Origin of the sequence: Streptomyces canus (genome assembly GCF_001514145.1) — a bacterium.
In the GTDB taxonomy this organism is placed as follows: domain Bacteria; phylum Actinomycetota; class Actinomycetes; order Streptomycetales; family Streptomycetaceae; genus Streptomyces; species Streptomyces canus.
Window position 1 is genome coordinate 230,687 of the sequence record NZ_KQ948665.1, and the last position, 55,329, is coordinate 286,015.

Consider the following 55,329-nt stretch of genomic DNA (forward strand, 5'->3'; position numbering starts at 1 on the left):
GTCGACTTCCTGGAGCACCCCGACGTCTACCGCAGGATGGGCGCGAAGATGCCCCGCGGTGTGCTGCTCGCCGGTTCGCCCGGCACCGGCAAGACCCTGCTGGCGCGCGCCGTGGCGGGCGAGGCGGGCGTGCCGTTCTTCTCCGCCTCGGCCTCCGAGTTCATCGAGATGATCGTCGGTGTCGGCGCGTCCCGGGTCCGTGAGCTGTTCGCCGAGGCCCGCAAGGTGGCGCCGTCGATCATCTTCATCGACGAGATCGACACCATCGGGCGGGTCCGCAGCGGCGGCGCCTCGGTGGGCGGTCACGACGAGCGCGAACAGACGCTGAACCAGATCCTCACCGAGATGGACGGCTTCTCGGGGTCCGAGGGCGTCGTCGTCATCGCGGCGACCAACCGCGCCGACATCCTGGACCCGGCGCTGACCAGGCCCGGCCGCTTCGACCGGGTCGTCAACGTCTCCCCGCCGGACCGCGCCGGACGCGAGGCGATCCTCGCCATCCACACCCGCGAGATCCCGCTCGCGCCCGAGGTGGACCTGGCCCGGGTGGCCCGCACGACCCCGGGCATGACAGGAGCGGATCTGGCCAATCTCGCCAACGAGGCCGCGCTGCTCGCCGTGAAGCGCAAGCAGGAGCAGGTGACGCAGTCCGACCTGTCGGAGGCCCTGGAGAAGGTGCAGCTCGGTGCCGAGCGCACGCTGGTGATGCCGGAGGAGGACCGGCGCCGCACCGCGTACCACGAGAGCGGGCACGCCCTCCTCGGCATGCTGCAGCCCGGCGCCGACCCGGTCCGCAAGGTGACCATCGTGCCGCGCGGCCGGGCGCTCGGGGTGACCATGTCGACGCCCGAGGTGGAGCGGTACGCGCTCTCCGAGGAGTACCTGCGCGGACGGATCATCGGCGCGCTCGGCGGCATGGCCGCGGAACAGGTCGTCTACGGCGTCGTCACGACCGGCGCCGAGAACGACCTCGAACAGGTCACGAACATCGCGCGCGGGATGGTCGCGCGGTGGGGGATGAGCGAGCGGGTGGGACGCCTGTCCGCCCTCCCCAGCGACGCCCAGCAGGCGTACGGCCTCGCCGCCGCGCCCCAGACCCTCGATGTGATCGACAGCGAGATGCGGCGGATCGTCGACGACTGCTACGCGGAAGCCCTCCGCAAGCTCACCGAGCACCGGGGGCAACTGGACGCGCTCGCCGAGGCCCTGCTGGCGAGCGAGACGCTGGAGGAGACGGACGCGTACCGGATCGCCGGGATCATGAGGCTGAAGAAGGACGCGGAGGTCTAGGGGACCCTCGCGATCAGGTACCGGAAGACGTTCGGCATCCACACCGTGCCGTCCCGGCGCTGATACGGATGCAGGGCTTCCGTCACTTCCTTGTCCACCTGTGCCTGGTCGGTCGCCGCGATGGCCGCGTCGAAGAGCCCGGTCGACAGCAGCCCCCTGAGCGCGCTGTCGAGGTCGGCGTACCCGAAGGGGCAGGCCACCCGCCCCGAGCCGTCGGGCCTCAGGCCCGCCCGCTGGGCGACCTCCTCCAGGTCGTCGCGCAGGGCCGGGCGCCAACTGCCCGTGCTGCGCAGCGGATCCGCCAGCTTGGTGGCCACCCGCAGCACGGACGACGTGGCGCACCGCTCCGGCGGACCCCAGCCGACGAGCGCCACGGGCGCTCCCCGCTCGGCGAGCGGCGTCGCCGAGGCGAGAAGTTCACCGAGCCCCTCCGAGTCGCCCGCGAGGCACCCGATCGGCTCGAAGGCGGTCACGAGGGTGTACGGGGGAGCGTCGGCGGTGTCCCCGGGGGCTCCCTCGAGGAGCCGGGTGCCGGCACGCGCGCGTGTGCCCCAGGTCTCCGGCAGCAGCCGCTGCCGCGCGAGCGCCAGCCGTTCGGGGCAGGAGGGCTCGACACCCGCGACCGCGGCCCCTCTGGAGGCCGCCATCAGCAGGGCGAGCCCGCTGCCGCAGCCGAGGCCCAACACCCGCGCCGTGGGGCCCACTTCCAGTCGCTCGTAGACGGCCTCGTACAGCGGAACCAGCATCCGCTCCTGGATCTCGGACCAGTCACGCGCGCGTGCACCGAGGTCCGTACGGGATCCCTCTCCCGTATGAGACAGGTGCTGCCGCACGAGCGTAGGTGTCATGGATAAGCGCCCCAATCCGCCGAGAGTTGACTCTGTGCCCGATTCCGTAGCCCCGTGACGTGCGCTCGCACTTCCCCCGTATGCCAGGTAACTCCGCACTCGACCGCTCGTCCAGAGGGTGAAGGGCCCTGCTTGCGGGTTGGCATGTGCCGGGGAAAAGAATTCACATCCCGGCAATCTGCGCCCGTAACATCGCGCCATGGCAAAGGCACCTGTTCTCACACCCCGGGCGGACGACTTCCCGCGCTGGTACCAGGATCTGATCACCAAGGCCGAACTGGCCGACAACGGTCCGGTGCGCGGCACCATGGTCATCCGACCGTACGGGTACGGACTGTGGGAGCGGATGCAGGCCGAGATGGACGCCCGCATCAAGGAGACGGGCACCCAGAACGCGTACTTCCCGCTGCTGATCCCGCAGTCGTACCTCACCCGCGAGGCCGACCATGTCGAGGGGTTCGCGCCCGAACTCGCGGTGGTCACCCACGGCGGCGGCAAGGAACTCGAGGAACCCGCGGTCGTCCGCCCCACCTCCGAGATGATCATCAACGACTACTTCTCGAAGTGGGTGCAGAGCTACCGCGACCTGCCGCTGCTGATCAACCAGTGGGCGAACGTGGTGCGTTGGGAACTCAGGCCCCGGCTCTTCCTGCGGACGACGGAGTTCCTGTGGCAGGAGGGCCACACCGCGCACGCGACCGAGGAGGACGCGCGCGCGTTCGCCTCGCACATCCACCGGCAGGTCTACGAGGACTTCATGACCAACGTCCTCGCCATGGACGTCGTCCCCGGCCGCAAGACCGTCAAGGAGCGTTTCGCCGGAGCCATCAACACCCTCACGCTCGAAGGCATGATGGGCGACGGCAAGGCTCTCCAGATGGCCACCAGTCACGAGTTGGGCCAGAACTTCGCCAAGGCCTTCAACACCTCGTACCTGTCCAAGGACGGCACCCAGGAACTCGTCTGGCAGACCTCCTGGGGCTCGACCACCCGCATGATCGGCGCCCTGGTGATGATGCACGGTGACGACAACGGCCTCCGCGTGCCGCCGCGGCTCGCGCAGACCCAGGTCGTCGTCCTCGCGATCAAGGGCGACGAGCCGGTTCTGGCCAAGGTCCGCGAGATCGGCGACCGATTGAAGGCGGCGGGCATCCGCGTCCACGTCGACGACCGCACCGACACCCCCTTCGGCCGCCGCGCGGTCGACTGGGAGCTCAAGGGCGTACCGGTCCGCGTCGAGATCGGGCCCCGTGACCTGGAGAACGGCACCGCGATGGTGGCGCGGCGGATCCGGGGCGGCAAGGAGGCGATCGCCGTCGAGGATCTCGTACGACTGCTCCCGGCCGTCCTCGAGGAGGACCAGGCGCTGCTGCTGACCCAGTCCCGCGAGCGACGCGAGTCCCGTACGACCGAGGTGTCGACGTTCGGCGAAGCCGTCGAGGCCGCTGTCGCCGGCGGCTGGGCGCGGATCCCGTGGGCCACCCTCGGCGAAGAAGGCGAGGCCAGGCTGGCCGAGCACGCGGTGACCGTACGGTGTCTGGTCGCGGAGGACGGGTCGGTGCCGAGTGCCGACGACGCGCCCGGTAACGTCGCGGTCGTCGCGCGCGCTTACTGAGGCAGTGCCCTTCCGGTGCGAGAGCGGCCGAAACGCCTCTTGCGCACCTGCGGATCACAACCGCACCGGCGCGTGGACGCGATCTACGCGCCGGGGCGTACCTCACACTACGCACCAGCTTGGTACGAGCTGCGAGGCTTCTCCGCAGATCAGCGCACCCGCCCTCGTCTCCACGCATCAGCGGCAACTGACGGGTACGTGCAAATTATTTGGGATGCCCCGGAATAGGAACACAGGGGCACTCCGGCTCGTTGTCATTACGTGAGCACGACACAGACACCACCTGTTCTCGCCGCAGAGCTGGCAGAGGCGTGGGCCGACATTCAGCGGTACCACCCCGAGCTGCCCGACCTTGCCGCGCCAGAGTCCCTGATCGGGGAGTCGTCGTCCGCGTGCGGTCACGAGCTCTCCTTCGAGCGACTGCTTCACGAGGCAGTCCACGGCATCGCCGCCGCGCGAGGCATTCGCGACACCTCCCGCGCCGGCCGCTACCACAACCGCAGATTCCTCGCGATCGCCGAGGAGATGGGCCTGGACCACCCCGAGGAGCCGCACCCGAGCAGCGGCTTCTCACTGGTCACGCTCACCCCCGAGGCAAAGCGTCGGTATCGCCCGACCATCGATCAGCTCCAGCGCGCCCTCAAGGCCCACACGGCGGCGACCTCCGCCGACACCGCCCGCTCCTTCCGGGGGCCGGCGGCCCGTCACGGCTCCTCCGGAGGCGGGGTCCGGGTCAAGGCGGTCTGCGACTGCGGCCGCAATGTGAGGGTCGTCCCCTCCGTCCTGGCCCAGGCACCGATCGTCTGCGGGGGCTGCGGCAAGCCGTTCCGCATCCCCGAGATCGTGGGCGCGGCGGCAGGCTGAGATCGCGGCTGCTCGTGGCAGTCGCGGTCGGCCCGAGGGCACCTGGAACGCCGGGTGCCCCTCGGGCATGCACGTGCGCGGCCTCGGTCCGACGTGAGCCGCGGGGTGTGGCACAATGACTAGCTGTACTCGACAGCCGCACAGGAACCCTCTCGCCTCCGGCTGACGCGTCCATCGGGCACTCGGGTACCGCAACCCCACGCGGCAATCTCGCCGTGCCCAACCACGTCAAATCCAGGAGAACCCACTCCCGTGGCAGTCAAGATCAAGCTGAAGCGTCTGGGCAAGATCCGTTCGCCTCACTACCGCATCGTCGTCGCCGACTCCCGCACCCGCCGTGACGGCCGTGCGATCGAGGAGATCGGCCTGTACCACCCGGTGCAGAACCCCTCGCGCATCGAGGTCGACGCCGACCGTGTGGCGTACTGGCTCGGTGTCGGCGCGCAGCCGACCGAGCCCGTCCTCGCCATCCTGAAGAAGACCGGCGACTGGCAGAAGTTCAAGGGCGAGCCCGCCCCGGCTCCGCTGCTCCAGCCGGCCGAGAAGGCCGCGCGTCCCTCGTTCGAGGCCCTTGGCGGCGACGACGAGGGCAAGGGTGAGGCCATCACCCAGAAGAAGAAGGCTGAGAAGAAGGACGAGGCCGCGGCCGAGTCCGGGTCGACCGAGGCCTGAGCATGCTCGAGGAGGCTCTCGAGCACCTCGTGAAGGGCATCGTCGACAACCCTGACGATGTGCAGGTCGCCTCGCGCAACCTGCGCCGCGGGCGCGTTCTCGAGGTCCGGGTCCACCCCGACGACCTCGGCAAGGTGATCGGCCGCAACGGCCGCACCGCGCGTGCCCTGCGCACCGTCGTGGGCGCCATCGGCGGCCGCGGTGTCCGCGTCGACCTCGTCGACGTCGACCACGTCCGCTGACGTCAAACGCAGCACCGGCTCGGGCCGGGGAGGGCCATCGGGCCGTCCCCGGCCCGTAGTCGTATGACAGGAGAGCAAGCACAGTGCAGCTGGTAGTCGCACGGATCGGCCGCGCCCACGGCATCAAGGGCGACGTCACCGTCGAGGTACGAACCGACGAGCCCGAACTCAGGCTCGCCCCCGGTGCCGTCCTGGCCACCGACCCGCCCTCCACGGGGCCGCTCACCATCGAGTCCGGCCGCGTCCACAGCGGCCGCCTCCTCCTGCGCTTCGAGGGCGTGAAGGACCGCACCGCCGCCGAGGCCCTCCGCAACACCCTCCTGATCGCTGACGTCGATCCGGAGGAGCTGCCGGAGGAGGAGGACGAGTACTACGACCACCAGCTGATGGACCTCGACGTGGTCACCGCGGACGGCGTCGAGGTCGGGCGGATCACCGAGATCTCGCACCTGCCCTCCCAGGACCTCTTCATCGTCGAGCGACCCGACGGCAGCGAGGTGATGATCCCGTTCGTCGAGGAGATCGTCGCCGAGATCGACCTGGCGGAGCAGAAGGCGGTCATCACACCACCGCCCGGGCTGATCGACGACCGCGCCGAGATCGCGTCCTCCCGGGACTCCGAGGACTCTCAGGACTCCGAGGACGAGTCCTGATGCGGCTCGACGTCGTCACGATCTTCCCCGCGTACCTCGAACCCCTCAACGTCTCCCTGGTCGGCAAGGCACGCGCGCGTGGGCAGCTGGACGTGCACGTCCATGATCTGCGCGAGTGGACGCACGACCGGCACAACACCGTCGACGACACCCCGTACGGCGGCGGCCCGGGCATGGTCATGAAGACCGACCCCTGGGGGGACGCGCTGGACTGCGTGCTCGCGGACGGCTACGAGACGGGCTCCCACGCGCCCGCGCTCATCGTCCCCACCCCGAGCGGCCGCCCCTTCACCCAGGAACTCGCCGTGGAGCTCTCCGAGCGCCCCTGGCTGATCTTCACGCCGGCGCGCTACGAGGGCATCGACCGCCGGGTGATCGACGAGTACGCCACCCGGATGCCCGTCCACGAGGTGTCCATCGGCGACTACGTCCTCGCCGGCGGCGAAGCGGCCGTACTGGTGGTCACCGAGGCGGTGGCCCGGCTGCTGCCCGGTGTGCTGGGCAACGCCGAGTCGCACCGGGACGACTCCTTCGCGCCCGGAGCCATGGCGAACCTGCTCGAAGGCCCCGTCTACACCAAGCCGCCCGAGTGGCGCGGCCGCGGCATCCCGGACGTGCTGCTCAGCGGGCACCACGGCAAGATCGCGCGCTGGCGCCGCGACGAGGCACTCCGGCGTACGGCGGCCAACCGGCCCGACCTCATCGAGCGCTGTGACCCGGGGGCCTTCGACAAGAAGGACCGCGAGATGCTCTCCATCCTGGGCTGGGCGCCGGACCCGGCGGGGGAGCCGTACGGCCGATTTTGGCGCAGGCCACAAGCCGTGGAACAATAGGCCGCTGTTGTGCGTCGTCCGGCGTGCGCCCCTGCCACAGGGGGACACGACGCCCGCCCCGGCACGGACAGCCTCCTCACGAAACACTAGCTACCGCCGATGACCTGTGGCATGGGCGAAGAAAGCAGACGAAATGTCTCACCTGCTCGACTCCGTCGACTCCGCGTCGCTGCGCAGCGACATCCCGGCCTTCCGCCCGGGTGACACCGTCAACGTCCACGTCCGCGTCATCGAGGGCAACCGCTCCCGTGTGCAGCAGTTCAAGGGCGTGGTGATCCGTCGCCAGGGCGCCGGTGTCCGCGAGACCTTCACGGTCCGCAAGGTCTCGTTCTCCGTCGGCGTCGAGCGCACCTTCCCGGTGCACACCCCGATCGTCGAGAAGATCGAGCTCGTCACCCGCGGTGACGTGCGTCGCGCGAAGCTGTACTACCTGCGCGAGCTCCGCGGCAAGGCCGCGAAGATCAAGGAGAAGCGCGACAACTGAGCGCTTCGCGGACGTCACAGCGCGGCCGGATAGCATCTGGCCCCGATGGACACCGAAGCACAGCCGACGGAGCGCGACCGCTCCTCCCGCCCCGCACCAGGGGCCGCGGAGGGACGGTCGCGTTTCGCGTTGGTGTCGAGAATCACCCAGTGGCTGCCCGGCGGCCGGATCTCACTGACCCTGCTGGTCTGCCTGGTCTTTCTTTTGCTGATCAGTACGTTCGTGGTCAGACCTTTCCAGATTCCCAGCGGATCCATGGAAAACGGATTGAGGATCGGGGACCGCGTTCTCGTAAATAGGTTGGCGTACCGTTTCGGTGCCGTGCCCCAGCGGGGAGATGTGGTCGTGTTCGACGGAACCGGGTATTTCGGGGACGGGGACTACATCAAGCGCGTTGTGGGTGTGGGGGGAGACCACGTGGTCTGCTGCGACAAGGTGGGGAGGATCGAGGTGAACGGCCGGTCGGTCGACGAGTCGGGCTTCCTGTACCCGGGCGACAGCCCGTCCTCGGTGTCCTTCGACGTCGAGGTGCCCGACGGCGCGCTGTTCGTCCTCGGTGACCACCGCAGCGTCTCCAGCGACTCCCGGGACCACCTGGGCTCACCGGGCGGCGGCATGATCCCCGTCGACGATGTTCTCGGACGGGCCGACTGGATCATCTGGCCCGCCGGGCACGCTACCCGTCTGCACCGTTCCGCCGCCTACGCGCGCGTGCCCGCAGCGGAGGGCGCGCATGGGTAACCGCGGCAAACCGCGCGGTGTGTCGAGTTCCGCCGCCGACAATCTGCTGCCCACCGGCGTCCGGCGTTCCTCCGGCCCCACGGGAGGCCGTTCGCGCGCGGAGCGGCGCAAGCTCCAGCGCAAGGTCAAGCGGCGCAGAAGGCGCGGCGCGGTCAAGGAGATACCCCTCCTTGTCGGCGTGGCCGTCCTCATAGCCCTGGTCCTGAAGACCTTCCTCGTCCAGGCGTTCGTGATCCCGTCCGGCTCGATGGAACAGACGATCCGGATCGGCGACCGCGTCCTGGTCGACAAGTTCACCCCGTGGTTCGGCTCCGAGCCGCAGCGCGGGGACGTCGTCGTCTTCAAGGACCCCGGCGGCTGGCTCCAGGACGAGCAGACCACGACGAAGAAGGACGACCCCATCGTCGTCAAGCAGGTCAAAGAGGGCCTGACCTTCATCGGCCTGCTGCCGTCCGACAACGAGAAGGACCTCATCAAGCGGGTCGTCGGGGTCGGTGGCGACCGTGTCAAGTGCTGCGACGCCCAGGGGCGGGTCACCGTCAACGGCGTCCCCCTGAGCGAGACCGACTATCTCTATCCCGGGAACGCCCCCTCCGCCCAGCAGTTCGACATCACCGTCCCGCAGGGCCGGCTGTGGGTGATGGGGGACCACCGCGCCAACTCCGCGGACTCCCGCTCGCACCAGGACACCGACTACGGCGGCACCGTCTCCCTGGACTCGGTGGTCGGGCGGGCCATGGTCATCGCCTGGCCATTTGGGCACTGGACGACACTGAAAGAACCGAAAACTTACTCTTCCGTGGCCGACTCGGCACCAGGGACGACCTCAGGCTCCCAGGCGTCGCTTAGGGTTGCTCCCGAGGATCCGAATCAAGCGATCCAACTCCCGAGCCCTGCGGAACTCCCGCTCGTTATGGGAGTGGTGGGCCTGCGCCGAACCTGGGGCAGGCGGCGGCACAGAGTAAGGAGTTGGCGTGGGGGATGTGGCGGTTGGCGCACGATCCGGGCACGACGGCGAGGAGCACCGCGGACGCCCCGTGGAAGCAGCCGACCCGGCCGCGGACAGCGCCGTGACCTCCGGGAATGACTCCGGGGCGACCGAGGACGGCATGGCGACGGAGGTAACGGGAGGGGGACCCGGCGACTCGGCCCCCAAGGCGAAGAAGCCGCGCTCCTTCTGGAAGGAACTGCCCATCCTGATCGGCATCGCGCTCGTGCTGGCGCTGCTGATCAAGACGTTTCTGGTGCAGGCCTTCTCGATCCCGTCCGACTCGATGCAGAACACCCTCCAGGAGGGCGACCGCGTCCTGGTCGACAAGCTCACCCCGTGGTTCGGCTCCGAGCCCGAGCGCGGCGAGGTCGTCGTCTTCCACGACCCCGACAACTGGCTGGCGGGCGAGCCGACGGCGGATCCGAACGCCGTACAGACGTTCCTCTCCTGGATCGGCCTGATGCCCTCCGCCGAGGAGAAGGACCTCATCAAGCGCGTCGTCGGCGTGGGTGGCGACACCGTCTCCTGCGAGGGCACCGGCCCGCTGAAGGTCAACGGCAAGGCGCTGAGCGAGGCGTCGTACGTCTACCCCGGCAACACCCCGTGCAGCCAGGACGACCAGGGCGGCCAGTTCACGGTGAAGGTCCCCAAGGGCTACATCTGGGTGATGGGCGACCACCGGCAGAACTCCCGTGACTCGCGCTATAACCAGTCGGACAAGCACCACGGCATGGTCCCGGTCGACGATGTCGTCGGGCGCGCCGTCGTGAAGGCCTGGCCGCTCAACCGCTGGGGCACGCTGCCCAAGCCCGACACCTTCGACCAGGCCGGCATCAACAACGCTTCGTCGGCCTCCGCCGTCCTGACGGTCGCGCCGCAGGGGATCGCCCTCGTCGGTGTGGTGCCGGTGGCGCTGTGGCGGCGCAGGAAGATCACCGCAGAGCGGACCCGCTGATCACACCCTGGTCACCGGGGGTACCGCGCGACCTGGCGAAAGCTTTGCGGAGCGGGTGATCCCGGCGGGGGAGGAGGGGCTGCCCCGGCCCGGTACCGCCGGGTAGGGTGCGGGTCCATGGGTGGCGAGAGCACTACACGTACGGCCCCGCAGCGCGGCGGCACCAGCACGGGCCCGGTGGGCGGCCGGACCGGACAGCGACTGTCCGGACTGGCCGTCGCACTGGGCCTGGTGCTGTTTCTCGGGGGATTCGCCTGGGGAGCGGTGCTGTACCGGCCGTACACCGTGCCCACCGGCTCGATGACGCCCACGATCGACGCGGGCGACCGGGTGCTGGCGCAGCGCGTCGACGGCGACGAGATACGCCGGGGCGATGTCGTCGTCTTCACCGACAAGAGCTGGGTGACCGGCGCCTCGGTGGTCAAGCGGGTCGTCGCGGTCGGCGGGGACACCGTCTCCTGCTGCACCGACGGGAAGCTGACCGTCAACGGTAAGAAGATCGACGAGATCTATCTCAAGGGCGGCGTGGTCGAGGACAAGTCCATCCCGACGGTGAAGGTGCCCGAAGACCGCCTGTTCCTGCTCGGCGACGAGCGCCAGGGCTCGCTGGACTCCTCCGCCCACCTCACCGACGCCGCCCAGGGCACCGTCGCACGCTCGGCCGTGACCGCTCGGGTGGATGCCGTCGTCTGGCCCATGAAGGGCATGCTGGAGCGCCCCACCGGCTTCGAGCCGCTCGGCGCGCTCTCCTCGCCCGGACCGCTGCGTACGATCTTCATCCTGATCGTCGCCGGTGCGGTGCTCGTTCTGGGCGGTGGGGCGTACGGGCCCGTCGCCAAGCTCTTCGGCGGGCGCTCCCGCGTCCGGACGGAGCCCGCCGGTGCCCGCTGAGGTGTCGGCCGGGCACGACGACTCGCCCGAAGGCGGACTGCGCAAGGTGGCCCGGGTGGTCCTGCTCGATCCCGAGGACCGCATCCTGCTGCTGCACGGACACGAGCCGGACGATCCGGCCGACGACTGGTGGTTCACGCCCGGCGGCGGACTGGAGGGCGAGGAGACCCGTGAAGAGGCCGCACTGAGGGAACTCGCCGAGGAGACCGGCATCACCGAGGTGGACCTCGGGCCGGTGCTCTGGCGGCGGACATGCTCGTTCCCGTTCGCGGGCCGTCGCTGGGATCAGGACGAGTGGTACTACCTGGCCCGTACGACGGTGACGGCCACCCGGGCCACGGCCCTGACCGAGCTCGAGCGGCGCAGTGTCGCCGGAGCGCGCTGGTGGACGTGTCAGGAACTGAGCCAGGCACATGAGACGGTGTATCCGACCAGACTCGCCGAGCTGCTGCGCAGCCTGCTCGACGAAGGTCCCCCGGCCGGGCCCGTGACCCTGGACACCGAAATCGTCTAGGGGCTGACGGGACTGGCGCACAATGGTGGGATCGCACGGCTGAAGGGGAACATGCCATGAGCGCCGAGGACCTCGAGAAGTACGAGACCGAGATGGAGCTCAAGCTCTACCGGGAGTACCGCGATGTCGTCGGTCTGTTCAAATACGTGATCGAGACCGAGCGGCGCTTCTACCTGACCAACGACTACGAGATGCAGGTGCACTCGGTCCAGGGCGAAGTGTTCTTCGAGGTGTCCATGGCGGATGCGTGGGTGTGGGACATGTATCGGCCGGCTCGCTTCGTGAAACAGGTCCGGGTGTTGACGTTCAAGGACGTGAACATCGAGGAGCTGAACAAGAGCGACCTGGAGTTGCCGGGCGGGTGACGCTTGTGGGTGACTCGGTTTTCCACAACCGGTGAGTAGTCCACCAAGATCAACTCGGTGGAGGGGGCTGCGTGATCGTTGGCGCCGGAGGTGGTGCCGACATGAACGCACGCAGTGCACTCGGCAAGTACGGCGAGAGTCTGGCCGCGAGGCGGCTGACCGAGGCCGGGATGACGGTCCTGGAGCGCAACTGGCGCTGTGGCAGGACGGGCGAGATCGACATCGTGGCGCGGGACGGCGAGGTCCTGGTCGTCTGCGAGGTCAAGACACGGCGGGCGGGCGCCTTCGAGCACCCCATGGCCGCGGTGACCCCCGAGAAGGCGGAGCGCCTGCGGGGCCTCGCCGCCTGCTGGATCCACGCCCACGGAGGCGCGCCACCGGGAGGCGTCCGCATCGACCTGGTGGGTGTGGTCCTGCCGCAGCGCGGCGCGCCCGTGGTCGAGCATGCGCGGGGGGTGGCCTGAGATGGGTTTCGCTCGTACGTGCTCGGTGGCGCTGGTGGGCGTCGAGGGAGTCGTGGTCGAGGTCCAGGCGGACCTGGAGCCCGGGGTGGCGGCGTTCACTCTGGTGGGGTTGCCGGACAAGAGTTTGACGGAGAGCCGGGACCGGGTTCGGGCGGCCGTCGTCAACTCGGGCGGTGACTGGCCCCAGAAGAAGCTCACGGTGGGGCTCAGTCCGGCATCGGTGCCGAAGGGGGGTTCGGGATTCGACCTTGCCGTCGCGTGTGCCGTGCTGGGTGCCTCCGAGCGGATCGACCCGCGCGTGCTCGCCGACATCGTGATGATCGGAGAGCTGGGGCTGGACGGTCGGGTGCGGCCCGTCCGGGGCATCCTGCCCGCGGTACTGGCCGCCGCGGACGCCGGCTATGAGCAGGTCGTGGTGCCGGAGTGCGCCGCCGCCGAGGCGTCGCTGGTGCCCGGGGTCTCCGTGCTCGGCGTGCGCACCCTGCGGCAGCTGATCGCGGTCCTCACGGACGAGCCGGTGCCCGACGAGGAACCCGACGAGCCGGGCCGCCCCGATCCGCTGCTGGCCGGCCTGCGCGTGCCGGGCAGGGGGGCCGCCACCGGCATGCACACCTCCGGAGCCGCGCAGCAGGACCACGGTCACGACCTGGCCGACGTCGTCGGTCAGATCTCGGCGCGGACCGCGGTGGAGGTGGCGGCGGCCGGCGGCCACCACCTGTTCCTGGAGGGCCCGCCCGGCGCGGGCAAGACGATGCTCGCGGAGCGGCTGCCCGCGATCCTGCCCCGGCTGGCCCGGGAGGAGTCGCTCGAGGTCACGGCGGTGCACTCGGTGGCGGGTCTGCTGCCGCCGGGCAAGCCCCTGATCGACGCCGCCCCCTACTGCGCTCCGCACCACTCGGCCACCATGCAGGCCATCGTCGGCGGCGGACCCGGTATCGCCCGTCCCGGGGCGGTGTCGCTGTCTCATCGAGGCGTCCTCTTTCTGGACGAGACACCCGAGTTCAACACCCAGGCCCTCGACGCGCTGCGGCAGCCGCTGGAGGCGGGGCACGTGGTGATCGCGCGCAGCGCGGGCGTGGTGCGGTTTCCGGCGAGGTTCCTGATGGTGCTCGCGGCGAATCCGTGCCCCTGCGGTCGCTTCTCGCAGACCGACGACTTCTGCGAGTGTCCGCCCTCGGCGATCCGGCGCTACCAGGCCCGGCTCTCCGGTCCGCTGCTCGACCGGGTCGACCTGCGGGTGCAGGTGGACCGGGTCACGCGTGACCAGCTTGCCGGGCGCGGTGCCCGGGGCGAGTCGACCGCCGTGGTCGCCGACCGGGTGCGGGCTGCCAGGGAACGGGCGGCGACGCGCTTCGCCGGCTCCCCGTGGCGGACCAACAGCGACGTGCCCGGGCGCGAGCTGCGAAGCCGCTGGCACGCCGTGTCCGGGGCGATGGACGAGGCCGAGCGCAATCTGGAGCGGGGCGTCCTGACCGCCCGGGGGCTCGACCGTGTGCTGCGTGTCGCCTGGACGGTCGCGGACCTCGCCGGACACGACCGCCCGGACGCGACGGACGTCGCCCTGGCGCTGCAACTGCGCACCGGAGTGCCCCGGGGAGTGCCCATGGCCATCGGGGCGCCGGCATGACCGGCGACGAACCCGACGGTGAGCTGCTCGACCGCGTCTTCCTCGCTCGGGTCGTCGAGCCCGGGGACGAGGTCGGCGGGCGGTGGATCCGGGAGTGGGGTGTGGGGGAGGTCGCCTCGCGGTTGCGGGGGTCCGGGGAGCCGTTGCCCGGGGTGAGCGAGAAGCGGTGGAGTGGGTTGCGGGCGCGGGCTCGGGTGGCCGAGCCCCGCCGGGATCTGGCCGTCGCCCACGACGCGGGGGCGCGCTTCGTCGTGCCCGGGAGCGCCGAGTGGCCGGGGCAGCTCGACGATCTGGCGGACGCGCGGCCGATCGGACTGTGGGTGCGGGGGCTGCCCAGCCTGCGGATGTGGGCCTTGAGGTCCGTCGCCCTGGTGGGAGCCCGTGCCTGTACCGAGTACGGGGCTCACATGGCGGCCACCCTCGGCACCGGGCTCGCCGAGCGCGGCTGGGTCGTCGTGTCCGGCGGGGCGTACGGGGTCGACGGCGCCGCCCACCGCGGTGCTCTCGGTGCAGGCGGCGCCACCGTGGCCGTCCTGGCCTGCGGGGTCGACCGGCCCTACCCACGCGGACACACCCAGTTGATCACCAGGATCGCGGAACAGGGTCTGGTGATCGGGGAGTTGCCGCCCGGCGATCATCCGACGCCCAGCAGATTCGTGCTGCGCAACAGGGTGATCGCCGCCCTCACCCGGGGCACCGTGGTCGTCGAGGCCGCCCATCGCAGCGGCTCGCTGGTCACCGCCCGTGCGGCACAGCGGCTGGGCCGTCACACGATAGGAGTGCCCGGGCCGGCCACCAGCAGCCTGTCTGCCGGAGTGCACGAGCTGCTGCGCGGGCACGCCACGCTGGTCACGGACGCCGCGGAAGTCGTGGAGCTGGTCGGCGACATGGGGGAGCTGGCCCCGGACCGGCGCGGGCCCGTGCTGCCGCGCGATCTGCTGGCCCCTGCGGCACGGAGGGTGCTGTCCGCGCTGCCCGGACGACGGGAGGCCGGAGTGGAGGAGATCGCGCGCGGTGCGCAGACGACGCCGGACGACGCCATCGCGAGACTGTACGAACTCCGTGCACTTGGTTACGTCGAACGACACGGCGACAGCTGGAAGTTGACACGCCAGGCGATGATCTCCGTCCAGGGCGGTCGCGGCCCGTGTTGACCGAGCGTGTTCGGCCGTCCGGGCGAAGCCCGAAGTCCTTGCGGTTTCCCGCAGTTGGAGTGTTCCGGTGATCACACAGGGTGACTCCCGTGCCCCGGGGGAGCGGCCGGCGGAACGCATCCGCGCGTGCACTCGGCCACGTTGTTTGCGCACTGCGACTCTTCAGTCACGCTACGCTCACGGGGATTCCGACGCACTTCACGTACATCGCGTACTTCACGGCAGAACGGCACAAGGCGACGAATGCCCCAGCACACTTCCGGGTCCGACCGGGCGGCGATCCCCCCAGCCGCCCGTGACGGTGGCAGCGTGCGGCCGCCCGCTCCCTCGACGCTCGACGAGCTGTGGCGGTCGTACAAGGCGACGGGAGACGAGCGGCTGCGTGAGCAGCTGATCCTGCACTACTCGCCGCTCGTGAAGTACGTGGCCGGGCGGGTGAGCGTCGGGCTGCCGCCCAACGTCGAGCAGGCGGACTTCGTGTCCTCGGGAGTCTTCGGGCTGATCGACGCGATCGAGAAGTTCGACATCGACCGGGAGATCAAGTTCGAGACGTACGCGATCACCCGGATCCGGGGCGCGATGATCGACGAATTGCGGGCGCTGGACTGGATCCCCCGGTCCGTGCGCCAGAAGGCGCGCAACGTCGAGCGGGCGTACGCGACGCTGGAGGCGCGGCTCAGGCGGACGCCCACGGAGGGGGAGGTCGCCGGCGAGCTGGGGATCGCGGTGGACGATCTCCACGCGGTCTTCAGCCAGTTGTCGCTGGCCAACGTGGTGGCGCTGGAGGAGCTGCTGCACGTAGGGGGCGAGGGCGGCGACCGGCTGAGCCTCATGGACACCCTGGAGGACACCGCCGCGGACAACCCCGTGGAGGTCGCCGAGGACCGGGAGCTCAGACGGTTCCTGGCGCGGGCCATCAACACGCTGCCCGAGCGCGAGAAGACCGTCGTCACCCTGTACTACTACGAGGGGCTCACCCTCGCGGAGATCGGGAACGTGCTGGGCGTGACCGAGAGCCGGGTCAGCCAGATCCACACCAAGTCCGTGCTGCAACTGCGGGCGAAGCTGGCCAGTTTCGGTCGCTGACCTGGCCGTACGGCCTCTCGGTCACGGCTGGTCGGATGGAGTGACTCCCGTCCGCAGTGGTGCGTCCGTACAGTGGTTGACGTGCCAAGGATTCGAGCGGCCTCCGTGGCCGAGCACCGGTCGATGCAGCGAGCCGCCCTGCTGGACGCGGCTCGGTCTTTGTTGTCCGAGGGCGGGACGGAGGCGCTGACCTTCCCGGCTCTCGCCGAGCGGACGGGCCTCGCGCGATCGTCCGTGTACGAGTACTTCCGGTCGCGGGCCGCCGTGGTCGAGGAGCTGTGCGCGGTCGACTTCCCCGTCTGGGCCGCGGAGGTCTCGGCGGCGATGGCCGCGGCGGAGGACCCCGAGGCCAGGGTCGAGGCGTATGTGCGCCGGCAGCTGGCGTTGGTGGGGGACCGGCGGCACCGGGCTGTCGTGGCCATCTCCGCGAGTGAGCTGGACGCGGGGGCCCGGGAGAAGATCCGGGCGGCGCACGGAGGGCTGGTGGCGATGATCGTCGAGGCGCTCGGCGAGATGGGGCATGCACAGCCTCGGCTGGCGGCGATGCTGGTGCAGGGCGTGGTGGACGCGGCGGTGCGCAGGATCGAGCTGGGGGCCGCGGAGGAGCCGTCCGTGATCACCGAGGCCGCGGTTTCCATGGCGCTGCGGGGTGTGCGGGGCTGAGGCCGGCTGGGCGTGGGTTTCACTTGCCCGCGCTTGCGGACTGCCGCCTCTGTGAGCCGGGAGCCGCCCCGAGCGGCTGCTGCCCGCGGTCAGGGCAGCGGGACGTCCAGTACCGGGAGCAGTCTCGACGGACCCCTGCGCAACAGCCATGGCGGGAGCAGGGACAGCGGATCCAGGTAGGTCTCGCCCCTCCGTAAGCCCCAGTGCACGCAGGTGGTCGTGCAGTGGGAGCCCGTCGGTTCGACCGTGCCCACCACCTCGCCCGCCGCCACCTCGGCGCCCTTCTCCACCGACGCCGTCACCGGTTCGTAGGTCGTTCGAAGGTCCGTTCCCGTCAGTTCCACCGAGACCACTCCCTTCCCCGCCACCCGCCCCGCGAAGGACACCCGGCCCGGCGCCACCGCTCGTACCGGGCTGCCCGGAGGTGCCGCCAGGTCCACGCCCCGGTGGCCGCGGCCGTACGCCGTCGCCGGCGGTTCCCAGCCGCGCAGAACCGTCGGACGGGCGCCCACGGGCCAGGCGCGGCCGATCGCCGGGACCGAGGTGTCCGTGGCCGTCGGGGTGAGAAAGGGCGGCCGGGGTGTGGGCGTCGGCGCCGTCAACAGCAGCAGGAACCCCAGCACCAGCCACGTACCGCATCGTCCGTACCGCTTCGCTCGCATGCGGAAACCGTCCCGCACCCGCCCCGGTCGTGGCCGGGACCTGTGGACTACTCCCGGGTTGTGGACAACGGCGTCACCCGGTACCTCGCGGGTCCCGTACACTTCTTCTGGCGATCCGGGTCACCGGGTCGACTTCGCACGCCCCGACATCAGGCCCTCACACAGCCGGTGTCAGCGCCTCTCGGTCCCTAGTGGCAAGGCGCATCGCGGGCGTCAGGCGCGAGTGCCATCCGGCGCGCGCGGCACAACCGAGAACACCAAGGAGAACGGCCATGGCCGTCGTCACGATGCGGGAGCTGCTGGAAAGCGGCGTCCACTTCGGTCACCAGACCCGTCGTTGGAACCCGAAGATGAAGCGGTTCATCTTCACGGAGCGCAACGGCATCTACATCATCGACCTGCTCCAGTCGCTGTCGTACATCGACCGCGCCTACGAGTTCGTCAAGGAGACCGTCGCCCACGGCGGCACGGTCATGTTCGTCGGCACGAAGAAGCAGGCGCAGGAGGCCATCGCCGAGCAGGCCACCCGCGTCGGCATGCCCTACGTCAACCAGCGCTGGCTGGGCGGCATGCTCACCAACTTCTCGACCGTCTACAAGCGTCTGCAGCGCCTCAAGGAGCTCGAGCAGATCGACTTCGAGGACGTCGCCGCGTCGGGTCTGACCAAGAAGGAGCTTCTCGTGCTCTCGCGCGAGAAGGCCAAGCTGGAGAAGACCCTCGGTGGTATCCGCGAGATGCAGAAGGTGCCCAGCGCCGTCTGGATCGTGGACACCAAGAAGGAGCACATCGCGGTCGGCGAGGCCCGGAAGCTCAACATCCCGGTCGTCGCCATCCTCGACACCAACTGCGACCCCGACGAGGTCGACTACAAGATCCCGGGCAACGACGACGCGATCCGCTCCGTCACCCTGCTCACCCGTGTGATCGCCGACGCCGTCGCCGAGGGGCTCATCTCCCGCTCGCGCGTCGCCACCGGTGACAAGGGCGAGAAGGCCGCGGGCGAGCCGCTCGCCGAGTGGGAGCGCGACCTGCTCGAGGGCGGCGAGAAGAAGGCCGAGGAGGCGCCCGCCGCCGAGGCCGCTCCGGCCGCGGAGGCCACCGAGGCTCCTGCTGCCGAGGCCCCCGCTGCCGAGGCCCCGGCCGAGGCGCCCGCTGCCGAGGCTCCCGCCGCCGAGGCCGCTCCGGCCGCGGACGCCGAGCAGGCCTGATCCGTCAGCGTCAGGGGTGACGGCGGGAGCGGGGGCATGAACTCCGCTCCCGCCGTTCACCCGTAGGTCAGCGGAGAGTCGGCGGCCCCGGCTACATAGGGGCCGTAGACCCCGTAGATCTTCGATCTTCCAGACTTCGAGAAAGATTCACAGACTCATGGCGAACTACACCGCCGCCGACGTCAAGAAGCTCCGTGAGCTCACGGGCGCCGGCATGATGGACTGCAAGAAGGCGCTGGACGAGGCCGCGGGCGACGTCGAGAAGGCCGTCGAGGCGCTCCGGATCAAGGGCCAGAAGGGCGTCGCCAAGCGCGAGGGCCGCTCCGCCGAGAACGGCGCCGTGGTCTCGATCATCGCCGACGACAACTCCTCCGGCGTCCTCGTCGAGCTCAAGTGCGAGACGGACTTCGTCGCCAAGGGCGAGAAGTTCCAGTCCGTCGCCAACCAGATCGCGCAGCACGTCGCCGCGACCTCCCCGGCCGACCTGGAGGCCCTGCTCGCCTCCGAGATCGAGGCCGGCAAGACCGTCCAGGCGTTCGTGGACGAGGCCAACGCCAACCTCGGCGAGAAGATCGTCCTGGACCGCTTCGCGCAGTTCGCCGACGGCTTCGTGACCGCGTACATGCACCGCACGATGCCCGACCTGCCCCCGCAGATCGGTGTCCTCGTCGAGCTGGACAAGCCGAACCCCGAGGTCGCCCGCGGTGTCGCCCAGCACATCGCCGCCTTCGCGCCGAAGTACCTCTCCAAGGAGGACGTGCCGGCCGAGGTCGTCGAGTCCGAGCGCCGCGTCGCCGAGGAGACCACCCGCGCCGAGGGCAAGCCCGAGGCCGCCCTGCCGAAGATCGTCGAGGGTCGCCTCAACGGCTTCTTCAAGGACGCCACACTGCTCGGTCAGCCGTACGCGCTCGACAACAAGAAGTCGGTCCAGAAGGTTCTGGACGAGGCCGGTGTCACCCTGAAGCGCTTCACGCGCATCAAGGTCGGCATCTGAGTCCGTACCGCGAGCGACGCGCGGGCCCTATAGGGTCGTCAGCAGTCGTCCGGTACGCCGCCACGCACGCGCGTGGCGGACGACAGCAGATCTGACGAGGAGGCCATTGCCGCGCATGGGATGCGAACCAGTTCCCACCGGCAGTGGCCTTCTTCGTATGTGCAACAGGTGAAAGAGGCGGGATCCCCATGACCACCAAGGCCCAGAAGAGCGACGACGGCAATGTGCGCGGCCGGTTTCTGCTGAAGCTGTCCGGAGAGGCGTTCGCCGGTGGCGGGGGCCTGGGTGTGGACCCCGACGTGGTGCACAAGATCGCCCGTGAGATCGCCGCCGTCGTCCGCGACGGTGCCGAGATCGCCGTCGTCATCGGTGGCGGCAACTTCTTCCGCGGTGCCGAACTCCAGCAGCGCGGCATGGACCGCGCCCGCTCGGACTACATGGGCATGCTCGGCACCGTGATGAACTGCCTCGCCCTCCAGGACTTCCTGGAGAAGGAGGGCATCGACAGCCGGGTGCAGACCGCCATCACCATGGGCCAGGTCGCCGAGCCGTACATCCCGCTGCGTGCCGTGCGCCATCTGGAGAAGGGCCGCGTGGTCATCTTCGGCGCCGGTATGGGCATGCCGTACTTCTCCACCGACACCACCGCCGCCCAGCGGGCCCTGGAGATCGACGCCGAGGCGCTGCTGATGGGCAAGAACGGCGTGGACGGGGTCTACGACTCCGACCCGAAGACGAACCCCGACGCGGTCAAGTTCGACGCCCTCGGATACGGCGAGGTCATCACCCGTGACCTGAAGGTCGCCGACGCCACCGCCGTCACGCTGTGCCGCGACAACAAGCTTCCGATCCTGGTGTTCGAGCTCCTGGCGGAGGGCAATATCGCGCGCGCCGTCAAGGGTGAGAAGATCGGCACGCTTGTGGGTGACCAGGACAGCCGGGACTGACCCGGGATACACCCGGTCCCTGACCGGGGGATGGACAATGTCCTGCCGGTCGGGAACCGTGCAGGAAGAAGACGCGACGCAGCCGGCCGCCGCCCCCACGCATACGGAACAGCAGCCGGGCCTACTCAAGACACGCAGGAGCAAGTGGTGATCGAAGAGACCCTCCTCGAGGCCGAGGAGAAGATGGAGAAGGCCGTCGTGGTCGCCAAGGAGGACTTCGCCGCGATCCGCACCGGGCGTGCGCACCCGGCGATGTTCAACAAGATCGTGGCCGACTACTACGGCGCGCCGACGCCGATCAACCAGCTGGCTTCGTTCTCCGTTCCGGAGCCGCGCATGGCCGTGGTGACCCCGTTCGACAAGACCGCCCTGCGCAACATCGAACAGGCGATCCGCGACTCCGACCTGGGCGTCAACCCGAGCAACGACGGCAACATCATCCGGGTGGTGTTCCCCGAGCTCACCGAGGAGCGCCGCCGCGACTACATCAAGGTCGCCAAGGCCAAGGCCGAGGACTCGCGCGTGTCCATCCGCTCGGTCCGCCGCAAGGCCAAGGACGCGATCGACAAGCTCGTCAAGGACGGCGAGGTCGGCGAGGACGAGGGCCGCCGTGCGGAGAAGGAGCTCGACGACGCGACGCACAAGTACGTCGCCCAGGTGGACGAGCTCCTCAAGCACAAGGAAGCAGAGCTTCTCGAGGTCTGATGAACGACTCTTCCTGGGCGACGCCGCCCCACGCCGGGTACTGGGGGCCGTCCGACCAGGGGCCTGCCCAGGGGGCTGACCCGGCGGGTCCCGCGTACGATGCGCATGACGCGCAGCACACTCGGCCCATGCCCATCGTGCCCGACGGACCCGCTGAACCTCGATACGGCGGCGACCAGGATGACGACCGGGGGGCCGCTCGGCTGAGCGGTCCCTTGTTCCGGGACGACCAGTTCCGGGACGAGGCGTTCCGGAACGAGAGGTTCCGCGACGAGACCACGTCGGCGCAGCCCTATGCGGCGGCGCCGCAGAAGCAGAATCCGGAGCCCATGCCCGACTCCTCGCAGCCGGCGCCCGCGCCGCAGAAGAAGAGCGCGGGGCGGGATCTGGGTGCCGCCATAGGGGTCGGGGTCGGACTCGGTGCGGTGATCATCGCGTCGCTGTTCTTCGTCAAGGCCGCGTTCGTCGGCGTGATAGCCGTCGCCGTCGTCGTGGGTCTGTGGGAGCTGACCAGCAGGCTTCAGGAGCGCAAGGGCATCAAGGCGCCGCTCGTGCCGCTGGCGCTCGGCGGGGCCGCGATGGTCGTCACGGGATACGTCAGAGGCGCCGAGGGGGCCTGGGTCGCCATGGCGCTCACGGCGCTCGCCGTCCTCGTCTGGCGGATGACGGAACCGCCGGAGGGCTACCTCAAGGACGTCACGGCGGGCGTCTTCGCCGCGTTCTACGTCCCGTTCCTGGCCACGTTCGTCGCGATGATGCTGACGGCCGAGGACGGGGCGGCCCGGGTGCTGATGTTCCTGCTCCTGACCGTCGTCAGCGACACCGGCGCGTACGCCGTCGGCTGGCGCTTCGGCACCCACAAGCTCGCGCCGCGCATCAGCCCCGGCAAGACCCGTGAGGGCCTGGTCGGAGCGGTGCTCTTCGCGATGGTGGCGGGCGCGCTGTGCATGCAGTTCCTGATCGACGACGGCACCTGGTGGCAGGGCCTGCTCATCGGTCTCGCGGTCGCGGCCAGCGCGACGCTGGGTGACCTGGGCGAGTCGATGATCAAGCGGGACCTCGGCATCAAGGACATGGGCACACTGCTGCCGGGCCACGGCGGCATCATGGACCGCCTGGACTCCCTCCTGCCGACGGCTCCGGTGGTGTGGCTGCTGCTGGTGCTGTTCGTGGGCTCCGGCTGACTTACTTCGCTTGTACGGCTTTCCCGGCCCCCGTCCTGTTCAGGGCGGGGGCCGCGTCGTCAGGGTCTCGAAGCCGCCTAGCGGCGGGTGAGGCGGGTGAGGGTGACGCCGTTGGGGAAGGCGGTGCGCTCGGCCACGTCGAAGACGGTGGGGTCGAAGGGACCGTCGACTACCGGGATTCCGGTACCGGCAATGACCGGATACGTCTTGATCAGCAGCTCGTCCATCTCGGGCAGCAGGGTGCCCGCGAGCCGGCCGCCCCCGCAGAGCCAGATGTCCAGGCCGGCGCCCACCTCGCCCTTGAGCTCACGGACGAGGGAGAGCGGGTCGCTCGGCACGACGGTGACGGCTGGGTCGGTGTCCGGCTTGAGGGTGCTGGACACGACGTACTGGCGCAGGTGTGCGTACGGGCTGGTGATCCCGTTGTCGAAGGCGGGACGGTAGGTACCGAGGCCCATGACGACGGTGTCGAAACGCCGGTTGGGCGCGTCGGCGACGCCGACGGCCGCGCGGTAGGCGGTCGGGATGGTCTCCGGGTACAGCGCGTTCATCCAGCTCGAGTAGGCGGCGGTCTGCTGCTCATCGCCCTGCGGGAAGAAGTCGAACTCGCCACCGGGGCCGGCGATGCGGCCGTCGAGCGAGACGCCGATGTAGTACACGAGCTTTCGCATGGAAATCCCCCACGCGTAGTACTCTACTTGAAGTGGTTTGAACGTAGTACTACATGTGGAGTGGTGTCAATGGTGAGACGGAATGACCAGCGGCGCGCGGCCCTCGTGGACTCGGCGATCGAGGTGTTGGCCAGGGAAGGCGCCCGCGGCCTGACTTTCCGGGCTGTGGATGCCGAGGCAGCCGTTCCCGCCGGCACGGCGTCCAACTACTTCTCCAGTCGCGACGACCTGCTCACGCACGCCGGCGCCCGGGTCTACGAGCGGCTCCAGCCTGACGAGGCCACGATCGCCCGCCAACAGGCGGCCGGCCGCGACCGGGAAACCTATGCGGAGCTGATGCGTGAACTCGTCGGCCGCATCGCCTCCTTCCGTACCGGTTATCTCGCGCTGCTGGAACTCCGCCTTGAAGCCACCCGCCGCCCCGAACTACGCAAGGTCCTCACTCAGCGAGTGCGGGCCGACGTCGACGCCAACGTCGCCTATCACGAGGCTTCCGGCCTCCCTGGCGACGCCATGGCGGTCAAGCTGCTCATCCTGACGCTGAACTGGCTGATCGTTGAGCAGCTCACGCTGCCGGACGTGTTCACGGAGGCAGAGCGTGAACAACTGGTGACGGCCGCCGTGGAGCGCATCGTGGCAGCGGAATAGGTGGCTCGGCCCTGGAATGGCCCAGCGGGCTGCGGAGGAAGCGGGCTGGATCGGGCCTGCTCCGGAGGCAGTGAGGGGATCCGCCGCAGGCCGAGGAACTCAAGAGCGTCACATTCGTGGCCCCGAGCGCCTCGGTGCACCTCTGGCTCCGGTGGGGGATCGGCCGGCGCTGCGCGGGGAGCTCCCATGCCGTCCACCGCGGAAGGCGGTGGGTACAGGACGCTCGGCACCTCTGCGAGAGGGGTAAAGATCACTCTAAGGAGCTGACCGGTTCATTCCCGTCGTATGGCCGGTCTGACAGGCTCTCTGCACTGAGGGAACGAGTCGCAGTGATGCCGTGACACGCAGATCCCTGCCGACGAGGGGTATCGATGCTCAGGTTCATGGACTGGTCCGTCGTCGGGATGGGCTGCTTGCTGGTTCTTCTCAGTTTCGGCTGCCGCTGGTGGGAGCGGGCGAAGGTTCACAAAGGAGCGCGCCCCCGCGAGGGCATGCGCTTCTACTCGATATGGATGCCCCTGCTCATGGGTCTTGGCATGCTCGTCGCCAAGGTGCCGCACATGGTCGGCGCACCCTTCGCCATCGTCATGGCTGCTGACACACTGAACCTTGTCCTGGTGGTCACGACGGCGCTGGTCCTGGCTGTACAGGTGAGGAATCGGGCCAGGTCCGGGCCCCCCGCTGAGTGCGAATAGCGGCGGTCGACGCCGAACGATCTTCTACACCGGGGCCGGTCACTCGCGGAAAGGCCGCCAGGGCTGGCCTTCCGTTCCGTTTGGAACGCTCCGGGAGGCTCCCTGTGCATACCGCCGTCTTCCTGCTGAGAAGCACGCTTGGCCTGGGTGGCATTGAAGCCTTGGCAGCGAGGGTGGTCGCCTGTCACGATCAAGTCGTGGTCAACGTGGCGAAGATCGGGAGGTGGGCGAAGACCTTCCTCGACCTGGTGGGTGGCCCTGTAGTCGGTCTGATGCTGCTGTCTCTCGGCATTCAGAGCTACCTGGATGGTGGATCCATAGGTTGGCCCATCGCGGGATCCGTTTTGTTCTTGATCAATTTGCGAGTGGCCTGGCGGCGATTTGTCGAACTCAGGAAACCGACGGCAGCGGCGTAGCACCGCACAGATGGCAGACGAGGAGCGTCATGGAGCTGTCGCCATCGACGTTGAACCGGCTCGCGAACAGCGCCCTCGGTGCCATCCCCGCAGCGGTGGGCGTTGCTTATGCAACTCAAGCCGATGGCGGGTATTCGCGGCTCGTGGCTTGGGCCGCCGTGATCGGTTTTGCATTTATCGCTGTCCGGGGATATCGACTCGGTGTCACCTGCGACAACCGTAAGGCGACGATCCGTGGCTATTTGCGCACGCGGGTCATCGTGCGAGAGCACATCACCGCCGTCTCGGACTTCCCTGCCTTCAGGTGGACGACTCGCACGGGGCGCAAGCGATGGACACCGATCACGGCGTTCATGGCCAGCCCGAGCGAGACCGCAGGGAGCCGGCTCTCGAAGGAGCGCATCACCGCGAAACTGCGGCGGTGGGCGAGGCACTAGACCGCGGGCGCCAAGCCCTTGGGCCGTCCCTGGGCCGTCCCTGGGCCGTCCCTGGGCCGTCCCTGGACCTGCGAAGCCGGCCAGCGCTGACAGGCGACGCCCACGGGTGACCACCCACACCCCGTTCTGGCCTGGGTCCCCGCAGATGATCTGCGACACTGGATGGGTTATGCCTGCACCCGGAGAACTCACTTTCGTCGCCCCCCGCGGAGCCAAGAAGCCGCCGCGGCACCTCGCCGATCTCACGCCCGCCGAGCGCAAGGAGGTCGTGGCGGGGATCGGGGAGAAGCCGTTTCGTGCCAAGCAGCTCTCGCAGCACTACTTCGCGCGGTACGCGCACGACCCGGCGGAGTGGACCGACATCCCGGCCGGCGCGCGCGGCAAGCTCCAGGAAGCGTTGCTTCCCGAGCTCATGACCGTCGTACGGCATCTGTCGACCGACCAGGGGACCACGCGCAAGACCCTGTGGCGGCTGTTCGACGGGACGCTCGTCGAGTCAGTGCTCATGCGGTACCCGGACCGGGTGACCATGTGCATCAGCTCGCAGGCGGGCTGCGGGATGAACTGCCCCTTCTGCGCCACCGGGCAGGCGGGTCTTGACCGGAATCTGTCCACCGCCGAGATCGTCCATCAGATCGTGGACGGGATGCGGGCGCTGCGGGACGGAGAGGTGCCGGGCGGGCCCGCGCGGCTGTCCAACATCGTCTTCATGGGGATGGGCGAACCTCTGGCGAACTACAAGCGGGTCGTCGGGTCCATTCGCGCGCTCACCGATTCCGCGCCCGACGGGCTCGGTCTCTCCCAGCGCGGCATCACCGTGTCGACCGTGGGGCTCGTGCCGGCCATTCACCGGTTCTCCGACGAAGGCTTCAAGTGCCGGCTCGCGATCTCCCTGCACGCGCCCGACGACGAGCTGCGCGACACCCTCGTCCCCGTGAACACGCGGTGGAAGGTGCGCGAGGTGCTCGACGCCGGGTTCGAGTACGTCGAGAAGTCGGGGCGGCGCCTGTCCATCGAGTACGCGCTGATCCGCGACATCAACGACCAGGCCTGGCGCGGTGACCGGCTCGGCCGCCTGCTCAAGGGCAAGCCGGTGCACGTCAACCTGATCCCGCTGAACCCGACCCCCGGGTCCAAGTGGACCGCCTCCCGGCCCGAGGACGAGAAGGCCTTCGTCGAGGCCATCGCCGCCCATGGTGTGCCGGTGACGGTCCGGGACACCCGTGGACAGGAGATCGACGGGGCCTGTGGTCAGCTCGCGGCCACCGAGCGGTAGTCTGACGGACGTACGTACATCTTCATATCCGACAGGGGAGCGCCACAGCGCTGAGAGTGCGGCAATCGGGCCGCAGACCCTCTGAACCTCGCCCAGGTCATTCTGGGTAGGAAGTTCGGTCATCACCGTGAACAACAAGAAGTTTCTTGCTGCCGTCGTCGGGCTCGGCATCGTCACGCTGTCCGCGTGCGGTTCGTCGTCCGACGGCTCCAAGAGCTCCGGCTCCAAGAGTGTCACCCTGGTCAGCCACGACTCGTGGGCCGTCTCCAAGAGCGTCCTCGCCGACTTCGAGAAGAAGTCCGGCTACCAGGTCAAGGTCCTGGAGGACGGCGACGCCGGACAGGCCGTCAACAAGGCCATCCTCACCAAGGACAACCCGCAGGGCGACGTCTTCTTCGGCGTCGACAACACCCTGTTGTCCCGCGCGCTCGACAACGGGCTCTTCCAGTCGTACGAGGCCAAGGGCGCCGATCGGATCAAGGCCGGGTACCGCGTCGACAGGGACAAGGTCACGCCCATCGACACCGGCGACATCTGCGTCAACTACGACAAGGCCTACTTCACCGAGCACAAGCTCCAGCCGCCGACGTCGTACGACGATCTGATCAAGCCCGCCTACAAGAACCTCCTCGTCACCGAGAACGCCTCCACCTCCTCGCCGGGACTCGGCTTCCTCCTCGGGAGTGCCGCGAAGTACGGCGATGACGGCTGGGAGGGCTACTGGAAGAAGCTCAAGGCCAACGGCGTCAAGGTCGTCGACGGCTGGGAGCAGGCCTACAACGAGGAGTTCTCCGGTTCCGCCGGGGGCAAGAAGGCGAAGGCCGACCGGCCGCTCGTCGTGTCGTACGCCTCCTCGCCGCCCGCCGAGGTGATCTACGCCGACCCGAAGCCGACGACCGCCCCGACCGGCGTGGCGCAGGGCACCTGCTTCCGGCAGATCGAGTACGCCGGACTGCTGAGCAACGCCGCGAACGCCAAGGGCGGCAAGGCGTTGCTGGACTTCCTGCTCACCAAGGAGTTCCAGCAGGACATGCCGCTCAACATGTTCGTCTACCCGGTGGTGACCGGCGCCCAGGTGCCTGCCGAGTTCACGCAGTACGGTCCGCAGGCCAAGGACCCCGAGACGATGGACCCGGCGAAGATCGCCGACAACCGTGACGACTGGGTCAAGTCGTGGACCTCGCTCGTACTGAAGTAAGGACCCGCAAGGGCGTCAAGAACGCGGCGGCCCGGCTCGGACTCATGGCCGTGCCCGTCGCGTTCTTCGCCGTCTTCTTCGCCTATCCCGTCGCCGCGATCGTCACGCGCGGACTCAAGACCGACGGGACCTGGCAGCTCGGCCGGATCACCGACGTCCTCACCCAGCCGGACATCCGGCACGTCCTGTGGTTCACCACCTGGCAGGCGCTCGCCTCCACCGCGCTCACGCTCCTGGTCGCGCTCCCCGGCGCGTATGTCTTCGCACGCTTCGACTTCCCCGGGAAGCAGATCCTGCGGGCCGTGGTCACCGTCCCCTTCGTGCTGCCGACCGTCGTCGTCGGTACGGCCTTCCTGGCGCTCGTCGGCCGTGGCGGGCTGCTCGACGAGCTGTGGGGCGTACGGCTGGACACCACGGTGTGGGCGATCCTGCTCGCGCACGTCTTCTTCAACTACGCGGTCGTCGTACGGACCGTCGGCGGACTGTGGGCCCAGCTGGATCCGCGTCAGGAGGAGGCCGCGCGGATGCTGGGCGCGTCCCGGCTCAGGGCCTGGCGGACGGTCACGCTCCCCGCACTCGGGCCCGCCGTGGCCGCCGCCGCCCTCATGGTGTTCCTCTTCACCTTCACCTCCTTCGGCGTGGTGCAGATCCTCGGGGGGCCGACCTTCTCGACCCTCGAAGTGGAGATCTACCGGCAGACCTCCGAGATCTTCGACCTGTCCACGGCCGCCGTGCTGACGCTGATCCAGTTCGTCGCGGTGGGCGCTGTTCTCGCCCTGCACGCGTGGACCGTACGGCGCCGGGAGACCGCGCTGCGGCTCGTGGACGAGTCCGTCACCGCCCGGCGGCCCCGAGGGGCGGGGGAGTGGGGGCTGCTCGCCGGGGTCGTGGGCAGCGTCGCCGTCCTCCTGGTGCTGCCGCTCGCGGTGCTGGTGCAGCGGTCGCTCGGCGCTGCCGACTTCGGCTACTACCGGGCGCTGACCCACAGCGACGGCGGGGTCTTCCTCGTCGCGCCGATCGAGGCGGTCGGGAACTCACTGGAGTACGCCCTCGCCGCCACCGCCATCGCGGTGGTGATCGGGGGCCTCGCGGCGGCCGCGCTGACACGGCGGGACGCGGGCCGGTTCGTACGGGGCTTCGACGCGCTGCTGATGCTGCCGCTCGGGGTGTCCGCGGTGACCGTCGGCTTCGGGTTCCTGATCTCGCTCGACGAGCCGCCGCTGGACCTCAGGCAGTCCTGGATCCTGGTGCCGCTCGCGCAGGCGCTGGTCGGGGTGCCCTTTGTCGTGCGGACCATGCTGCCGGTGCTGCGGGCCGTGGACCACCGGCTGCGAGAGGCCGCGGCCGTGCTCGGGGCCTCGCCGTGGCGGGTGTGGCGGGAGGTCGATCTGCCCATGGTGCGGCGGGCGTTGCTGATCGCGGCGGGCTTCGCCTTCGCCGTGTCGCTGGGCGAGTTCGGGGCCACGGTGTTCATCGCGCGACCCGACAACCCGACGCTGCCGGTCGCCGTGGCACGGCTGCTCGGGCGGGCCGGTGATCTCAACTACGGCCAGGCGATGGCCCTTTCGACGATCCTGATGGTGGTGTGCGCGGTGGCGCTGCTGGTGCTCGAACGGCTGCGGCCCGACCGGACCGGGGAGTTCTGATGCTGCTGAGCCTTGAGGACGCGACGGTACGGTTCGGCGGACGGGCCGTGCTCGACGAGGTCGGTCTCGATGTCGCCGAGCACGAGATCGTGTGTGTGCTCGGGCCCAGCGGCAGCGGCAAGTCGACGCTGCTGCGGGTGGTGGCCGGCCTTCAACCCCTCGACGAGGGCCGGGTCCTGCTCGACGGGCGTGACCAGGGCGGGGTGCCCGCGCACAAGCGCGGGGTCGGGCTGATGTTCCAGGACCATCAGCTCTTCCCGCAGCGGGACGTGGGCGCCAATGTGGCCTTCGGGCTGCGGATGCACGGGGCCACGAGGACGCAACAGGACGAGCGGGTGCGGGAGTTGCTCGACCTCGTCGGGCTTCCCGGTGCCGCCCGCCGGGCCGTCGGCGCGCTCTCCGGCGGTGAGCAGCAGCGGGTCGCACTGGCCCGCGCGCTCGCACCCCGGCCCCGGCTGCTGATGCTCGACGAGCCGCTCGGACAGCTGGACCGCTCGCTGCGGGAGCGGCTGGTCGTCGAACTGCGGGAGCTGTTCGGGCGGTTGGGCACCACGGCGCTCGCGGTCACCCACGACCAGGGCGAGGCCTTCGCGCTGGCCGACCGGGTCGTGGTGATGCGCGACGGGCGGATCGCCCAGTCCGGTACGCCTCTCGAGGTGTGGCAGCGGCCGGCGGACGAGTTCGTGGCCCGCTTCCTCGGCTTCGAGAACGTCGTCGAGGGCACGGTGGTGGGTGAGGTCGCGGACACCGCGTGGGGGAAGGTTCCGGTGCCTTCGGGAGCCGCCCAGGGGGTCAGGAGTGTGCTCGTGCGGCCGGCCGGAGTGCGGCTCATGGCGGCCGACGAGGGCCTCGGCTGCACGGTGGCCGCGCGGACCTTCAAGGGCACCCACGTGGCCGTCCATCTGCACCCTCGGGAGGGCGGGCCGCGGTTGGAGGCCGCGTGTGCGCTCCGTGCGGCGCCGGAGGTCGGGGACACGGTCGGGGTGGAGTTCGACCCGGCCGAAATCCTCGTGCTGGATTGACCGGGCGGCCTTAGGGTGCGGGGCATGACCCTGCTCGGACATGACCGCTACTGCGACGAGATCGCTCACCAGGTCGGCCTGTTGAGGGACGTGCTGACGTCCGGGGCCGACCTGTCCGTGACCGTGCCGACCTGCCCGGAGTGGTCGCTGGAGCGGCTGGTGAGGCACACCGGGGGCGCCCTGCGCTGGGTGGAGCTGATGGTGCGGACCCGGGCCCGGGAGGAAGTGCCCGAGGATCAGGTGCCGTTGGGGGAGGGGCCCGAGGACGCCGGGGCGCTGGACGCCTGGCTCGCGGAGACGGGGGAGATGCTCGTCGCCGCGCTTCGGGAGGCCGGGCCGGATGCCAAGGTGTGGTCCTGGGCCGGGATCCCCACCTCGGGCTTCTGGGCCCGCAGGATGGCACACGAACTCACGGTCCACCGTGCCGACGCCACGCTCGCCGCCGGGCAGCCGTACGAGGTGGCCCCGGAGATCGCCGCCGACGCGATCGACGAGTGGTTGCAGATCGTGGAGTTCGCACAGCGGACCATGCCGGACGACGAGTCGAGGGAACTGCGCGGCTCCGGGCGCAGTATCCATCTGCATGCCACCGACGGGACGCCTCGACTGAACGCCGAGTGGGTGGTCGAGCTCACCGAGGATGTCATCGTGTGGCGGCGCGGGCACGAGAAGGCGACGGTCGCCCTGCGGGGCCCGCTGACCGCCGTCATGCTCGCCTTCTACCGTCGACTTCCCCTGGACAGCCCTGAGTTGGAAGTCCTCGGCGAGCGGCAGTTGCTGGAGTTCTGGCTGCAGCAGGCCACCTTCGGATGACATGCGTGTGGCCCGCCCCGAACCCGGGACGGGCCACGCACGACTGTCGTCAGCGGGTGCCGGCCCCACGACGGCGCAGGCCGAAGAACACGGCGCCGCCACCGATGGCGACCAGGGCGATCGCGATCCCGGCGATCAGGCCGGTGTTGGAGTTCGCACCGGTCTCGGCGAGGTTGGAGTCGCCGGCCGCGGCCGACGGGGCGTTGCTCTCGACGGTGGCCGGAGCGGTGGTGCCCTCCGAGGCCGACGGGGTCGGGACCGGGGACTCCTCGGCCGGAGTGCTGGCGGAGTCCGACGGGGTGGGCGTGGGCGTCGGGGTCGGCGTGTCCTCGGTCTTGCAGGCGGTCGCCGGGGTGGTCAGGTTCGGCTTGATGTCCGCGCCCTTGATGTAGGGCAGGGCCTCGACGTGGATGCGGTACTCCGCGTTGGGCGCCCAGTCCTCCTCGAAGGTGATGGTGGTGCCCTCCTTGGAGCCCTTCACCGTCTGCTCGCCGACCTTCTTCGCGTCGGCGCCGTTGCTCTGCAGGTAGACGGAGACCGTCGCCTCGACGCCGGACTTGTCCACGTCGGTGACGGTGATGACGCCCTGGGTGCCGTCGCACTTGGCTTCGGCGGAGAACTCATTGATGTTGCAGGCAAGCGCGTTGCCGGAGGCACCGAGCACGATCGCGGTCGATGCGGCGGCGACGCCGAGGAAGCGCGAGACGCGGGCGGTGCGGCGGGATATGGGCGTAAATGCCACGTTCGTCCTTCACAGGATGCTCAAATGCGGGGGGCTGAGGGGATGGTGATGTGACATCACCGTCCCCAGGAGTCTCACAGGTCTATAAGCGCAGCATAAGAAGTGTCAACGTGCAGGGACCCTACACGTGTTGACTTTGCCTGCTTATTAAGGTGTGAGACGTTTCAGCGCCTCTCCGGCGTCCTCGATCCGGTCAACAAGGGCGATTCGGGCCTCCATTGACCGCTCCCGGGCGAGCGCCTGGAGCAGCGGCCAGGTGGGCAGCTTCTCCGTCCAGTGGACGCGGTTCACGAGCACCATCGGCGTGGGTTCGCCGCGCGACTCGTAGTAGTTGGGCGTCGCGTTGTCGAAGATCTCCTGCACGGTGCCGGCGGCGCCCGGCAGGAAGACCACGCCCGCGGTGGAGCGGGCGAGCAGGCCGTCCTCGCGGGTGGCGTTGGCGAAGTACTTGGCGAGGTGCGAGGCGAAGGCGTTCGGCGGCTCGTGCCCGTAGAACCAGGTCGGGATACCGACGGAAGGGCCGCCCCGGGGCCAGCGGGTGCGGACCTCGAAGGCGGCGCGCGCCCAGTCCGTGATCGACGGCGTGAACGACGGCGCCTCGGCGAGCAGGTCGCACGCCGCGTCGAGCATGGCGTCCTCGAAGGGGGCCGCGTAGGCGCCGAGGTTGGCCGCCTCCATCGCACCCGGGCCGCCGCCGGTGGCCACGGTGAGCCCGGCGCGGGCCAGTTCGCGGCCGAGGCGCGCCGCGCCGGCGTATTCGCGGGTGCCGCGGGCCATCGCGTGACCACCCATGACCCCCACGACCCTTGTGCCGCGCAGGAGTTCGTCGAGGGCGTCGGAGACGGCGTCGTCGTGGACGGAGCGCAGCATCGACGCGTATATGTCGCCGTCGGCCTTGGTGCGCTGGAACCAGGCGTAGGCGAGCGCGTCGGGGGTCTGCTCGTATCCCTTCTCCAGACCGTCGAACAACTCGTCGGGGGAGTAGAGCAGTCCGCGGTACGGGTCGAAGGGCAGATGCGGGACGGGCGGGAAGACCAGGGCGCCGTCCGCGCGGATCTTCTCCGCGGCGTTCTCCCGCATCGGGCAGCCGAGGAAGACGGCGCCCGCGGTGTCGGTGGCCAGCAACTCCCTTGTCCGGTCCGTCAGATCGACGGCCTGGACCCGGAAACCGGCGAGGGTGCCGCGGGCCGGTACGACCGCGTCGAACTCCTCCAGCGTCTCGATCTCACGGTCGTCGTGGTGTGCCGCATGGGCGGGGCTCGTCTGCACCCGCCCATGCTCGCACGCCGAGTCGCGGCCCGAGGTTCAGCCCTGGATCGTCGCCGGATCCATCCAGACGACCTCCCAGGTGTGGCCGTCGAGGTCGTCGAAGGAGCGGCCGTACATGAAGCCGTGGTCCTGGGTCTCGCCGGACGGGCTGCCGCCCGCGGCGATCGCCTTGTCGACCAGCTCGTCGACCTGCGCGCGGCTCTCCGCGCTCAGCGCGATCAGGACCTCGCTGGTCTTCGTCGCGTCCGCGATCTCCTTCTTGGTGAAGGTCGAGTAGAACGCCTTCGTCAGCAGCATCGCGACGATGGTGTCGCTGATCACGACGGACGCCGCGTTGTCGTCGCTGAACTGCGGGTTGATCGAGTAACCGAGCTCGGTGAAGAACTTCTTCGAGGCGTCGAGGTCGTTCACCGCCAGGTTCACGAAGATCATCTGCTGGTAGGTCGGCGAGGTCATCGGAGTCTCTCCCATCGGGTGCGTGCTGTTCGGTGGGTAGACGCGTGGGCGCGGCGGAACTCATCGGTGGCCGTGATTTCTTTCGTACGGGTTTTTGGTGCGGGGCTCAGGAGGTCAGGGGCAGGGCCGCCAGCTCGGCCACGACCAGGGTGAGCGGGCCGAAGAGGGCCAGCAGGGCGCCTGCGCGCAGGGCCGCCGCGCTGCGGAGCATGGTCGCCGGGGCACCCAGGCGGAGCAACGCGGCGGTGGTGTCCGACCTGGCGTGCTTGGCCTCCACGGCGGCGGTGAGAAGCGTGGCGATCGTGCAGCTCGTCACCAGGAGCAGGCCGAGGGTGGTCAGGGGGCCCACTTCGGGGCCGGTCGGGTCGTACAGCGTGGCCATGGCGTAGACGCCGGACGTCACCGCGCAGACGATGCCCAGGGGGCGGCCGATGCGGGCGGCTTCCGACATGAGGACCCTTCCGGCGAGGAGACGCAGGGCACCGGGGTGGGTGGACTGGAGGAGGCGGCCGCAGAGGTGGGTGAGACCGGGGCCGGCGACCGCCAGACCCACGGCGGTGAGGAGCCAGCCGATCAGGACGGAGGGTGTGCCTGCGAGGCCGCCGGGGAGGGGTGCGGCGGGGGCGGTCCCTTGCCGGTTGGCGTAGGCCTCCACCGCCAGGCCCGCGGCGAGCACGGCGATGCCCCAGGGGAGGCCCTTGGGGGCTTCTCGGGGGGTGGGCAGGGCTTCTCGGCCGAGGTCCTCGGTCTGGCTGACCTCGGCGGGGGGTGCTGCCGGAGTGCTTTCACCGGCCCGCGCTTGCGGGGTGAGCGCTCGCGCGGGGTCGGGAGCCGCCCCGGCGGCACGACCGCCCGTGGGCCGGTGCGCCCTGAAACGGCCGTACGAGCCGAAGGTCTCCCTGGCCGCCGTCCTGCCGTACGCGCCGAAACGGCCGTACGACCGCGCCTGCCTCTTCGCCGCCGCCGGCCTGTCGTCCCGTGGCCGCAGGACGTATCCCACCGTGGCCGACGCGATCGCCGGGACCAGGCCCAGCAGGGTCAGGGCGGCCGGCCACGGGAGCGGGACGTCCGCCGCCAGGAAGTCCGCCGCCGCTCCGTCGAAGGGCATGCCCGTCAGGTCGCCCCGGAGATGGAGGAAGAAGAGGAGGGCCAGCAGGGAGCCGAGCGTGCAGGACAGGGCCGTTGTCGTGGCCGACACGGCCATCAGACGGGCCGGGCCCAGGCCGATGGCCGCGAGGCCGGGGCGGGGGCGGGTGCCCGGGTCGGTGCGGGCGACCGTCAGGGCCAGGTGGACCGTCGCCGCCAGGGGCGTCAGACACCAGGCCAGGCGCAGCAGGGCGCCGGACGGGTCCCCTGGATGACTGATCGCGTGGCCGAGTGCGCACAGGAGGAGGAAGCCCGTGCCCGCCGAGGCGAGTGCCACCAGGAGGCGGCGCAGCTGTACGGCGGGACGGGCGCCCCGCATCAGACGGAGAGCGAGCACGCGGTACGGCCTTCCGAGTCGGCCATCGGGGGCAGGTGCACGGTGTTCACCCGGCGTCCGTCCAGGAGGGTGACCGTGCGGTCCGCGAGGGCTGCGGTGTGGGCGTCGTGCGTCGCCAGGACGACGGTGATGCCGTGGGAGCGGGCGGCCGTCGTGAGCGTCCTCAGGACGTGCGCGCGGTCCGCCCGGTACAGGGGAGCCGTCGGTTCGTCCGCGAACAGCACGGACGGGGCCGGGGCCAGGGCGCGGGCGATGCAGACGCGCTGGCGTTCGGACTGGGTCAGCTCGTGCGGGCCGCTGCCGGTCCGGTCGCCGATGTCGAGGCGCTCCAGCCACTCCAGGGCGGCCGTCCTGGCGCGCCTGCGGCCGGTGCCGCGCAGCATGAGGGGGAGGGCGACGTTCTCCCAGGCGTTGAGCTCCGGAACCAGCGCGGGGGCCGGGTCGATCCAGCCGAAGCGGTCGCGGCGCAGGCGCTCACGGGCCAGCGGGCCCATCGTGTGCACGGGCACACTGTTGAACCAGACCTCGCCGCGCTGGGCCGGGGTGAGTCCCGAAAGACATCTGAGCAGTGCGGTCTTGCCGCTGCCGCGCGGGCCGCTCACGGCGAGGATCTCGCCCTCGCGCACGCCGAGGGAGACACCCTGCAGTGCCGGCGAGCCGTCGCGGTGGGTGAAGTGCAGGGAGCGTGCCCAGAGCACATCGTTGTCCGGCGGGGCCTCCATGGGCGTACACCTCGTTCTGGTCCGTTGTGCCTTGCAACCCCCCCGAGCGGGGGAACGAAAGCAGGGCCGATCGGTTACCAGGCACGCTAAGGAGGCGGGGGCGGGACGCCGTACAGCACACGGCCCGGGGTGCACGCCTGTCACTCGGACGGGTGCACGCCGGGCCGTACGGGCCGCTGGAACGCCGGGGGCTAGAGCTTCGTCCAGGCCTCGGTGAGGGTCGCGCGCAGGATCTGCTCGATCTCGTCGAACGTGCCCTGGTCGGAGATCAGCGGCGGGGCGAGCTGGACGACCGGGTCGCCGCGGTCGTCGGCACGGCAGTACAGGCCGTTGTCGTACAGGGCCTTGGAGAGGAAGCCGTACAGGACGCGCTCGGTCTCCTCGTCGTTGAAGGACTCCTTCGTCGCCTTGTCCTTGACCAGCTCGATGCCGTAGAAGAAGCCGTTGCCGCGGACGTCGCCGACGATCGGCAGGTCGTGGAGCTTCTCCAGGGTCGAGCGGAACGCGCTCTCGTTGTCGAGGACGTGCTGGTTGAGGTTCTCGCGCTCGAACAGGTCGAGGTTGGCGAGGCCGACGGCGGCGGAGACCGGGTGGCCGCCGAAGGTGTAGCCGTGCAGGAAGACGTTGTCCTCCTTGTAGAACGGCTCGGCCAGGCGGTCGGAGATGATGCAGGCGCCGATCGGGGAGTAGCCCGAGGTCATGCCCTTGGCGCAGGTGATCATGTCCGGGACGTAGTCGAACTTGTCGCAGGCGAACATGGTGCCGAGGCGGCCGAAGGCGCAGATGACCTCGTCGGAGACGAGGAGTACGTCGTACTGGTCGCAGATCTCGCGGACCCGCTGGAAGTAGCCTGGCGGGGGCGGGAAGCAGCCGCCCGCGTTCTGCACGGGCTCCAGGAAGACCGCGGCGACCGTGTCCGGGCCCTCGAAGAGGATCTGCTGCTCGATCTGGTCGGCGGCCCAGCGGCCGAAGGCCTCGGGGTCGTCGCCGAAGAGCGGGGCGCGGTAGATGTTGGTGTTCGGGACCTTGTGGGCGCCCGGGACCAGCGGCTCGAAGGGGGCCTTCAGAGCCGGCAGGCCGGTGATCGACAGGGCGCCCTGCGGGGTGCCGTGGTAGGCGACCGCACGCGAGATGACCTTGTGCTTCGTGGGCTTGCCGGTGAGCTTGAAGTACTGCTTGGCGAGCTTCCAGGCGGTCTCGACCGCCTCGCCGCCACCGGTGGTGAAGAAGACCTTGTTCAGGTCGCCGGGCGCGTGCTGCGCGAGGCGCTCCGCGAGTTCGACGGCCTTCGGGTGGGCGTAGGACCACACCGGGAAGAACGCCAGGTCCTGCGCCTGCTTGAAGGCGGCCTCGGCGAGTTCCGTACGGCCGTGACCGGCCTGGACCACGAACAGGCCCGCGAGACCGTCGAGGTAGCGCTTGCCCTTGTCGTCGTAGATGTAGGTGCCCTCGCCCCGGACGATGGTCGGGACCGGGGAGTTCTCGTACGAGGACATGCGGGTGAAGTGCATCCACAGGTGGTCGTACGCGGTGCGGCTGAGGTCCTTGGAGCTCACGGTTATCGGGTCCTCACGGTTATCGGGTTCCCCACATGTAGGTCTGCTTCTTGAGCTTCAGATAGACGAAGCTCTCGGTGGAGCGCACTCCGGGGACGGCCCGGATGCGACGGTTGATGACCTCCAGGAGGTGGTCGTCGTCCTCGCAGACGATCTCCACGATCAGGTCGAAGGAGCCGGCGGTCATCACCACGTACTCGCATTCGGACATGGCGCTCAGCGCGTCGGCCACGGACTCCACGTCGCCCTCGACATGAATGCCGACCATCGCCTGGCGCCTGAAGCCCACGGTGAGCGGGTCCGTGACGGCGACGATCTGCATCACGCCCTGGTCGAGCAGCTTCTGGACGCGCTGGCGCACGGCCGCCTCCGACAGGCCGACGGCCTTGCCGATCGCGGCGTACGGACGGCGGCCGTCCTCCTGGAGCTGCTCGATGATGGCGAGGGAGACGGCGTCCAGGTGCGGGCCGGCGCCGTTCCTGGACTCGCTCCTGGACTCGCGGGAGTCCTTGGGGTCTGCGCTTCGACTGGCCACGACGTCACTGTGCACGAGGTCTCGTCACTTCCGCAAGGTCGGGGCGATGAAATTCGTCGTTTACGTGACGGAGACCTGCGGATTTCGCAGCGTTGGCGCGATCAGGGGTGTTGAAAACGTGGGCCTGGCGATTAGGGTGGGTGTCTCAGTGAGTGGACAGTTTCAACCCCCAGGAGGCCGGCAGTGAGCACCGAGCTGCGTCGTCTGCGCAACTACATCGAGGGTGAGTTCCGGGACGCCGCCGACGGGCGCACCACCGAGGTGGTCAACCCCGTGACCGGTGAGGCGTACGCGACCGCGCCGCTGTCCGGGCAGGCGGACGTGGACGCGGCCATGGCCGCCGCTGCCGCCGCCTTCCCGGGCTGGCGCGACGTCACCCCCGCCGAGCGGCAGAAGGCCCTCCTGAAGATCGCGGACGCGTTCGAGGAGCGGGCCGAGGAGCTCATCGCGGCCGAGGTGGAGAACACCGGCAAGCCGATCGGGCTCACGCGGTCCGAGGAGATCCCGCCGATGGTCGACCAGATCCGCTTCTTCGCCGGCGCGGCGCGGATGCTGGAGGGGCGGTCGGCCGGTGAGTACATGGAAGGTCTGACCTCCATCGTGCGGCGCGAGCCGGTCGGGGTCTGCGCGCAGGTGGCGCCGTGGAACTACCCGATGATGATGGCCGTGTGGAAGTTCGCGCCGGCGATCGCGGCGGGCAACACCGTGGTGCTGAAGCCGTCGGACACGACGCCCGCGTCGACCGTGCTGATCGCGGAGATCATCGGGTCGATCCTGCCGAAGGGTGTCTTCAACGTCATCACCGGTGACCGGGACACCGGGCGCCTGATGGTCGAGCACCCGACACCGGCGATGGCGTCCATCACGGGATCGGTGCGGGCGGGCATGTCCGTCGCCGAGTCCGCGTCCAAGGACCTGAAGCGGGTGCATCTGGAGCTGGGCGGCAAGGCCCCGGTCGTCGTCTTCGAGGACACGGACATCCCGAAGGCCGTCGAGGACATCTCGGTGGCGGGCTTCTTCAACGCCGGGCAGGACTGTACGGCGGCCACGCGCGTGCTGGTGCAGTCCTCGATCCACGACGAGTTCGTCGCGGCGCTGGCGAAGGCCGCCGCCGACACGAAGACCGGGCAGCCGGACGACGAGGACGTGCTGTACGGCCCGCTCAACAACCCGAACCAGCTCAAGCAGGTCTCCGGGTTCATCGAGCGGCTGCCCGCGCACGCCAAGGTCGAGGCCGGCGGCCACCAGGTCGGCGAGAAGGGGTACTTCTACGCGCCGACCGTCGTGTCCGGGCTGAAGCAGGACGACGAGATCATCCAGAAGGAGGTCTTCGGGCCGGTCATCACGGTCCAGTCCTTCACGGACGAGGAGCAGGCCGTGTCGTGGGCCAACGGGGTCGAGTACGCACTCGCCTCCTCGGTGTGGACCAAGGACCACGGCCGCGCGATGCGGATGTCCAAGAAGCTGGACTTCGGGTGTGTGTGGATCAACACGCACATTCCGCTGGTCGCCGAGATGCCCCATGGCGGCTTCAAGAAGTCCGGCTACGGCAAGGACCTCTCGGGCTACGGCTTCGACGACTACACGCGGATCAAGCACGTCATGACGTCGCTGGACGCGTAGTTCCTCCGGCCGCGGTGGTGCGGGGGCATCCGCTCGCCGGATGTCGGCCCACGGGCCCGGGGCGGCATGCCGCCCCGGGCTACGGCTTGGCTCTGACCAGCCCGGTGTCGTACGCCGTGATCACGGCCTGGATGCGGTCGCGGGCCCCGATCTTGGCGAGGACCCGGCCGACGTGCTTCTTCACCGTGGACTCGGTGAGTACGAGCCGCTCGGCGATCTCCGCGTTCGTCCAGCCCTGCCCGATGGCGACGAGGACCTCGCGCTCGCGGTCGCTGAGGGTCCGGAGCCGGGGGTCGTCCGGGGCGGCGGCGTCGGTCGGGGCGAGGACCTGGTGGGCGTAGGCGTCCAGGAGCCGGCGGGTCAGACGGGGGGCCACGACCGCGTCGCCGGTGGCGACCGCGTGGATGCCGGCGACGAGTTCCTCCGGGCGGGCGTCCTTGAGCAGGAAGCCGCTCGCTCCTGCCCGCAGGCCTTCGTAGGCGTACTCGTCCAGGTCGAAGGTGGTGACGATCAGGACGCGGGTCCGGCCGCCGGCGGCGGTGATACGGCGGGTGGCCTCGATGCCGTCCATGCCGGGCATGCGGATGTCCATGAGGACGACGTCGGGGCGGAGTTCGGCGGCCTTGCGGACGGCCTCGGCGCCGTGCTCGGCCTCGCCGACCGGGTCCAGGCCCGGGGTGCCCTCCAGGAGCATGCGGACGCCCATGCGCTGCAGGGGCTGGTCGTCGGCGATGAGGACGGTGGTCATGGCAGGGGATCTCCCGGTGGTACGTCGAGCACGACGTCCACGAGCCAGCCGTGGCCGGTGTCGCGTGGGCCGATGATGACGGTGCCGCCGTACATGGCGGCCCGCTGGCGGATGCCGACGAGACCGTGGCCGGGGCCGTCGCCGCGGGTCTGCGGCTTCGCCGGCACGGGTGCGCCCGGCGGTGTGCCGGTGTCGGCGACCTTGACGCGTACCTCTCCCGCCCCGGCAGTGAGGGTGACCTCGGCGGACGTGCCGGGCCCCGCGTGCTTGAGGGAGTTGGTCAGTGACTCCTGGACGATGCGGTACACGGTCAGCTGTACGCCGCTGCTCAGGGCCTCGAGGTCGCCCAAGATCCGGTAGGTGACCGGCAGGCCTGCTGCCCGCACCCGCGCGAGAAGGGGGTCCAGGTCCCCGATGCCGGGCTGCGGGGCGAGTGGTCGTGCGTCTTCGTCAGGTCCCCGCTCCTCGCGCAGGACGCCCAGCACGCGGCGCAGTTCACTCATGGCCTGGCGGCCGGTGTCGCCGAGGATGCGCAGGGCGTCGGCGGACCGCTCGTTCCGGTTGGCGGCGAGGGTCGCGGCGCCGTCCGCGACGCTGACCATGACGGAGAGGTTGTGGCCGACGATGTCGTGCATCTCGCGGGCGACCCGGGAGCGCTCGGCGGCGGCGGTGAGCCTGACACGTTGCTCGTGCTCGATCTCCAGGCGCCGGGCGCGGTCCTCCAGCGCCGCAAGATACATCTGCCGGATGCGCAGGGTCAGGCCGGTGGCGACGGCCGCCGTCGCCGTGCCCAGCAGGAAGAAGAGGCTGAGCAGCGGATGCTCCATCGGTACCAGGAAGGAGACCGCCAGCACCGCCTCGACCACGGTCAGCGCGGCGGCCCAGCCCAGCAGCCGCAGTGACGCGGTCCGGGCCACGGTGTACAGGGCGATGAGCGCGGCGAAGCCGGTCGGCAGCCAGACCCCCACCGACCACTGGACGAGGGACGCCGACATGATCACGAAGTACGCGACGGCAGGGGCCCTGCGGCGCCACCACAGCGGAACGACGAATGCGGCGACGCAGGCGACCAGGACACCGGACGGCACGTCACGGATTTCGGTCTCCCCGAAGGGGGAGGTGCCTGTGCCCCGGAGCAGGACCGGCAGGCTCAACAGGGTGACGGCCAGCACCGTCGCGGTGTCGAGCAGCCACGGATGCCGACGGTCCAGCCGCTGGAGGCGGCCCCGGTCGCGCAGCATCCGGCCCAGGAGCGGGTGCGCCCACGCCGCGTCGTATCCGGGGGACGGCGGGGCCACCGCCCCCGGGTCCGGGTCCGGGTCCGCGGCGGCTGCGGCACGGTGCGCGGTCATGGACACCATTGTCTCCGTGCCCAGGTCAGGCGTCGGACTTCACGAGCCGGAAGGCCGCCCCGGCCAGGGTCAGGGCCACCCATCCGGCGAACACCGCGAGGCCCGCGCCGGGGGAGAGGGCGTCGGAGGACTGGTGCAGGGCGTAGACGGCCGACCCCGCGTTGCCGGGAAAGTAGGGATTGATGCTGTCGTACAGCGAGTCGGGCAGCAGCGTGGCCAGGCCGGGCAGGATGAGCAGGATGCCGACCAGGGCCGCGATGGCTCCGGCGGAGGAGCGGATCAGCACGCCCAGGGCCACGCCGAACACGGCGACCAGACCGAGGTAGACCCCGGCGCCGGCCAGGCTGCGCAGGACGCCGTCGTCGCCCAGGGACAAGGCGATCTTCTCGCCGTCCAGGCCCGGGGTGCCCAGCAGGAACGCGGCCAGGGCACCGACGGTGCTGAGGACCAGGGCGACCGGACCGATCACGGCGGCCTTCGACCACAGGACCGGCAGTCGACGTGGTACGGCGGTGAGCGTCGAGCGGATCATGCCGGTGCTGTACTCGCCGGCCGACAGCAGTACGCCGAGCACACCGACGGCCAGCGAGGCGAACGTGACACCCGTGAGGGCCAGGCTCACCGCGGTGCTGTCACCGCCGCTTCCCGGGCCGCCCGGCCCGCCGGTCGCGGTGGCGTCGGGACTGTAGGTATAGGAGGCGATCGTCCCGAACAGGACCAGCAGGAACACGGCGACACCCAGGGTGATCCAACTGGAGCGCAGCGACCAGAACTTGGCCCACTCCGAGCGCAGCACCCGGACACCGGTGACCTTGTACTGCGTCGTGCGGGCAGGCGCGGGGGCGAGGCTGGTGACGGTCATCAGGCGGCCTTTCGTTCGGTGCCGGCCGGAGCGCTCTGGTACTCGACGACATCGCGGGTGAGGTCCATGAACGCCGCCTCCAGGGAGACGGTCTGGGGGGTGAGTTCGTACAGCGCCAACCCGTGCCGGGCGGCGATCGCCCCGATCTCCCGCGCGTCGCGTCCCGTGACCAGCAGCTCTTCGGCGCTGGAGGAGCTGACCGTGACGTCGGGGCCGGCCAGCAGCGAGCGCAGCTTCGCGGCCTCGGCGGCGGCGACCTTCACGCCGCCGCCGCTCGCCTCACGGGTGAAGTCCTCGACCGTGGTGTCGGCGAGCAGCCGGCCGCGCCCGATGATCACCAGGTGGTCGGCGATCAGCGCGGTCTCGCTCATCAGGTGCGAGGACAGCATCACGGCCCGGCCCTCGTCGGCCAGCCGGCGCAGCAGGTTGCGCACCCACAGCACACCTTCCGGATCAAGGCCGTTGACCGGTTCGTCGAGCATGACGACCGCCGGGTCGCCGAGCAGGGCCGCGGCGATGCCGAGCCGCTGTCCCATACCGAGCGAGAAGGCGCCCACCCGCTTGCCGGCCACGCTGGTCAGTCCCGCCAGCTCGATCACCTCGTCCACCCGGCGACGCGGAATGCCGTGGGTGTACGCGAGCGCCATCAGGTGGTTGAACGCGCTGCGCCCGGGGTGGACGGACTTGGCCTCCAGCAGCGTGCCGATCTCGTGCAGGGGCGCGGCCTGGCTGGCATAGGAACGGCCGCCCACGGTGACCGAGCCCTTGGTGGGGGCGTCCAGGCCGACGATCATGCGCATGGTCGTGGACTTGCCCGCGCCGTTGGGACCGAGGAAGCCGGTCACCTCGCCGGGCCTGACGGTGAAGCTCAGGTGGTCGACGACCGTCTTGTCGCCGTACCGCTTGGTCAGTTCACGCGCTTCGATCATGGTGAGGGGCCTTTCCTGCCTGGGGCTCGAACCCGTCGGCGAAGGCGCCGCGGTGTCTGCCTTCGACGTTAGGAGCGCCACGGGTCAGGACTCTGGGACCGTGGGGTAATCCTCGGGGGCCGGGTGGTACCGCGGTACCACCCGGACCGTGTGTGCCGCCCCGGCGGGGGTATCCGCTTCGCACCGCAACCGTCGAGCCGGCCCCCGGCCGATCGAAAGGAGAGGTACCGCATGTCCGCGTCCCTCGTGGAAACGGTCGATATCGAGGCTCCCGTCGCTGTCGCGTGGGCCCTGTGGAGCGATGTGACCCGGTGGCCGACCTTTCTGAGCCACGTACGCCTGGTGGAGCGGCTGGACGAGCGCCGCTTCGCCTGGCAGCTGCAACTGCCCGGCGCCGACAAGAACTTCGTCGCCGAGCTCACCCAGGTCATTGCCGAGGACCGCATCGCCTGGCACACGGTGGAGGGGGTTCACCACGCGGGCGTGGTCACCTTCCACCGGCTCAGTGACACCACGAGCCGGGTGACGCTGCAGATCGAGTACGACCCCAAGGGGTTCATCGAGCACCTCGGCGCGCTGACCAACCTGGACTCGACGCTCGCCAACCACGACCTGGGCGAGTTCCAGAAGCTGGCCGAGACGGCGGCGTCCTGACCTCGATCCCCGCGACTCCTAATGTTTTGAACATGTTCAATTCCAGGCGTACGCTGCTGCCATGAGCGACAGAGCCGCCCAACTCAGGGGCATCCGCGCATGGCTGGTCTTCTTCGTCGTCTGCCTGGTGCTCAGCGGTGCCACCGCCTTCCCGCTGGTCCACGAACTGCGCTGGGCCGAGGACGTGCTGCGGCACCTTCCCGCGCCGGACGCCCTGACGGACTGGATCACTCGCGTCCGGCGTGGGCTGGACACCGCCGACTCCGACTATCCCTTCCTCCTCTACGGCACGGACTGGCTGGCCTTCGCCCACCTGGTCATCGCGGTCGCCTTCTACGGCCCCTACCGCGACCCCGTCCGCAACATCTGGGTCGTCGAGTTCGGCATGATCGCCTGCGGGGGGATCGTCCCGCTCGCCCTGATCTGCGGGCCGATCCGGGGGATCCCGTTCTGGTGGAGCGTGATCGACATGGCGTTCGGGGTGTTCGGGGTGCTCCCGCTGTACGTCGTACGGAGGAGGATCAAGCGGCTCGAAGCCCTCACTCCGCACAACCCCACGCCCAACACCCCCGGTGTGCCCGCTACTTGAGCGCGGCCGTGATGATCCGGACGACGACGGGGTTCGCGTCCTCGCTCTTCGCGTCGGTGGAGTTGACCGAGTAGACGAGGGTGCGGCTCAGGTCGCGGGTGGCGGCGATCGCCGAGTTGTAGCCGTACCGGCCGCCCGACTTGACCCAGTAGACCTTCCCGTCGGACTCGAAGCGCTGAAGGCCGCCCGCGCTGTAACTCGCGTCGGTGATGCCCGACGGGACCGAGAACACCTCCTTCAGCTGCGGCCGCTCGACGATCCGGCCCCGGAAGAGACCGGTGAGCAGCCGCTCCAGGTCCGCGGTCGTGGAGATCATGTCCCCGGCCGCGAACCGGTCCGCCTGGTTCCACTCCGTGACGTCCACGAACTCAGTCGTCCCGTCGGCCCTCCGCACCGCCTGGTAGCCCCGGTTGTGCGGGCCGAGGATGCGCGGGTCGGTGCCGGGGAAGTACGTGTCCCGCATCCCGGCCGGCGCCAGCACCAGCCGGGCGGCCTCGGTGGCGTACGACCGCCCGGTCACCCTCTCGATCAGCAGGCCGAGGAAGGTGTAGTTGATGTTGAGGTAGTGCTGCTGCCTCCCCGGGCAGAACTCCGGCTCCTTCGCGCCCGCGGACGCGGCGACCCGCTGAGGGGTGAGCGTGTCGAAGCGGTGGGCGTACACCTCCTCGAAGGTGGTGCCGAGACCGTCGCCCGCCGGGATGCCGCTGGTGTGGTTGAGCAGGTGCCGTACGGTGACCGGCCGGAACCGCGCGCTCAGGATGCCGGGCAGGTAGCGCTGGACCGGCGTGTTCAGGTCGATCCGCCCCTCGGCCGCCAGACGCAGTACGGCCGCCGCCGTGACCACCTTCGTCGTCGAACCGGCCCGGAACCGTGCGTCCGGATCGGCGGGCCGCCCGCTCTCCAGGTCGTGCACGCCCGAGCTGCCGCGCCAGCTTCCGCCGGTGCCGCCGACCCGGACCAGGGCCGCGGTGGCGTCCGCGTCGGGGAGCCCCGCGAGCGCCGCGCGGAGCGCCTTGCCGTCCGGTGCGCAGGCGCTGCGCGCGCTCGCCGACGAGGTCGGCAGTCCGGCGGTCAGGGGTACGGCGAGGGCGCCGGCGAGGATGCTTCTGCGACGAAGGTCACGCACGAGTCGGCTCCTGGGGGTGTGGGATGTGTGTGATCATCCTGCGGTGCTGTCGAGGTGACGGGATCGTCGGTGAGGAGGGCCCGGCCCCTGGTGGAACCCTGAGCAACTGCCGCTGCTTTTAGGGGAGTTGCGGGGGAGGTCCCCCTAGGGGGCGAAAAAGTGTTATCGCGGAGCCCTTCACTCCGTCTCCACGCACGAGGGGCACCGGCCGGAAAGGACCACGTGGACACGCGGCAGTGGCGCGACACCATCGCGGCGGCGCAGGACGGCGACCGGCGGGCGCTGGACGAGCTCGTCGAAGGCTGGCTGCCGCTGGTCTACAACATCGTCGGCCGCGCCCTGAACGGCCACGCCGATGTCGACGACGTCGTCCAGGAGACCATGCTGAGGGCCGTCGACAACCTCGGCAGCCTGCGCGACCCGGACAGCTTCCGGTCCTGGCTGGTTGCCATCGCCATGCGGCAGATACGGGACCGGGCCCGCCGCAGGACGCCGGCCCCGCTGGACGAGTCGGCCACGGGCGGAGCCGCCGACTTCGCCGAACTCACCATCCTGCGGCTCCAGTTGGAGGGGCAGCGGCGTGAGGTCGCGGAGGCGGTGCGCTGGCTCGACGACGAGGACCGGCAACTGCTCTCGCTGTGGTGGCTGGAGGTCGCCGGCGAGCTCACGCGACGGGAACTGGCCGCCGCCGTCGGCATCAGCAGGCAGCACGCCGCCGTACGCGTCCAGCGGATGAAGGAGCGCCTGGAGACCTCCCGGGGCATCGTCCGCGCCCTCGACGGAGCCTGCCCCGACCTGCGCGAACTGACCGCCCGCTGGGACGGCCGCCCCGACTCGGTCTGGCGCAAGCGGCTGGCCCGGCACATCCGCGGCTGCGGCTACTGCGGAGACACCCGCGAGTCCGTCGTACCGCCGGAGCGGCTGCTCGTCGGGATCGCGCTGGTGCCGCTGCCGGTCGGATTCACCCTCTCGCTGGCCCTCGGCGGCAAGACGGCCGCGGCCGCCACCGCCACGGTCGCGTCCGTCAGCTGGACCGCCAAAGTGATGAGCGCCCTCACCCAGCCCGTCGTCGCGGCCACTGCGGGGGCGACGATCGTCGCGGGCGGGGCGTACGTCGTCACACAGACCCCGGACGCCCCGCCGCCGAAGGTGGCGGTCTCGCCCACGGCGGCCAGCACGTACCGGGCGCCACCCGTGGTGGACACCCCGTCCGCCTCCCCGTCGCCGTCCCCTTCCCCGTCGGCGACACCTACGAAGACCGCCCTCTACGGCAGCGTCGTCGACGCCGTCGACCGGGCCCCTGACCCCGACACCCCGCCCGCCGCCCTGCCGCACCGGCCCGAGAGCGGCGTCACCAGCACCGGCGGCGCGCACGCCGTCATGAACCACCGCGGGGACAGCGTCACGCTCACCGGCCAGGGCTATGTCCTCGTCCGCTGGCAGATCTCGCCGCAGTACCGGGCCGGCGGCCTGGTCATGCCGTCCTGGACCGGCCTGAGGGGCGAGCTCTTCCACGTCGCCTCGGGCGGCGGCCGCCGTATGGACGACCCCGTCAGCGCCACCGACAGCAGCGCCACCGGGATGGGGGACTCCACCGTCGGCTACACCGTCCTGCCCGCCGGCACCCAGCAGATGTGGCAGAACGAGTACTTCTACCTCGACGGCAGCGTCACCCTCACGGTCAACGAACGCGGCGCCGACTACGGCCTCAGCGTCTTCCCGTCCAGCTGGGACGCGGCGGAGAAGGACATCACCACCGGCCCCGACCAGGGCGTCAAGCGCTACGGCCTGGTCCGCGACACCGGCAAGGACGACACCCCCGTGCCGCAGTACGTCACCCGCTCGACTCCCGCCGACGCGGCGACCGTCGCTCAGGAGTCCCGGGTCTCGGCGCCGTAGGTCTCCGTCCCACTCCCGTTCGCCTGCGCTTTGAGCGCGCAGAGGACGTCCACCCGGTTCGTCGTGATCGAGTCGACGCCCGCGGCGGCCAGGCGGCGCATCGAGCGGCGGGTGTCGGGGGTCCAGACGGAGACCAGGTAGCCGTCGGCGTGGATACGGTCGGCGAGGCCGCGGTCGATCAGGCCGAAACGGTAGTTGAGCCAGCGCGGCCGCACCGCGTCCAGGAGCGTGGGACGCGGGGGCGCGAGGGTCGTCCAGGTGAGCGCGATCTCCGCGGACGGGTCGGCCGCGCGTACGGCGAGCATGGCGGTGGCGTCGGCGCAGTAGTAGACGCGGTCCTGGGCTCCGCACTCGCGGACCACGTCGACGATGCGGCGGGCGACCCGTACCTCCCTTGTGCCGGGCAGGTCGAGCATCAGGCGGTGCCCGTCCGTGGCCCGGAGAGCCTCCGCGAGCGTCGGCACCCTGCCGTCCGTCAGCCCTCGTACCTCGTCAGCCGACAGGGCGAGAAGGGGACGGTCATGCTCCCACAGGCGCTTCAGCGTCTTGTCGTGGAGCAGCACCGGTACGCCGTCCCTGGTGAGCCGTACGTCGATCTCCACCGCGTCCGCGCCCCGGTCGAGCGCGGCACGCAGGGAGTCGATCGTGTTCTCACGGACGTGGTAGGGGTCGCCGCGGTGTGCCACGGCCGTCAGCTTGTGCATGGGCCCATTGTGGTGGGGGCGTTCGCTCAGGGTGCGAGCCAGGTGGTGGTGTACGCGTCGATCTCGTCCTTGATCCGCGCCTTGCCGGGCTCGTCGAGGAACGACACGTCCACCGCGTTCTTCGCGAGCCCGGCGAGACCCCGTTCGTCGAGGTTCAGGAGCCTTGCCGCCACCGCGTACTCGCTGTTCAGGTCGGTGCCGAACATCGGGGGGTCGTCGGAGTTGATCGTGACGACGATGCCCGCCTCCACGAACTCCTTTATCGGGTGCTCGTCGAGGGTACGGACGGCTCGGGTCGCGATGTTGGAGGTGGGGCACACCTCCAGCGGGATGCGGTGGTCGGCGAGGTGGGTCAGGAGCGCCGGGTCCTGGAAGGAGTTCGTGCCGTGGCCGATGCGTTCGGCGCGGAGGTGGGTGAGGGCGTCCCACACCGTCTCCGGGCCGGTGGTCTCGCCGGCGTGCGGGACCGAGTGGAGGCCCGCGGCGATCGCGCGGTCGAAGTACGGCTTGAACTGGGGGCGGGGTACGCCGATCTCGGGACCGCCGAGGCCGAAGCTCACGAGGCCCTCCGGGCGGAGGCGGTCGTCGGTGGCGAGGCGGGTCGTCTCCTCGGCGGCCTCCAGGCCGGCCTCGCCGGGGATGTCGAAGCACCAGCGCAGGACCGTGCCGAACTCGGACTCCGCCGTCTTGCGGGCGTCCTCTATGGCCTCCATGAAGGCGCGCTCGTCGATGCCGCGGCGGGTCGAGGAGAACGGGGTGATCGTGAGCTCGGCGTAGCGGACCTGCTGGCGGGCGAGGTCCCGGGCGACCTCATAGGTGAGGAGTCGTACGTCCTCGGGGGTGCGGATCAGGTCCACGACGCTCAGGTACACGTCGATGAAGTGGGCGAAGTCCGTGAACGTGAAGTAGTCGACGAGCGCCTCGGGGTCCGTGGGGACCTTGGAGTCGGGGTGGCGGGCGGCCAGTTCGGAGACGATGCGGGGGGAGGCTGATCCGACGTGGTGCACATGGAGTTCGGCCTTGGGCAGGTCGGCGATGAAGGCGTGCAGGTGGTCGGTTGTCGTCATGGGGGCCTCCCCTTGCTGGGCGCCGGGCGCGGTGGGTGGTGCGGCGGGCGCGGTGATCGGCTGATCGATGCGGAACATGTTAGGCCGGGGCCTTGGGCGGCTGCGGGTGGGTGGGGGCGGGCGTTGTGCGCAGTTCCCCGCGCCCCTGAGTGCCTGCGGCGGCCTGTTCCGGTTCGGTGGGGGCGGGTGTAGCGCGTGCGGTCTGGTGGGTGGGTCGGGGCCGGGGTGGGGGGTCGTCCTCGGTCCGGCGGTTGCTGGTGCTTGAGATGGGCTCGGTGTCGGACGCCGGCCGCTGCGGGCGGACACCCCCCACCCCGTCCCCTGCACGCCGTACGCGGCTACCGGCCCATCGTGGCGCGCGGTGGGGCGAACGGTCCGTCGTGGTGCGGGTGGCTGCAACTTCCCAGGGGCGCGGGGAACTGCGCGACCAGCCACGACGGACCCGCAGCCGCCCTGGTACCGGCGTGGCACCCCCATGGGCGCCCGGCCCAAGACCCGGCACTGCCTGCCGTAACATGGCCGCACGAACGACCTAGGGGGACGTGGGCATGACGGACGGAACGCAGTCGAACGGGGACGGTCGGGACCCGTGGGCGCCGCCGGAGAGTGGGCCTTCGCTGGAGAAGAGCCCGTCGCCCGGTGCCGGTCAGCCGCCGTCGCCGCCGTCGCCGCCCGTGCATGATCAGGCCACCGTGACGTCCGTGCCGAACGACGGCTACGGCTTTCCGCCCCCCGGAGCCCCGGGGTCCGCCCCCACTCCCGGCTACGGCTACCCCGGTGGGCCCGCCTCCGTGCCGCCCCCGCCCGTCGGGCCGGAGGGCCCCGGCGCCCCCGTCGGCTACGCCTACCCCAACTACCAGCAGGGGTACGGCGGTTGGCCCACCCCGCCGATGCCCCCGCAGAACGGTATGGGTGTCGCGGCGATGGTGCTGGGCATCCTGTCCTGCGCGCTGTTCTGCATGTACGGCATCCTCTCGCTGGTGCTCGGCGTCCTCGCCATCGTCTTCGGGATCAAGGGACGCAAGCGGGCCGAGCGGGGTGAGGCCACCAACCACGGGCAGGCGCAGGCCGGATTCATCATGGGCATCATCGGGACGATCCTCGGCGTCGCCGTGATCGTGCTGCTCGCCATCGGCATCACCGCCGCCATCAACTCGGAGGACGACTCCGACTACTACGACGGCTCCCTCGCCGTCGTGGCGGCCTCCGCCTCGGTGGCGTAGACGGAGCAGGGAAGGGGATCGCCGGGATTCGGCGGTCCCCTTCAGGCGTTTCTGAGGCGGTGTCTCGCCTCCATCAGTGCGAAGCCCAGGAGGTTCGGGCCTCGCCAGCGCTCCGGGTCGCCCGCCGCCTCGTCGTCGGCGGCGAGACCGATGCCCCACACCCGGTCCAGCGGGCTGGCCTCCACGAGAACCCGGTCGCCGGTGTTCAGGAGGAACTCCCGCAGGTCCGCGTGCGCCGCGAACTTGTGGACGCTGCCCTCGACGACGATCCCGAAGCGCTCGCGCCGCCAGGTCTGCTCGTCGAAACCCCGGACCAGACGGCCCACGTTCTTGGCCTGAGCCGGAGAGCCGGCCGCCAGGACGCGCTGCTCGGCCTCCTGATCTTCGAAAAGACGCGCCTTGCCCGCCATCATCCAGTGCTCGGCGGTCGCATAGGTGCCTCCGTCCACTACGAACGGTGACGGCCACCACTGGCTCAGACAGCTCGCGCCGACGCGGCCGTCCGGACGCGGGCGGTGTCCCCAGAAGTGCAGATACTTGATCTTCGCTCCGGCCCGGACCTGCTTGACCAGGGCATCCTGCGAATCGATCGTCCCCGTGATCTTCCCCATGCACCCGAGTCTGGCAGGTACCACGGACACTCCGTCCTTTCTTTTCGAGGACGACTCGACACCTGGTCGACAGATTCCGTCGCGTAACCGAAAGGCAACAACGGAATCACTTGTAGGAGTGCCATTGCTCTGTCAGGATCGGCACTCAAATCGAGCTGGAGCTACGCCACCCACCCGCGGAAGCCGCGGGATGACGGCGGAGGAGAGCGACATGCACAAGCCGGGCAGTGCCACCCCGGACCGGTTCGCGGCCCAGGAGCGGTTCGCCGAAGGCGCGCAGTTCATCGGAGGGCGCCTCACCAAGGGGACCTCCGGTCGTACGCACGCGGTCGTGGATCCCGCGAGTGGCGAGGAGGTCCTCACCTACGAGCTGGCGGGCGTCGAGGATGTGGACGCCGCCGTCGCCGCGGCTCGCGCGGCCTTCCCCGGCTGGGCGGCCCTCACTCCCGGTGAGCGGTCCGACGCCCTGCACCGGTTCGCCGCCGAGCTCGCCGAGTGCGCCGAGGACTTCGCCCGGGCGGAGTCGCTCCAGTGCGGGAAGCCGCTGAAGCTGACCCGGGAGTTCGACGTCCCGGGCACGATCGACAACACCGCCTTCTTCGCCGGTGCCGCCCGGCATCTGCAGGGGCAGTCCGCCGGTGAGTACTCCGGTGACCACACCTCGTACGTCAGGCGCGAGCCCATCGGTGTCGTGGGGTCCATCGCGCCCTGGAACTACCCTCTGCAGATGGCCGCCTGGAAGATCCTTCCGGCGATCGCCGCGGGCAACACGATCGTGCTCAAGCCCGCCGAGATCACCCCGCTCACCTCGCTGCTCTTCGCCCAGGCCGCCACCCGGGCGGGCATTCCCGACGGTGTCGTCAACATCGTCACCGGGACCGGGAAAGAGGCCGGAGAGCGTCTGGTCGGACATCCCGACGTGGCCATGACCTCGTTCACCGGGTCGACGGCCGTGGGCAAGCGCGTGGCCGAGATCGCCACCGCCACCGTCAAGCGGCTGCACCTGGAACTCGGCGGCAAGGCTCCCTTCGTCGTCTTCGACGACGCCGACCTGGAAGCCGCCGTCAACGGAGCCGTCGCGGGCGCGCTCATCAACACCGGACAGGACTGTACGGCCGCCACGCGCGCGTACGTGCAGCGGCCGCTGTACGACGCCTTCGTCGAGAAGACCGCCGCGCTCATGGAGACCGTCCGGCTCGGGGACCCGTTCGCCGCCGGCACCGATCTCGGTCCGCTCATCTCGTACGTCCAGCGGGACCGGGTCGCCGGGTTCGTCGACCGTGCGCGTGCCTACGCGCGCGTGGTGACCGGTGGCGAGGTGCCCGAGGGGGAGCTCGCCAAGGGGGCGTACTACCGGCCCACCCTCGTCGCCGACGCCGCCCAGGACAGCGAGATCGTCCAGTCCGAGATCTTCGGCCCCGTCCTCGTCGTCCTGCCGTTCGACACTGATGACGAGGGCATCCGGCTCGCCAACGACACCCCCTACGGGCTTGCCGCCTCCGCCTGGAGCCGGGACGTCTACCGGGCGAACCGGGCCACCCGTGAGATCAAGGCCGGGTGTGTGTGGGTCAACGACCACATCCCGATCATCAGCGAGATGCCCCACGGCGGGTACAAGGCGTCCGGCTTCGGCAAGGACATGTCCTCGTACTCGTTCGAGGAGTACACCCAGATCAAGCACGTCATGTTCGACAACACGGCGGTGGCGGCGAAGGACTGGCACCGCACGATCTTCGGGGACCGATAGCCGAATTCAGGCCGCCCGACCCGCGGCCGCCCACCTTCCCGAAAGGGCACCAGCGCATGGAGCAGTACGAGCCCGACCGCCTGTCCCCGGCCCAAGTGGCCGCCATGCGGCGCAGCTTCCGAAGCGGCCGGGCCGCCATGACCCGGCGGTCCCTGTTGCGTGCCTCCGCCGGCGGCGCGCTCACGGTCGGCGGCCTCGGGGCGCTGAGCGCCTGTGGCATCCCCGCGGCCGGCAACACCAAGGGCGGTGTCTCCGCGGAGGACCACTCCGCCAAGGAGAAGATCGTCAACTTCTCCAACTGGACCGAGTACATCGACGTGGACGAGAGCGAGAAGCACCACCCCACGCTCGACCAGTTCAAGAAGCAGACCGGCATATCGGTGAAGTACACCGAGGACATCAACGACAACGTCGAGTTCTTCGGGAAGATCAAGCCCCAGTTGGCCGCCGGTCAGGACACCGGGCGGGACATCATCGTCCTCACGGACTGGCTCGCGGCCCGGCTGATCCGCCTCGGGTGGGTCCAGAAACTGGACGCCTCCAACCTCCCCCACGCGTACGCCAACCTGTCCGCCCAGTTCCGTGACCCGGACTGGGACCCCGGGCGTGCCTACAGCTATGTGTGGCAGGGCATCTCCACCGTCATCGCCTACAACAAGAAGGCCCTCGACGGCGTGGAGGTGAAGTCGGTCTCCGACCTGCTCGACAACGCCAAGCTCAAGGGGCGCGTCGGCTTCCTGTCGGAGATGCGCGACAGCATCGGCATGACCCTGCTCGACATGGGCAAGGACCCGGCGCACTTCACCGCCGACGACTACGACGCGGCCATCGCACGCCTCCAGAAGGCCGTCGACAAGGGGCAGATCCGCCGCTTCACCGGCAACGACTACACCTCCGACCTGACCAGCGGCGACTTCGCCGCCTGTATCGCCTGGGCCGGTGACGTCGTACAGCTGAAGGCGGACAGCCCGGACATCGACTTCATCATCCCGGACAGCGGATACATGACGTCGACCGACAACATGCTGATCCCCAACAAGGCGCGTCACAAGACGAACGCCGAGCGGCTCATCGACTTCTACTACGAGCCGAAGCCGGCCGCCGAGCTCGCCGCGTACATCAACTACGTGTCTCCCGTCGACGGTGTGAAGCCCGAGCTGGAGAAGCTCGACCCGGATGCGGCGAACAACCCGCTGATCATCCCCGACAAGGCCATGGCCGCGAAGTCCCACGCCTTCCGCTCCCTGAGCTCGAAGGAAGAGACGGCCTTTGAAGAGAAGTTCGCGAAGCTGACTGGGGCGTGACCACCATGACGAACAAGAACACCGACAGCAGCGGCGACGTCCGTCTCTCCGGCATCAGCAAGACGTACGACAACGGCTTCACCGCCGTACAGCCGCTCGACCTGACCGTCCCCCAGGGCTCCTTCTTCGCTCTGCTCGGCGCCTCCGGCTGCGGCAAGACGACCACCCTGCGCATGATCGCCGGTCTTGAGGAGCCCACGACGGGCACCGTGCACCTCGGCGACCAGGAGGTCACCCGGCTGCCGCCCTACAAGCGGCCGGTGAACACCGTCTTCCAGTCGTACGCCCTCTTCCCGCACCTCGACATCTTCGAGAACGTCGCCTTCGGTCTGCGCCGACGCGGCATCAAGTCGGTGAAGAAGCAGGTCGAGGACATGCTGGAGCTCGTGCAGCTGGGGGAGCAGGCCCGCAAGAAGCCGCACCAGCTGTCCGGTGGCCAGCAGCAGCGGGTCGCCGTGGCGCGGGCGCTGATCAACACGCCCAAGGTGCTGCTGCTGGACGAGCCGCTCGGCGCCCTCGACCTCAAGCTGCGCCGCCAGATGCAGCTGGAGCTCAAGCGCATCCAGACCGAGGTCGGCATCACCTTCGTGCACGTCACGCACGACCAGGAGGAGGCCATGACCATGGCCGACACGGTCGCCGTGATGAACGCGG

At 70.0% G+C, this 55,329-nt stretch carries 59 protein-coding genes (2 of these 59 only partly in view); 41 read left to right on the forward strand and 18 right to left on the reverse strand.

Going from position 1 to position 55,329, the window contains the following annotated elements:
• Positions 1-1,290 carry the 3' portion of an ATP-dependent zinc metalloprotease FtsH gene (gene ftsH, locus AQJ46_RS29935; protein ID WP_059208519.1) on the forward strand. 648 nt of this gene lie to the left of the window's left edge, so only the last 1,290 of its 1,938 coding nucleotides appear in the window; its start codon lies off the left edge, out of view; its stop codon occupies positions 1,288-1,290.
• On the opposite strand, the gene AQJ46_RS29940 is transcribed toward ftsH, so the two are convergent.
• On the reverse strand, positions 1,287-2,138 hold the full coding sequence (locus tag AQJ46_RS29940) for an SAM-dependent methyltransferase (protein ID WP_079072479.1): 852 nt from the start codon (positions 2,136-2,138) through the stop codon (positions 1,287-1,289). The two genes, ftsH and AQJ46_RS29940, sit on opposite strands and share 4 nt — an antisense overlap.
• A gap of 199 nt (positions 2,139-2,337) precedes the next feature.
• Between AQJ46_RS29940 and proS the strand changes: the two genes are divergently transcribed.
• The 18 genes from proS (at position 2,338) to AQJ46_RS30030 (ending at position 16,952) form a co-directional block, all read left to right on the forward strand.
• Positions 2,338-3,753, forward strand: coding sequence for a proline--tRNA ligase (gene proS / locus AQJ46_RS29945; RefSeq protein ID WP_057616532.1), 1,416 nt, complete (start codon positions 2,338-2,340; stop codon positions 3,751-3,753).
• 261 nt (positions 3,754-4,014) lie between these two features.
• Entirely contained in the window at positions 4,015-4,617 is a 603-nt protein-coding gene (locus AQJ46_RS29950; protein WP_057616534.1) for a hypothetical protein, read from the forward strand.
• Between the two features lie 252 nt (positions 4,618-4,869).
• Complete coding sequence (gene rpsP / locus AQJ46_RS29955) at positions 4,870-5,289, forward strand: 30S ribosomal protein S16 (RefSeq protein WP_059208521.1); 420 nt, start codon at positions 4,870-4,872, stop codon at positions 5,287-5,289.
• Between the two features lie 2 nt (positions 5,290-5,291).
• Positions 5,292-5,531 carry an RNA-binding protein gene (locus tag AQJ46_RS29960; protein WP_003973401.1) on the forward strand — a complete coding sequence of 80 codons (240 nt, stop codon included), beginning with the start codon at positions 5,292-5,294 and terminating at the stop codon, positions 5,529-5,531.
• Positions 5,532-5,614: 83 nt separating this feature from the next.
• Positions 5,615-6,184 (forward strand): ribosome maturation factor RimM, encoded by a 570-nt coding sequence (gene rimM / locus AQJ46_RS29965; RefSeq protein ID WP_059208522.1) that lies wholly within the window; start codon positions 5,615-5,617, stop codon positions 6,182-6,184.
• Positions 6,184-7,017, forward strand: coding sequence for a tRNA (guanosine(37)-N1)-methyltransferase TrmD (gene trmD / locus AQJ46_RS29970; RefSeq protein WP_059208523.1), 834 nt, complete (start codon positions 6,184-6,186; stop codon positions 7,015-7,017). The genes rimM and trmD overlap by 1 nt, the downstream gene beginning before the upstream one ends.
• 133 nt (positions 7,018-7,150) lie before the next feature.
• Entirely contained in the window at positions 7,151-7,501 is a 351-nt protein-coding gene (rplS, locus tag AQJ46_RS29975; protein ID WP_013000407.1) for a 50S ribosomal protein L19, read from the forward strand.
• A 45-nt stretch (positions 7,502-7,546) separates the two neighbouring features.
• Positions 7,547-8,242 carry a signal peptidase I gene (gene lepB, locus AQJ46_RS29980; RefSeq protein ID WP_059208524.1) on the forward strand — a complete coding sequence of 232 codons (696 nt, stop codon included), beginning with the start codon at positions 7,547-7,549 and terminating at the stop codon, positions 8,240-8,242.
• Complete coding sequence (lepB, locus tag AQJ46_RS29985) at positions 8,235-9,329, forward strand: signal peptidase I (RefSeq protein WP_059208525.1); 1,095 nt, start codon at positions 8,235-8,237, stop codon at positions 9,327-9,329. Before lepB (AQJ46_RS29980) ends, lepB (AQJ46_RS29985) begins: the two co-directional genes overlap by 8 nt.
• Entirely contained in the window at positions 9,217-10,188 is a 972-nt protein-coding gene (gene lepB / locus AQJ46_RS29990) for a signal peptidase I (RefSeq protein WP_079072480.1), read from the forward strand. Before lepB (AQJ46_RS29985) ends, lepB (AQJ46_RS29990) begins: the two co-directional genes overlap by 113 nt.
• A gap of 117 nt (positions 10,189-10,305) precedes the next feature.
• The gene (gene lepB / locus AQJ46_RS29995) at positions 10,306-11,079 is read left to right on the forward strand and encodes a signal peptidase I (protein ID WP_059208526.1); all 774 of its coding nucleotides are present in this window, start codon (positions 10,306-10,308) and stop codon (positions 11,077-11,079) included.
• Complete coding sequence (locus AQJ46_RS30000) at positions 11,069-11,593, forward strand: NUDIX hydrolase (protein WP_059208527.1); 525 nt, start codon at positions 11,069-11,071, stop codon at positions 11,591-11,593. The genes lepB (AQJ46_RS29995) and AQJ46_RS30000 overlap by 11 nt, the downstream gene beginning before the upstream one ends.
• A 56-nt stretch (positions 11,594-11,649) precedes the next feature.
• Positions 11,650-11,958, forward strand: coding sequence for a DUF2469 domain-containing protein (locus AQJ46_RS30005; RefSeq protein ID WP_003965949.1), 309 nt, complete (start codon positions 11,650-11,652; stop codon positions 11,956-11,958).
• Between the two features lie 101 nt (positions 11,959-12,059).
• Positions 12,060-12,422 carry a YraN family protein gene (locus tag AQJ46_RS30010; RefSeq protein ID WP_057616551.1) on the forward strand — a complete coding sequence of 121 codons (363 nt, stop codon included), beginning with the start codon at positions 12,060-12,062 and terminating at the stop codon, positions 12,420-12,422.
• 1 nt (position 12,423) lies between these two features.
• Positions 12,424-14,049 carry a YifB family Mg chelatase-like AAA ATPase gene (locus AQJ46_RS30015; protein WP_059208528.1) on the forward strand — a complete coding sequence of 542 codons (1,626 nt, stop codon included), beginning with the start codon at positions 12,424-12,426 and terminating at the stop codon, positions 14,047-14,049.
• On the forward strand, positions 14,046-15,203 hold the full coding sequence (dprA, locus tag AQJ46_RS30020) for a DNA-processing protein DprA (RefSeq protein WP_059208529.1): 1,158 nt from the start codon (positions 14,046-14,048) through the stop codon (positions 15,201-15,203). The genes AQJ46_RS30015 and dprA overlap by 4 nt, the downstream gene beginning before the upstream one ends.
• Before the next feature lie 243 nt (positions 15,204-15,446).
• Complete coding sequence (whiG, locus tag AQJ46_RS30025) at positions 15,447-16,289, forward strand: RNA polymerase sigma factor WhiG (protein ID WP_057616558.1); 843 nt, start codon at positions 15,447-15,449, stop codon at positions 16,287-16,289.
• 105 nt (positions 16,290-16,394) lie between these two features.
• Positions 16,395-16,952 (forward strand): TetR/AcrR family transcriptional regulator, encoded by a 558-nt coding sequence (locus AQJ46_RS30030; protein ID WP_059208530.1) that lies wholly within the window; start codon positions 16,395-16,397, stop codon positions 16,950-16,952.
• Between the two features lie 89 nt (positions 16,953-17,041).
• Here AQJ46_RS30030 and AQJ46_RS30035 read toward each other — a convergent pair whose 3' ends face one another.
• Entirely contained in the window at positions 17,042-17,614 is a 573-nt protein-coding gene (locus AQJ46_RS30035; protein ID WP_059208639.1) for a murein hydrolase activator EnvC family protein, read from the reverse strand.
• 272 nt (positions 17,615-17,886) lie between these two features.
• Between AQJ46_RS30035 and rpsB the strand changes: the two genes are divergently transcribed.
• From rpsB to AQJ46_RS30060, 5 genes are all read left to right on the forward strand, one after another.
• Positions 17,887-18,822: a 30S ribosomal protein S2 gene (gene rpsB, locus AQJ46_RS30040; protein ID WP_059208531.1), complete on the forward strand. Its 936-nt coding sequence runs from the start codon at positions 17,887-17,889 to the stop codon at positions 18,820-18,822.
• 157 nt (positions 18,823-18,979) lie between these two features.
• The gene (gene tsf / locus AQJ46_RS30045; RefSeq protein WP_059208532.1) at positions 18,980-19,816 is read left to right on the forward strand and encodes a translation elongation factor Ts; all 837 of its coding nucleotides are present in this window, start codon (positions 18,980-18,982) and stop codon (positions 19,814-19,816) included.
• Between the two features lie 188 nt (positions 19,817-20,004).
• Entirely contained in the window at positions 20,005-20,763 is a 759-nt protein-coding gene (gene pyrH / locus AQJ46_RS30050; RefSeq protein ID WP_057616567.1) for a UMP kinase, read from the forward strand.
• 147 nt (positions 20,764-20,910) lie between these two features.
• Positions 20,911-21,468: a ribosome recycling factor gene (gene frr, locus AQJ46_RS30055; protein ID WP_057616820.1), complete on the forward strand. Its 558-nt coding sequence runs from the start codon at positions 20,911-20,913 to the stop codon at positions 21,466-21,468.
• Positions 21,468-22,652, forward strand: coding sequence for a phosphatidate cytidylyltransferase (locus AQJ46_RS30060; protein ID WP_057616569.1), 1,185 nt, complete (start codon positions 21,468-21,470; stop codon positions 22,650-22,652). Before frr ends, AQJ46_RS30060 begins: the two co-directional genes overlap by 1 nt.
• Before the next feature lie 77 nt (positions 22,653-22,729).
• Here the strand turns inward: AQJ46_RS30060 and AQJ46_RS30065 are convergent, their stop codons facing one another.
• Positions 22,730-23,323, reverse strand: a complete 594-nt coding sequence (locus tag AQJ46_RS30065) for a dihydrofolate reductase family protein (protein WP_059208533.1) — start codon at positions 23,321-23,323, stop codon at positions 22,730-22,732.
• A gap of 69 nt (positions 23,324-23,392) precedes the next feature.
• Here AQJ46_RS30065 and AQJ46_RS30070 point away from each other — a divergent pair, with 69 nt between their 5' ends.
• The 9 genes from AQJ46_RS30070 (at position 23,393) to AQJ46_RS30110 (ending at position 31,474) form a co-directional block, all read left to right on the forward strand.
• Positions 23,393-23,971 carry a TetR/AcrR family transcriptional regulator gene (locus AQJ46_RS30070; RefSeq protein WP_059208534.1) on the forward strand — a complete coding sequence of 193 codons (579 nt, stop codon included), beginning with the start codon at positions 23,393-23,395 and terminating at the stop codon, positions 23,969-23,971.
• Between the two features lie 383 nt (positions 23,972-24,354).
• Complete coding sequence (locus tag AQJ46_RS30075) at positions 24,355-24,666, forward strand: hypothetical protein (RefSeq protein ID WP_159064066.1); 312 nt, start codon at positions 24,355-24,357, stop codon at positions 24,664-24,666.
• Between the two features lie 104 nt (positions 24,667-24,770).
• A complete protein-coding gene (locus AQJ46_RS30080) occupies positions 24,771-25,082 on the forward strand; it encodes a hypothetical protein (protein ID WP_225887418.1) in 312 nt (103 codons plus the stop codon).
• 29 nt (positions 25,083-25,111) lie between these two features.
• Positions 25,112-25,519 (forward strand): hypothetical protein, encoded by a 408-nt coding sequence (locus AQJ46_RS30085; protein WP_059208536.1) that lies wholly within the window; start codon positions 25,112-25,114, stop codon positions 25,517-25,519.
• A 169-nt stretch (positions 25,520-25,688) separates the two neighbouring features.
• Complete coding sequence (rlmN, locus tag AQJ46_RS30090; protein ID WP_059208537.1) at positions 25,689-26,795, forward strand: 23S rRNA (adenine(2503)-C(2))-methyltransferase RlmN; 1,107 nt, start codon at positions 25,689-25,691, stop codon at positions 26,793-26,795.
• A 127-nt stretch (positions 26,796-26,922) separates the two neighbouring features.
• Positions 26,923-27,993, forward strand: a complete 1,071-nt coding sequence (locus tag AQJ46_RS30095; RefSeq protein WP_059208641.1) for a thiamine ABC transporter substrate-binding protein — start codon at positions 26,923-26,925, stop codon at positions 27,991-27,993.
• Positions 27,969-29,639: an ABC transporter permease gene (locus AQJ46_RS30100; RefSeq protein ID WP_079072481.1), complete on the forward strand. Its 1,671-nt coding sequence runs from the start codon at positions 27,969-27,971 to the stop codon at positions 29,637-29,639. Before AQJ46_RS30095 ends, AQJ46_RS30100 begins: the two co-directional genes overlap by 25 nt.
• A complete protein-coding gene (locus AQJ46_RS30105) occupies positions 29,639-30,661 on the forward strand; it encodes an ABC transporter ATP-binding protein (RefSeq protein ID WP_059208539.1) in 1,023 nt (340 codons plus the stop codon). Before AQJ46_RS30100 ends, AQJ46_RS30105 begins: the two co-directional genes overlap by 1 nt.
• A 24-nt stretch (positions 30,662-30,685) precedes the next feature.
• A complete protein-coding gene (locus AQJ46_RS30110; RefSeq protein ID WP_059208540.1) occupies positions 30,686-31,474 on the forward strand; it encodes a maleylpyruvate isomerase family mycothiol-dependent enzyme in 789 nt (262 codons plus the stop codon).
• Positions 31,475-31,523: 49 nt separating this feature from the next.
• Here the strand turns inward: AQJ46_RS30110 and AQJ46_RS30115 are convergent, their stop codons facing one another.
• The 7 genes from AQJ46_RS30115 to AQJ46_RS30145 form a co-directional block, all read right to left on the reverse strand.
• Complete coding sequence (locus tag AQJ46_RS30115) at positions 31,524-32,216, reverse strand: LAETG motif-containing sortase-dependent surface protein (protein WP_059208541.1); 693 nt, start codon at positions 32,214-32,216, stop codon at positions 31,524-31,526.
• Between the two features lie 147 nt (positions 32,217-32,363).
• Positions 32,364-33,485 (reverse strand): LOG family protein, encoded by a 1,122-nt coding sequence (locus tag AQJ46_RS30120; protein ID WP_059208542.1) that lies wholly within the window; start codon positions 33,483-33,485, stop codon positions 32,364-32,366.
• Positions 33,486-33,521: 36 nt separating this feature from the next.
• Entirely contained in the window at positions 33,522-33,941 is a 420-nt protein-coding gene (locus AQJ46_RS30125; RefSeq protein ID WP_059208543.1) for a VOC family protein, read from the reverse strand.
• Positions 33,942-34,047: 106 nt separating this feature from the next.
• On the reverse strand, positions 34,048-35,424 hold the full coding sequence (locus tag AQJ46_RS30130) for a hypothetical protein (protein ID WP_059208544.1): 1,377 nt from the start codon (positions 35,422-35,424) through the stop codon (positions 34,048-34,050).
• Positions 35,406-36,146: an ABC transporter ATP-binding protein gene (locus AQJ46_RS30135; protein WP_059208545.1), complete on the reverse strand. Its 741-nt coding sequence runs from the start codon at positions 36,144-36,146 to the stop codon at positions 35,406-35,408. The genes AQJ46_RS30130 and AQJ46_RS30135 overlap by 19 nt, the downstream gene beginning before the upstream one ends.
• A 191-nt stretch (positions 36,147-36,337) precedes the next feature.
• Positions 36,338-37,702, reverse strand: coding sequence for an aspartate aminotransferase family protein (locus tag AQJ46_RS30140; protein WP_059208546.1), 1,365 nt, complete (start codon positions 37,700-37,702; stop codon positions 36,338-36,340).
• 19 nt (positions 37,703-37,721) lie between these two features.
• Positions 37,722-38,252 carry an Lrp/AsnC family transcriptional regulator gene (locus tag AQJ46_RS30145; protein WP_057616602.1) on the reverse strand — a complete coding sequence of 177 codons (531 nt, stop codon included), beginning with the start codon at positions 38,250-38,252 and terminating at the stop codon, positions 37,722-37,724.
• 168 nt (positions 38,253-38,420) lie between these two features.
• Between AQJ46_RS30145 and AQJ46_RS30150 the strand changes: the two genes are divergently transcribed.
• On the forward strand, positions 38,421-39,860 hold the full coding sequence (locus tag AQJ46_RS30150; RefSeq protein WP_059208547.1) for a gamma-aminobutyraldehyde dehydrogenase: 1,440 nt from the start codon (positions 38,421-38,423) through the stop codon (positions 39,858-39,860).
• A 79-nt stretch (positions 39,861-39,939) separates the two neighbouring features.
• Here AQJ46_RS30150 and AQJ46_RS30155 read toward each other — a convergent pair whose 3' ends face one another.
• The 4 genes from AQJ46_RS30155 to AQJ46_RS30170 are packed head-to-tail and all read right to left on the reverse strand — an operon-like array spanning position 39,940 to position 43,751.
• Positions 39,940-40,608, reverse strand: coding sequence for a response regulator (locus AQJ46_RS30155; protein WP_059208548.1), 669 nt, complete (start codon positions 40,606-40,608; stop codon positions 39,940-39,942).
• Complete coding sequence (locus AQJ46_RS30160; RefSeq protein WP_059208642.1) at positions 40,605-41,960, reverse strand: sensor histidine kinase; 1,356 nt, start codon at positions 41,958-41,960, stop codon at positions 40,605-40,607. Before AQJ46_RS30160 ends, AQJ46_RS30155 begins: the two co-directional genes overlap by 4 nt.
• 25 nt (positions 41,961-41,985) lie before the next feature.
• The gene (locus AQJ46_RS30165; RefSeq protein WP_059208549.1) at positions 41,986-42,822 is read right to left on the reverse strand and encodes an ABC transporter permease; all 837 of its coding nucleotides are present in this window, start codon (positions 42,820-42,822) and stop codon (positions 41,986-41,988) included.
• Entirely contained in the window at positions 42,822-43,751 is a 930-nt protein-coding gene (locus AQJ46_RS30170; RefSeq protein WP_059208550.1) for an ABC transporter ATP-binding protein, read from the reverse strand. The genes AQJ46_RS30165 and AQJ46_RS30170 overlap by 1 nt, the downstream gene beginning before the upstream one ends.
• A gap of 231 nt (positions 43,752-43,982) precedes the next feature.
• Here AQJ46_RS30170 and AQJ46_RS30175 point away from each other — a divergent pair, with 231 nt between their 5' ends.
• Together AQJ46_RS30175 and AQJ46_RS30180 are read left to right on the forward strand one after the other, a co-directional pair.
• Complete coding sequence (locus tag AQJ46_RS30175; protein WP_059208551.1) at positions 43,983-44,405, forward strand: SRPBCC family protein; 423 nt, start codon at positions 43,983-43,985, stop codon at positions 44,403-44,405.
• Positions 44,406-44,466: 61 nt separating this feature from the next.
• On the forward strand, positions 44,467-44,994 hold the full coding sequence (locus AQJ46_RS30180; RefSeq protein WP_059208552.1) for a hypothetical protein: 528 nt from the start codon (positions 44,467-44,469) through the stop codon (positions 44,992-44,994).
• Here the strand turns inward: AQJ46_RS30180 and AQJ46_RS30185 are convergent.
• Positions 44,987-46,120, reverse strand: coding sequence for a serine hydrolase domain-containing protein (locus AQJ46_RS30185; RefSeq protein WP_059208553.1), 1,134 nt, complete (start codon positions 46,118-46,120; stop codon positions 44,987-44,989). The genes AQJ46_RS30180 and AQJ46_RS30185 overlap by 8 nt on opposite strands.
• 222 nt (positions 46,121-46,342) lie before the next feature.
• On the opposite strand from AQJ46_RS30185, the gene AQJ46_RS30190 reads away from it, so the two are divergent.
• Complete coding sequence (locus AQJ46_RS30190; RefSeq protein ID WP_059208554.1) at positions 46,343-48,019, forward strand: RNA polymerase sigma factor; 1,677 nt, start codon at positions 46,343-46,345, stop codon at positions 48,017-48,019.
• On the opposite strand, the gene AQJ46_RS30195 is transcribed toward AQJ46_RS30190, so the two are convergent.
• Both AQJ46_RS30195 and AQJ46_RS30200 read right to left on the reverse strand, forming a co-directional pair.
• Positions 47,992-48,723: a glycerophosphodiester phosphodiesterase gene (locus tag AQJ46_RS30195; RefSeq protein ID WP_059208555.1), complete on the reverse strand. Its 732-nt coding sequence runs from the start codon at positions 48,721-48,723 to the stop codon at positions 47,992-47,994. The two genes, AQJ46_RS30190 and AQJ46_RS30195, sit on opposite strands and share 28 nt — an antisense overlap.
• A 26-nt stretch (positions 48,724-48,749) precedes the next feature.
• Positions 48,750-49,868 carry an adenosine deaminase gene (locus tag AQJ46_RS30200; RefSeq protein ID WP_107117356.1) on the reverse strand — a complete coding sequence of 373 codons (1,119 nt, stop codon included), beginning with the start codon at positions 49,866-49,868 and terminating at the stop codon, positions 48,750-48,752.
• Positions 49,869-50,338: 470 nt separating this feature from the next.
• On the opposite strand from AQJ46_RS30200, the gene AQJ46_RS30205 reads away from it, so the two are divergent.
• Positions 50,339-51,013: a DUF4190 domain-containing protein gene (locus tag AQJ46_RS30205; RefSeq protein ID WP_059208557.1), complete on the forward strand. Its 675-nt coding sequence runs from the start codon at positions 50,339-50,341 to the stop codon at positions 51,011-51,013.
• Positions 51,014-51,054: 41 nt separating this feature from the next.
• Here AQJ46_RS30205 and AQJ46_RS30210 read toward each other — a convergent pair whose 3' ends face one another.
• Positions 51,055-51,624, reverse strand: a complete 570-nt coding sequence (locus AQJ46_RS30210) for an NADAR family protein (protein WP_059208558.1) — start codon at positions 51,622-51,624, stop codon at positions 51,055-51,057.
• A gap of 211 nt (positions 51,625-51,835) precedes the next feature.
• Between AQJ46_RS30210 and AQJ46_RS30215 the strand changes: the two genes are divergently transcribed.
• The 3 genes in view from AQJ46_RS30215 to AQJ46_RS30225 are tightly spaced (at most 56 nt apart) and all read left to right on the forward strand, a layout consistent with a single transcriptional unit that may run on beyond the window.
• Positions 51,836-53,371 carry a gamma-aminobutyraldehyde dehydrogenase gene (locus AQJ46_RS30215; protein ID WP_059208643.1) on the forward strand — a complete coding sequence of 512 codons (1,536 nt, stop codon included), beginning with the start codon at positions 51,836-51,838 and terminating at the stop codon, positions 53,369-53,371.
• A 56-nt stretch (positions 53,372-53,427) separates the two neighbouring features.
• Complete coding sequence (locus AQJ46_RS30220; protein ID WP_059208559.1) at positions 53,428-54,675, forward strand: ABC transporter substrate-binding protein; 1,248 nt, start codon at positions 53,428-53,430, stop codon at positions 54,673-54,675.
• A 5-nt stretch (positions 54,676-54,680) separates the two neighbouring features.
• A protein-coding gene (locus AQJ46_RS30225) for an ABC transporter ATP-binding protein (RefSeq protein WP_059208644.1) crosses the window boundary here: on the forward strand, positions 54,681-55,329 show its 5' portion. Its footprint extends 509 nt past the window's final position; only the first 649 of its 1,158 coding nucleotides appear in the window; it begins with the start codon at positions 54,681-54,683; its stop codon lies beyond the right edge, outside the window.

Coding starts and splice junctions, on each gene's coding strand:
- AQJ46_RS29940 (WP_079072479.1), bottom strand. CDS start 2,138: ATGACACCTACGCTCGTGCGGCAGCACCTGTCTCATACGGGAGAGGGA.
- proS (WP_057616532.1), top strand. CDS start 2,338: ATGGCAAAGGCACCTGTTCTCACACCCCGGGCGGACGACTTCCCGCGC.
- AQJ46_RS29960 (WP_003973401.1), top strand. CDS start 5,292: ATGCTCGAGGAGGCTCTCGAGCACCTCGTGAAGGGCATCGTCGACAAC.
- trmD (WP_059208523.1), top strand. CDS start 6,184: ATGCGGCTCGACGTCGTCACGATCTTCCCCGCGTACCTCGAACCCCTC.
- rplS (WP_013000407.1), top strand. CDS start 7,151: ATGTCTCACCTGCTCGACTCCGTCGACTCCGCGTCGCTGCGCAGCGAC.
- lepB (WP_059208524.1), top strand. CDS start 7,547: ATGGACACCGAAGCACAGCCGACGGAGCGCGACCGCTCCTCCCGCCCC.
- lepB (WP_059208525.1), top strand. CDS start 8,235: ATGGGTAACCGCGGCAAACCGCGCGGTGTGTCGAGTTCCGCCGCCGAC.
- lepB (WP_059208526.1), top strand. CDS start 10,306: ATGGGTGGCGAGAGCACTACACGTACGGCCCCGCAGCGCGGCGGCACC.
- AQJ46_RS30005 (WP_003965949.1), top strand. CDS start 11,650: ATGAGCGCCGAGGACCTCGAGAAGTACGAGACCGAGATGGAGCTCAAG.
- AQJ46_RS30010 (WP_057616551.1), top strand. CDS start 12,060: ATGAACGCACGCAGTGCACTCGGCAAGTACGGCGAGAGTCTGGCCGCG.
- AQJ46_RS30015 (WP_059208528.1), top strand. CDS start 12,424: ATGGGTTTCGCTCGTACGTGCTCGGTGGCGCTGGTGGGCGTCGAGGGA.
- dprA (WP_059208529.1), top strand. CDS start 14,046: ATGACCGGCGACGAACCCGACGGTGAGCTGCTCGACCGCGTCTTCCTC.
- whiG (WP_057616558.1), top strand. CDS start 15,447: ATGCCCCAGCACACTTCCGGGTCCGACCGGGCGGCGATCCCCCCAGCC.
- AQJ46_RS30035 (WP_059208639.1), bottom strand. CDS start 17,614: ATGCGAGCGAAGCGGTACGGACGATGCGGTACGTGGCTGGTGCTGGGG.
- rpsB (WP_059208531.1), top strand. CDS start 17,887: ATGGCCGTCGTCACGATGCGGGAGCTGCTGGAAAGCGGCGTCCACTTC.
- tsf (WP_059208532.1), top strand. CDS start 18,980: ATGGCGAACTACACCGCCGCCGACGTCAAGAAGCTCCGTGAGCTCACG.
- pyrH (WP_057616567.1), top strand. CDS start 20,005: ATGACCACCAAGGCCCAGAAGAGCGACGACGGCAATGTGCGCGGCCGG.
- AQJ46_RS30060 (WP_057616569.1), top strand. CDS start 21,468: ATGAACGACTCTTCCTGGGCGACGCCGCCCCACGCCGGGTACTGGGGG.
- AQJ46_RS30065 (WP_059208533.1), bottom strand. CDS start 23,323: ATGCGAAAGCTCGTGTACTACATCGGCGTCTCGCTCGACGGCCGCATC.
- AQJ46_RS30070 (WP_059208534.1), top strand. CDS start 23,393: ATGGTGAGACGGAATGACCAGCGGCGCGCGGCCCTCGTGGACTCGGCG.
- AQJ46_RS30075 (WP_159064066.1), top strand. CDS start 24,355: ATGGACTGGTCCGTCGTCGGGATGGGCTGCTTGCTGGTTCTTCTCAGT.
- AQJ46_RS30085 (WP_059208536.1), top strand. CDS start 25,112: ATGGAGCTGTCGCCATCGACGTTGAACCGGCTCGCGAACAGCGCCCTC.
- rlmN (WP_059208537.1), top strand. CDS start 25,689: ATGCCTGCACCCGGAGAACTCACTTTCGTCGCCCCCCGCGGAGCCAAG.
- AQJ46_RS30105 (WP_059208539.1), top strand. CDS start 29,639: ATGCTGCTGAGCCTTGAGGACGCGACGGTACGGTTCGGCGGACGGGCC.
- AQJ46_RS30110 (WP_059208540.1), top strand. CDS start 30,686: ATGACCCTGCTCGGACATGACCGCTACTGCGACGAGATCGCTCACCAG.
- AQJ46_RS30125 (WP_059208543.1), bottom strand. CDS start 33,941: ATGACCTCGCCGACCTACCAGCAGATGATCTTCGTGAACCTGGCGGTG.
- AQJ46_RS30135 (WP_059208545.1), bottom strand. CDS start 36,146: ATGGAGGCCCCGCCGGACAACGATGTGCTCTGGGCACGCTCCCTGCAC.
- AQJ46_RS30155 (WP_059208548.1), bottom strand. CDS start 40,608: ATGACCACCGTCCTCATCGCCGACGACCAGCCCCTGCAGCGCATGGGC.
- AQJ46_RS30160 (WP_059208642.1), bottom strand. CDS start 41,960: ATGACCGCGCACCGTGCCGCAGCCGCCGCGGACCCGGACCCGGACCCG.
- AQJ46_RS30165 (WP_059208549.1), bottom strand. CDS start 42,822: ATGACCGTCACCAGCCTCGCCCCCGCGCCTGCCCGCACGACGCAGTAC.
- AQJ46_RS30170 (WP_059208550.1), bottom strand. CDS start 43,751: ATGATCGAAGCGCGTGAACTGACCAAGCGGTACGGCGACAAGACGGTC.
- AQJ46_RS30175 (WP_059208551.1), top strand. CDS start 43,983: ATGTCCGCGTCCCTCGTGGAAACGGTCGATATCGAGGCTCCCGTCGCT.
- AQJ46_RS30180 (WP_059208552.1), top strand. CDS start 44,467: ATGAGCGACAGAGCCGCCCAACTCAGGGGCATCCGCGCATGGCTGGTC.
- AQJ46_RS30195 (WP_059208555.1), bottom strand. CDS start 48,723: ATGCACAAGCTGACGGCCGTGGCACACCGCGGCGACCCCTACCACGTC.
- AQJ46_RS30200 (WP_107117356.1), bottom strand. CDS start 49,868: ATGTTCCGCATCGATCAGCCGATCACCGCGCCCGCCGCACCACCCACC.
- AQJ46_RS30205 (WP_059208557.1), top strand. CDS start 50,339: ATGACGGACGGAACGCAGTCGAACGGGGACGGTCGGGACCCGTGGGCG.
- AQJ46_RS30210 (WP_059208558.1), bottom strand. CDS start 51,624: ATGGGGAAGATCACGGGGACGATCGATTCGCAGGATGCCCTGGTCAAG.
- AQJ46_RS30215 (WP_059208643.1), top strand. CDS start 51,836: ATGCACAAGCCGGGCAGTGCCACCCCGGACCGGTTCGCGGCCCAGGAG.
- AQJ46_RS30220 (WP_059208559.1), top strand. CDS start 53,428: ATGGAGCAGTACGAGCCCGACCGCCTGTCCCCGGCCCAAGTGGCCGCC.